The 57324-nt window shown below is 67.5% G+C and carries 54 protein-coding genes and 3 rRNA genes (1 of these 57 only partly in view); 15 read left to right on the top strand and 42 right to left on the bottom strand.

Annotated features, from left to right (window positions below; genetic code table 11):
- Positions 1-61, top strand: the final stretch of a protein-coding gene (locus LTT66_RS05840) for a TetR/AcrR family transcriptional regulator (protein ID WP_233064949.1). It extends 578 nt beyond the left edge of the window; 61 of the gene's 639 nt are visible here — the last part of the coding sequence; its start codon lies beyond the left edge, outside the window; the stop codon is at positions 59-61.
- Here the strand turns inward: LTT66_RS05840 and LTT66_RS05845 are convergent.
- Positions 58-699 (bottom strand): TetR/AcrR family transcriptional regulator, encoded by a 642-nt coding sequence (locus tag LTT66_RS05845; RefSeq protein WP_233064951.1) that lies wholly within the window; start codon positions 697-699, stop codon positions 58-60. The genes LTT66_RS05840 and LTT66_RS05845 overlap by 4 nt on opposite strands.
- 165 nt (positions 700-864) lie before the next feature.
- On the opposite strand from LTT66_RS05845, the gene LTT66_RS05850 reads away from it, so the two are divergent.
- The 4 genes from LTT66_RS05850 to LTT66_RS05865 all read left to right on the top strand — a co-directional run bounded on the left by LTT66_RS05850 (position 865) and on the right by LTT66_RS05865 (position 4532).
- Entirely contained in the window at positions 865-2274 is a 1410-nt protein-coding gene (locus LTT66_RS05850; protein WP_408638823.1) for a lipase family protein, read from the top strand.
- 126 nt (positions 2275-2400) lie between these two features.
- A complete protein-coding gene (locus LTT66_RS05855) occupies positions 2401-3276 on the top strand; it encodes an oxidoreductase (protein ID WP_233064957.1) in 876 nt (291 codons plus the stop codon).
- A gap of 429 nt (positions 3277-3705) precedes the next feature.
- Positions 3706-4170 carry a transcriptional regulator gene (locus tag LTT66_RS05860; RefSeq protein WP_233064959.1) on the top strand — a complete coding sequence of 155 codons (465 nt, stop codon included), beginning with the start codon at positions 3706-3708 and terminating at the stop codon, positions 4168-4170.
- Positions 4167-4532, top strand: coding sequence for a DUF3817 domain-containing protein (locus tag LTT66_RS05865; RefSeq protein ID WP_195065635.1), 366 nt, complete (start codon positions 4167-4169; stop codon positions 4530-4532). Before LTT66_RS05860 ends, LTT66_RS05865 begins: the two co-directional genes overlap by 4 nt.
- Before the next feature lie 21 nt (positions 4533-4553).
- Here the strand turns inward: LTT66_RS05865 and rdgB are convergent, their stop codons facing one another.
- The 10 genes from rdgB to clpS form a co-directional block, all read right to left on the bottom strand.
- Positions 4554-5165, bottom strand: a complete 612-nt coding sequence (rdgB, locus tag LTT66_RS05870; RefSeq protein WP_181719986.1) for an RdgB/HAM1 family non-canonical purine NTP pyrophosphatase — start codon at positions 5163-5165, stop codon at positions 4554-4556.
- The gene (gene rph, locus LTT66_RS05875) at positions 5165-5935 is read right to left on the bottom strand and encodes a ribonuclease PH (protein WP_233064968.1); all 771 of its coding nucleotides are present in this window, start codon (positions 5933-5935) and stop codon (positions 5165-5167) included. Before rph ends, rdgB begins: the two co-directional genes overlap by 1 nt.
- Before the next feature lie 688 nt (positions 5936-6623).
- Positions 6624-7388, bottom strand: a complete 765-nt coding sequence (locus LTT66_RS05880; protein ID WP_233064970.1) for a cyclic nucleotide-degrading phosphodiesterase — start codon at positions 7386-7388, stop codon at positions 6624-6626.
- A gap of 69 nt (positions 7389-7457) precedes the next feature.
- Entirely contained in the window at positions 7458-8183 is a 726-nt protein-coding gene (locus LTT66_RS05885; RefSeq protein ID WP_233064972.1) for a rhomboid family intramembrane serine protease, read from the bottom strand.
- Between the two features lie 66 nt (positions 8184-8249).
- Entirely contained in the window at positions 8250-9212 is a 963-nt protein-coding gene (locus tag LTT66_RS05890; protein ID WP_233064974.1) for a PLP-dependent cysteine synthase family protein, read from the bottom strand.
- An 8-nt stretch (positions 9213-9220) separates the two neighbouring features.
- Positions 9221-9493, bottom strand: coding sequence for a MoaD/ThiS family protein (locus LTT66_RS05895; RefSeq protein WP_159924369.1), 273 nt, complete (start codon positions 9491-9493; stop codon positions 9221-9223).
- Between the two features lie 34 nt (positions 9494-9527).
- On the bottom strand, positions 9528-9947 hold the full coding sequence (locus LTT66_RS05900) for a Mov34/MPN/PAD-1 family protein (RefSeq protein ID WP_408638748.1): 420 nt from the start codon (positions 9945-9947) through the stop codon (positions 9528-9530).
- 169 nt (positions 9948-10116) lie between these two features.
- Complete coding sequence (locus tag LTT66_RS05905) at positions 10117-11181, bottom strand: P1 family peptidase (protein ID WP_195065640.1); 1065 nt, start codon at positions 11179-11181, stop codon at positions 10117-10119.
- A gap of 61 nt (positions 11182-11242) precedes the next feature.
- Positions 11243-11812 carry an oxidative stress transcriptional regulator AosR gene (gene aosR / locus LTT66_RS05910; RefSeq protein ID WP_181719993.1) on the bottom strand — a complete coding sequence of 190 codons (570 nt, stop codon included), beginning with the start codon at positions 11810-11812 and terminating at the stop codon, positions 11243-11245.
- Between the two features lie 22 nt (positions 11813-11834).
- Complete coding sequence (gene clpS / locus LTT66_RS05915) at positions 11835-12185, bottom strand: ATP-dependent Clp protease adapter ClpS (RefSeq protein ID WP_039796380.1); 351 nt, start codon at positions 12183-12185, stop codon at positions 11835-11837.
- A 182-nt stretch (positions 12186-12367) separates the two neighbouring features.
- On the opposite strand from clpS, the gene LTT66_RS05920 reads away from it, so the two are divergent.
- A complete protein-coding gene (locus LTT66_RS05920; protein WP_233069021.1) occupies positions 12368-13618 on the top strand; it encodes a nicotinate phosphoribosyltransferase in 1251 nt (416 codons plus the stop codon).
- Between the two features lie 2 nt (positions 13619-13620).
- On the opposite strand, the gene LTT66_RS05925 is transcribed toward LTT66_RS05920, so the two are convergent.
- Positions 13621-13809 carry a hypothetical protein gene (locus LTT66_RS05925; protein WP_233064976.1) on the bottom strand — a complete coding sequence of 63 codons (189 nt, stop codon included), beginning with the start codon at positions 13807-13809 and terminating at the stop codon, positions 13621-13623.
- 179 nt (positions 13810-13988) lie between these two features.
- Here LTT66_RS05925 and pncA point away from each other — a divergent pair, with 179 nt between their 5' ends.
- Positions 13989-14555 carry a pyrazinamidase PncA gene (pncA, locus tag LTT66_RS05930; protein WP_233064986.1) on the top strand — a complete coding sequence of 189 codons (567 nt, stop codon included), beginning with the start codon at positions 13989-13991 and terminating at the stop codon, positions 14553-14555.
- Between the two features lie 57 nt (positions 14556-14612).
- Positions 14613-16661 (top strand): ATP-dependent DNA helicase, encoded by a 2049-nt coding sequence (locus LTT66_RS05935; protein WP_233064995.1) that lies wholly within the window; start codon positions 14613-14615, stop codon positions 16659-16661.
- 162 nt (positions 16662-16823) lie between these two features.
- Here the strand turns inward: LTT66_RS05935 and LTT66_RS05940 are convergent, their stop codons facing one another.
- The 4 genes from LTT66_RS05940 to glgP all read right to left on the bottom strand — a co-directional run bounded on the left by LTT66_RS05940 (position 16824) and on the right by glgP (position 22099).
- Positions 16824-17222: a RidA family protein gene (locus LTT66_RS05940; RefSeq protein ID WP_233064997.1), complete on the bottom strand. Its 399-nt coding sequence runs from the start codon at positions 17220-17222 to the stop codon at positions 16824-16826.
- A gap of 138 nt (positions 17223-17360) precedes the next feature.
- Positions 17361-17894 (bottom strand): DoxX family protein, encoded by a 534-nt coding sequence (locus LTT66_RS05945; protein WP_233064999.1) that lies wholly within the window; start codon positions 17892-17894, stop codon positions 17361-17363.
- 163 nt (positions 17895-18057) lie between these two features.
- Entirely contained in the window at positions 18058-19419 is a 1362-nt protein-coding gene (locus LTT66_RS05950; protein WP_195103388.1) for an NCS2 family permease, read from the bottom strand.
- A gap of 106 nt (positions 19420-19525) precedes the next feature.
- A complete protein-coding gene (gene glgP / locus LTT66_RS05955) occupies positions 19526-22099 on the bottom strand; it encodes an alpha-glucan family phosphorylase (protein WP_233065001.1) in 2574 nt (857 codons plus the stop codon).
- Positions 22100-22394: 295 nt separating this feature from the next.
- Between glgP and LTT66_RS05960 the strand changes: the two genes are divergently transcribed.
- The 4 genes from LTT66_RS05960 (at position 22395) to glgB (ending at position 27908) form a co-directional block, all read left to right on the top strand.
- Positions 22395-22838: a hypothetical protein gene (locus tag LTT66_RS05960; protein ID WP_233065003.1), complete on the top strand. Its 444-nt coding sequence runs from the start codon at positions 22395-22397 to the stop codon at positions 22836-22838.
- A 175-nt stretch (positions 22839-23013) separates the two neighbouring features.
- A complete protein-coding gene (locus tag LTT66_RS05965) occupies positions 23014-23655 on the top strand; it encodes a LysE family translocator (protein ID WP_233065012.1) in 642 nt (213 codons plus the stop codon).
- 99 nt (positions 23656-23754) lie between these two features.
- The gene (locus LTT66_RS05970; protein WP_233065014.1) at positions 23755-25758 is read left to right on the top strand and encodes an alpha-1,4-glucan--maltose-1-phosphate maltosyltransferase; all 2004 of its coding nucleotides are present in this window, start codon (positions 23755-23757) and stop codon (positions 25756-25758) included.
- Entirely contained in the window at positions 25755-27908 is a 2154-nt protein-coding gene (glgB, locus tag LTT66_RS05975) for a 1,4-alpha-glucan branching protein GlgB (RefSeq protein ID WP_233065016.1), read from the top strand. The genes LTT66_RS05970 and glgB overlap by 4 nt, the downstream gene beginning before the upstream one ends.
- 350 nt (positions 27909-28258) lie before the next feature.
- Here glgB and LTT66_RS05980 read toward each other — a convergent pair whose 3' ends face one another.
- The 3 genes from LTT66_RS05980 to LTT66_RS05990 all read right to left on the bottom strand — a co-directional run bounded on the left by LTT66_RS05980 (position 28259) and on the right by LTT66_RS05990 (position 31597).
- Positions 28259-29110: a tetratricopeptide repeat protein gene (locus tag LTT66_RS05980; protein WP_233069024.1), complete on the bottom strand. Its 852-nt coding sequence runs from the start codon at positions 29108-29110 to the stop codon at positions 28259-28261.
- A gap of 61 nt (positions 29111-29171) precedes the next feature.
- The gene (locus LTT66_RS05985; protein WP_372478629.1) at positions 29172-29540 is read right to left on the bottom strand and encodes a DUF3817 domain-containing protein; all 369 of its coding nucleotides are present in this window, start codon (positions 29538-29540) and stop codon (positions 29172-29174) included.
- 878 nt (positions 29541-30418) lie between these two features.
- A complete protein-coding gene (locus tag LTT66_RS05990) occupies positions 30419-31597 on the bottom strand; it encodes an acetyl-CoA C-acetyltransferase (protein WP_195065651.1) in 1179 nt (392 codons plus the stop codon).
- A 126-nt stretch (positions 31598-31723) separates the two neighbouring features.
- On the opposite strand from LTT66_RS05990, the gene mce reads away from it, so the two are divergent.
- Complete coding sequence (gene mce / locus LTT66_RS05995; RefSeq protein ID WP_181720007.1) at positions 31724-32200, top strand: methylmalonyl-CoA epimerase; 477 nt, start codon at positions 31724-31726, stop codon at positions 32198-32200.
- 86 nt (positions 32201-32286) lie between these two features.
- A complete protein-coding gene (locus tag LTT66_RS06000) occupies positions 32287-33288 on the top strand; it encodes a coiled-coil domain-containing protein (RefSeq protein WP_181720008.1) in 1002 nt (333 codons plus the stop codon).
- A gap of 455 nt (positions 33289-33743) precedes the next feature.
- On the opposite strand, the gene LTT66_RS06005 is transcribed toward LTT66_RS06000, so the two are convergent.
- The 17 genes from LTT66_RS06005 to atpB all read right to left on the bottom strand — a co-directional run bounded on the left by LTT66_RS06005 (position 33744) and on the right by atpB (position 51598).
- Positions 33744-34049 (bottom strand): ATP/GTP-binding protein, encoded by a 306-nt coding sequence (locus LTT66_RS06005; protein ID WP_195103396.1) that lies wholly within the window; start codon positions 34047-34049, stop codon positions 33744-33746.
- 49 nt (positions 34050-34098) lie between these two features.
- Complete coding sequence (gene nucS, locus LTT66_RS06010) at positions 34099-34788, bottom strand: endonuclease NucS (RefSeq protein WP_195103397.1); 690 nt, start codon at positions 34786-34788, stop codon at positions 34099-34101.
- 37 nt (positions 34789-34825) lie between these two features.
- Positions 34826-35554 (bottom strand): rhomboid-like protein, encoded by a 729-nt coding sequence (locus tag LTT66_RS06015; protein ID WP_233065018.1) that lies wholly within the window; start codon positions 35552-35554, stop codon positions 34826-34828.
- A 164-nt stretch (positions 35555-35718) separates the two neighbouring features.
- Positions 35719-35835 (bottom strand): 5S ribosomal RNA (rrf, locus tag LTT66_RS06020).
- Between the two features lie 137 nt (positions 35836-35972).
- Positions 35973-39086: ribosomal RNA gene (locus LTT66_RS06025) — 23S ribosomal RNA — on the bottom strand.
- A 327-nt stretch (positions 39087-39413) separates the two neighbouring features.
- A 16S ribosomal RNA gene (locus LTT66_RS06030) occupies positions 39414-40932 on the bottom strand.
- Together the 16S, 23S and 5S rRNA genes form the textbook arrangement of a ribosomal RNA operon.
- A 504-nt stretch (positions 40933-41436) precedes the next feature.
- A complete protein-coding gene (murA, locus tag LTT66_RS06035) occupies positions 41437-42696 on the bottom strand; it encodes a UDP-N-acetylglucosamine 1-carboxyvinyltransferase (protein ID WP_233065035.1) in 1260 nt (419 codons plus the stop codon).
- Between the two features lie 206 nt (positions 42697-42902).
- Positions 42903-43493 (bottom strand): cob(I)yrinic acid a,c-diamide adenosyltransferase, encoded by a 591-nt coding sequence (locus LTT66_RS06040; protein WP_233065038.1) that lies wholly within the window; start codon positions 43491-43493, stop codon positions 42903-42905.
- 52 nt (positions 43494-43545) lie between these two features.
- The gene (locus tag LTT66_RS06045; RefSeq protein WP_181720938.1) at positions 43546-43968 is read right to left on the bottom strand and encodes a DUF2550 domain-containing protein; all 423 of its coding nucleotides are present in this window, start codon (positions 43966-43968) and stop codon (positions 43546-43548) included.
- A 261-nt stretch (positions 43969-44229) separates the two neighbouring features.
- Entirely contained in the window at positions 44230-44607 is a 378-nt protein-coding gene (locus LTT66_RS06050; protein ID WP_043688226.1) for a F0F1 ATP synthase subunit epsilon, read from the bottom strand.
- A gap of 6 nt (positions 44608-44613) precedes the next feature.
- Positions 44614-46062 (bottom strand): F0F1 ATP synthase subunit beta, encoded by a 1449-nt coding sequence (gene atpD, locus LTT66_RS06055; RefSeq protein WP_233065040.1) that lies wholly within the window; start codon positions 46060-46062, stop codon positions 44614-44616.
- Between the two features lie 172 nt (positions 46063-46234).
- Positions 46235-47206: a F0F1 ATP synthase subunit gamma gene (locus tag LTT66_RS06060; protein WP_233065042.1), complete on the bottom strand. Its 972-nt coding sequence runs from the start codon at positions 47204-47206 to the stop codon at positions 46235-46237.
- A 132-nt stretch (positions 47207-47338) separates the two neighbouring features.
- On the bottom strand, positions 47339-48976 hold the full coding sequence (atpA, locus tag LTT66_RS06065) for a F0F1 ATP synthase subunit alpha (protein ID WP_233065044.1): 1638 nt from the start codon (positions 48974-48976) through the stop codon (positions 47339-47341).
- 53 nt (positions 48977-49029) lie between these two features.
- A complete protein-coding gene (locus tag LTT66_RS06070) occupies positions 49030-49839 on the bottom strand; it encodes a F0F1 ATP synthase subunit delta (protein WP_195067384.1) in 810 nt (269 codons plus the stop codon).
- A 19-nt stretch (positions 49840-49858) separates the two neighbouring features.
- Positions 49859-50419, bottom strand: a complete 561-nt coding sequence (locus tag LTT66_RS06075) for a F0F1 ATP synthase subunit B (protein WP_233065046.1) — start codon at positions 50417-50419, stop codon at positions 49859-49861.
- A gap of 5 nt (positions 50420-50424) precedes the next feature.
- A complete protein-coding gene (locus LTT66_RS06080; protein WP_039796339.1) occupies positions 50425-50673 on the bottom strand; it encodes an ATP synthase F0 subunit C in 249 nt (82 codons plus the stop codon).
- Positions 50674-50749: 76 nt separating this feature from the next.
- Positions 50750-51598, bottom strand: a complete 849-nt coding sequence (gene atpB / locus LTT66_RS06085; RefSeq protein ID WP_083899173.1) for a F0F1 ATP synthase subunit A — start codon at positions 51596-51598, stop codon at positions 50750-50752.
- Between atpB and LTT66_RS06090 the strand changes: the two genes are divergently transcribed.
- Positions 51598-51852, top strand: coding sequence for a hypothetical protein (locus LTT66_RS06090; protein ID WP_233065048.1), 255 nt, complete (start codon positions 51598-51600; stop codon positions 51850-51852). The two genes, atpB and LTT66_RS06090, sit on opposite strands and share 1 nt — an antisense overlap.
- A gap of 16 nt (positions 51853-51868) precedes the next feature.
- Here the strand turns inward: LTT66_RS06090 and LTT66_RS06095 are convergent, their stop codons facing one another.
- From LTT66_RS06095 to rpmE, 6 genes are all read right to left on the bottom strand, one after another.
- Positions 51869-52324, bottom strand: a complete 456-nt coding sequence (locus LTT66_RS06095) for a hypothetical protein (RefSeq protein WP_233065050.1) — start codon at positions 52322-52324, stop codon at positions 51869-51871.
- A gap of 11 nt (positions 52325-52335) precedes the next feature.
- Positions 52336-53493, bottom strand: a complete 1158-nt coding sequence (locus LTT66_RS06100; protein ID WP_043688213.1) for a glycosyltransferase family 4 protein — start codon at positions 53491-53493, stop codon at positions 52336-52338.
- A complete protein-coding gene (locus LTT66_RS06105; protein ID WP_195067382.1) occupies positions 53490-54158 on the bottom strand; it encodes an L-threonylcarbamoyladenylate synthase in 669 nt (222 codons plus the stop codon). Before LTT66_RS06105 ends, LTT66_RS06100 begins: the two co-directional genes overlap by 4 nt.
- Before the next feature lie 341 nt (positions 54159-54499).
- Entirely contained in the window at positions 54500-55372 is an 873-nt protein-coding gene (prmC, locus tag LTT66_RS06110) for a peptide chain release factor N(5)-glutamine methyltransferase (RefSeq protein WP_233069025.1), read from the bottom strand.
- A gap of 31 nt (positions 55373-55403) precedes the next feature.
- Complete coding sequence (gene prfA, locus LTT66_RS06115) at positions 55404-56474, bottom strand: peptide chain release factor 1 (RefSeq protein WP_181720947.1); 1071 nt, start codon at positions 56472-56474, stop codon at positions 55404-55406.
- Between the two features lie 81 nt (positions 56475-56555).
- Positions 56556-56786: a 50S ribosomal protein L31 gene (gene rpmE / locus LTT66_RS06120; protein WP_039796334.1), complete on the bottom strand. Its 231-nt coding sequence runs from the start codon at positions 56784-56786 to the stop codon at positions 56556-56558.
- Between the last annotated feature and the right edge of the window lie 538 nt (positions 56787-57324).

Genomic DNA, 57324 nt, shown 5'->3' on the forward strand with positions numbered 1-57324 from the left:
CATCGGCGCCGCGTTCGACACGCTCGAGCAGGCGGTCGGCGACTACGCCGTGCGCGGCTAGCTCTGCGCAGGCCGCTCGATCAGCGCCATCGCGATCGGGACGAGCAGATCGACGAGTTCGGCCGCCGTCGGGCGCGGGTCGGCGAGCACCCACTCGTGCGCGAGCCCGTTGATCGCGCCGATCAGAGCGCTCGCGCCCCACCCGGGCGCACCCCGCACGCGGGAACCGGACGCCACCACCGGCACCACCCGGGACTCCAGCACCGCCGCCCAGGCGTGACGACGTTCGCGACGGTGCCGCTCCATCCGGTCACTCACCCCGACCACTTCGATGAAGGCGACCTTCGCGCGGTACGGATCGGAGCCGATCGATTCGAGGTAGGCCGTCACCACGGCGGTCATCGCTGCGGGCAGGTCGAATCGGGGGTCGAGTTCCCCGAGCCGGGCCAGCACGGCGGCCGCGGCCTCGTCCTGGATCCGGTCATAGGCCGCGACAAGCACGTCCTCCCTGGCGTGGAACTCCTCGTAGAACTGCCGCTTGGACAAGCCCGCGGCGGCGCACACGTCGGCCAGGGAGCAATTCGCGTAGCCGCGCTCGGCGAAGATCCGGGTGGCCGCGGCGAGGAACCGCTGACGCCGCTCGGCTTTGCGCTCCACGACGGCACGTCCGCCGTATTGCCTGCCCACTGTCGCCGTCACATCTCTCACCGTAGCGAAATCGCGGCGACCACGAACTATCTCGCCGGCCGAGGCTGCGGCGCGATTCATTCTTGTGATGCGGGTCATGACACCGCATACTCGCGCCTAGTCTGAAACCGATGGGGCTCACATATGTGGCTCGAAGAACGAAGAGGTTCTCGCGTGATCATTTCCCGCAAGTCCGCACCGAAGCTGTTCGCGGCCCTCGCCGCGGCGGCCGTGGGGCTGGCCTTCCTTCCGGCCGGGCCGGCGTCCGCCGAACCGGCGCCGAACGATCCGGTGATCCAGCCCGCGCTGCCCTTCCCGGTTCCACCGCTGCCGCCCGGCTTCGACCCGGCGTTCTATCGCCCGGCCCCGGAGACCTACACGGACCTGGCGCCCGGCCGGATCATCGCCGCACGCCAAGTCAACCTGGCCAACCTGTCGCTCATCCCGGTGAACGTGGACGCCTGGCAGCTGTCCTACCGTTCCACCAACTCCCGCGGCGAGCCGATCCCCGCGGTGGCCACGGTGATCAAGCCCCGTGGTCACGTCGCCGACCGGCCGCTGTTCTCGTACCAGATCGCGGAGGACTCGACCGGCAACTACTGCATGCCGTCGTACCAGCTCCAGATGGGTTTGATCCCGGCGACGTTGACCGGTTCCACCCTGGTGGCCGCGCAATTCCTCGAGGTGCAGGCGGCACTCGCCCAGGGCTGGGCCGTAGTGGTCCCCGATCACCAGGGGCCCGACTCGGCCTACGCCGCAGGGCCTTTGGCGGGGCGCATCACCCTCGACGGCATTCGCGCCGCGGAGAACTTCGCGCCGATGCAACTGTCCGGGACCGCGACCAGGGTCGGGATGATGGGCTACTCCGGCGGCGCCATCGCCACCGGCTGGGCCGCCGAACTGAAGCGAAGCTACGCACCCGAACTGCATGTGGTCGGCACCGCCGAGGGCGGCATTCCCGCCGACCTGTCGGCCGCGTTGCGGATGGCCAACGGCAATCTCTCCGCGGGGCTGATCTTCGCGGGCGCGCTCGGCGTCTCCCGGGAGTATCCCGAACTGCGGAGATTCCTCGACGAGAATGCCAACGGCCTGGGCAAGCTCATGATCGCGGGCAAGGAACAGCTCTGCGCGAGCTACCAGGCCGCGCTGTTCCCGTTCGCGGACAACCTCGGGATGCTGGCGAAGGATCCGTTCACCGAACCTGCGGTGGTCGACGTGCTGAACAAGACGAAGCTGGGCCAGGCCGTGCCGGACATGCCGATGCTGATGTACCAGGCCAATGCCGACTGGCTGATCCCGGTCGGACCGGTCGACGAACTCGTCGCGACCTACGCCCAGGACCCGGGCGCGCGGGTCGAGTACATCCGCGACCATTTCAGCGAGCACCTGACACTCGACCCGATCGGAGCGCCGCGCGCCATGCTCTGGTTGAAGGACCGCTTCGCGGGCATACCGGTCGCCGAGGGCGTGACCGTCACCGATGTGGGCTCGATGACCTTGGACCCCGCCACCTGGCAAGTATGGAGCGAGACGGCGGGCGCCGTCCTCGCGGCCGCCTTCCAGCAACCCATCGGCAGTGGCCGCTAGCGATCCCCGCGCGAAAGCTCGTGTCGCGGCGGTGTTCCACGACACGAGCCCTTGCGTCTGAGACGATCAGAACAGGAATTACGTTCACACCTTCCCCCGCAACTTACTCCAAAGTAAGGTTGAGTCATGGCGTGGAAACCTACTGAGATCCCGGACCAGACGGGACGCACCTTTGTCATCACCGGAGCGAACGGCGGCCTGGGCGCCGTGGCCACGAAAGTCCTGGCCGCCAAGGGCGCGACCGTGATCATGGCCTGCCGCAACCCGGTCAAGGCGAAAGAGGTCGCCGGCGGCATCGACGGCGATGTCCGGGTAGCCGAACTCGATCTGGCCGATCTGGCCTCGGTGCGCCGATTCGCCGACGACAGCGGCGAATTCGACGTCCTGATCAACAACGCGGGCCTGATGAACCTCCCCTTCTCGCGGACGAAGGACGGATTCGAAACGCAATGGGGTGTCAACCACCTCGGACACTTCGCGCTCACCGGCCTCCTGCTGGACCGGATCGCCGACCGGGTGGTCACGCTCTCCAGCATCGCGCACAAGCAGACCCCGAAGCTCCGGATCGACGACCTGGACTACGAGAACCGCCGCTACCAGCGCAATCTCGCGTACGCGCAAGCCAAGCTGTGCAATCTGATGTTCGCCCGCGAACTCCAGCGCAGGCTGTCGGAGTCCGGCTCGGCCAAGCGCTCCTACGGCGTGCACCCCGGTGTCTCGGCCACCGACCTCTTCGCGCACACCGAAACCCCGCTCGACTACATCTCGAAGCCGTTCATCCGCCTCATCGGACACTCACCCGCCAAGGCCGCGCACTCGACGCTGTTCGCCGCGACCATGCCCGATGCCGACCCGGAGGTCTACTGGGGGCCGACCTGGCTGTTCGGCACGCAGGGACCGGTCAAGGCCGCGTCGTCGACCCGCCTCTCCCAGAACAGGGAGCTGTGGCAGCGGCTGTGGGCCGAGTCCGAGCGCAAGACCGGGGTCATCTACTCGTTCTGAGCCGACCGAACTCGTCGGCGGTCGACAGGACCGCCGTCGTCCGAGACGGGCCGCTCACTCCTGCGACCGAGGGGCCGCTCGATCGCAGCGGATCGCCCCCAGTGAGCGGCCCGAGCGTTCCCGCGGGCAGGCCGTCAGCGTCTCGTCCGCACGCTGAACTCCTCGACCGGCAAGCCGTCTCCGGGGTCAACGGCAACGGGGCTCCGGGGATTCCGGCGGGCCTGCCCGGCTGTCGAGCACGTGGCACGGCAGCAGGCGCTGCGGCCGTCGCGCACGGACGATCCGCTCGCCTCGCTCCCCTCGGTCCACAGACACGGAACAAGCGCTTACCTCGGGCCGAGCACTGCCGCGATGATCGTGGTCACAGCGTGCTCGGCAGGGTGTACCTGGCACTACGGCCCGCGTAGTAGAACGGGTACCGTAGTAGCCGTGTCCGCCTCACCCCGCCGCTCGGCACACAATCGCCCGGCCCTCATCGCGCTGGTGATCTTCGCCGCGCTGGGCTGCCTGGCGCTGGCCTGGTGGCAGTGGGAACGGTACGACTCCGCCACCGGCACCGGCCAGAACCTCGGGTACGCGCTGCAATGGCCCCTGTTCGCGGGATTCGCCGTCTTCGCCTACTTCCGGTTCGTCCGGCTCGAGCGGGCGGCCGCCGAAGAGGACGACTCCGCCGACGCCACACGGCGCACTTCCGCCCCGGCCGGGCGCGCCGCGAAACCGGCCGCCCTCACGGAGCTCCCGCCGGGCCTGCTGCCCGAGCGCCCTAAGGCCGTCCGGGCCGAAGACCCCGTGCTCGCCGAGTACAACCGGTACCTCGCCGCGCTGCACGCCGACGACATCGATGAGCAGGTCCGCTCGGCAGGCCTGCACACCCGCGAGAGGAGCGCCGGTTGACCACCAGCGAGAATTCCACCGAGACCACCACCGCCCCGGCCCAGGCAGGCAACGCCGCCAAAATCGGTCCGGCACTGCTGCGCTACCGGGCGCTGGCCTGGATCACCGGTCTCTGGCTGCTGCTGCTCACCGGCGAGATGATCGCCAAATACGGCTTCGACATGCACACCCCCAGCTGGATCGCCGTGGTGCACGGGTGGGTGTACTTCGTCTACCTGCTGTTCACCGCCGACCTCGCGGTCAAGGTCCGCTGGCCGGTCCTGCGCACCGTCGGCACCCTGCTCGCGGGCACCATCCCGCTGCTGTCGTTCTTCGTCGAGCACGTCAACGCCAAGCAGGTCAAGCAGAACTTCGGCGTCTGACCCGGCGGATCGCCGCCCGCGTCAGCCTTCGGCGAGTGCGGCCAGCGCGGGCGTCAACTGGGCCAACGCCCGTCCACGATGCGATACCGCGTCCTTCTCGGCGGGCGTCAACTGGGCCGCGGTCACCTCGCCGCCCTCCGGAGTGAACAGCGGGTCGTAGCCGAAACCACCGTCGCCGACCGGCTTGCGCCCGATCGTGCCGGGCCATTCGCCGCGCACCACGGTCTCCACGCCCCCTGGCACCACCAGCGCGCAGGTCGACACGAATCGCCCGCCACGGCGCTCGTCCGGCACATCGGACAGCTGCGCCAGCAGCAGCGCGTTGTTGGCCGCGTCGTCGCCGTGCTTGCCGGACCAGCGCGCCGACAGCACGCCGGGCATCCCGTTCAACGCGTCCACCTCGAGGCCGGAATCGTCGGCGACACAGGCCAATCCCGTGGCCGCGGCGCCGTCGCGGGCCTTGGCCAGCGCGTTCTCCTCGAATGTCGCGCCGGTCTCGGGCGCCTCGTCGTACGGGGGAACGTCGTTCAACCCGACGATCTCGATTCCGGCGATACCCGCCTCGTCGAGAATGCGGCGCAGCTCGTTCAGCTTCTTGGCGTTGCGGCTGGCAACCAGCAGACGGCGGGTCATCACTTCTTCTTCGTTTCGGCCTGCTCCGGAAGCCCGCCGGGATACGGCAGCGCCAGCGCCTCTTTCTGCACGACGAACAGTTGCTCACAACCCGCGAGCGCCGCGTCGAGCAGCTTGTCCAGCGTGGAGCGCGGGAACGTGGCGCCCTCACCGGTGCCCTGGATCTCCACCAGCGTTCCGGTGTCGGTCGCGACCACGTTCATGTCGACCTCGGCGCGCGAGTCCTCCTCGTACGGCAGATCCAAGCGCACCCGGCCGTCGACCACGCCGACGCTCACCGCGGCGATCGCGCACGAGATCGGCTGCGGGTCGGCCAGCGCACCGGCCGCACCGAGGTAGGTCACCGCATCCGCCAGCGCGACGTAGGCGCCGGTGATGGCGGCCGTCCTGGTACCGCCGTCGGCCTGCAACACGTCGCAGTCGATCGCGATGGTGTTCTCGCCGATCGCGGCCAGGTCGATGCAGGCGCGCAGCGAGCGGCCGACCAGGCGGCTGATCTCCTGGGTCCGTCCGCCGACCCGGCCCTTCACCGACTCCCGCCCGCTGCGGGTGTGCGTCGCGGCGGGCAACATCGCGTATTCGGCGGTGAGCCAGCCCAATCCGGAGTCACGCCGCCACGGTGGCACCCCCTCGGTGACGCTCGCGGTGCACATCACCCGCGTCTGACCGAACTCCACCAGCACCGAACCGGCTGGATGCGTGGTGAATCCACGGGTGATCCGGACCTCGCGGAGCTCATCGTCCGCCCTGCCATCGGCTCGTCTCGACACGGCCACAGCCTACTGTGTTGGTTTTTCCAGCGCCTGCGGCGCTGGGTGTTCGCGGCCCCCTTGTGGCTCGCGTCCGAGCGACCGCCGCTGGCGACTGCGTCGCGGACGCGGCGGCCGCTCGGACGCGAGCCGGGCCGCGAACGGCGCATGCTCGGTCTCGCTTCGCTCGGAAGACGTGGTTGGGCCGGTGCTGGTTGCGTCGAGTGATGAGGCTTGCTACTGAGCGCTTGCCGAGGATCGGAGGGCCGTCGGTTCCTGAAAGCGATCGGGGTTCAGGTTCAGGGTTCTGGCGATGGTGCCCTGCTGGTTACGGCCGTGTGCGCGGAAGGTACGGCAGCCTCCGGCGGCCTCGGTGCGACGACAGGGAGAGCCATGCCCCGCCAGCGGACAACGCCCGGTCTCGCCTCGTTCGACTGACGTAGTTGGGCCGGTACCGGACCCGACGAGCCGAACCACGCCACTCGCCACTCGCCACTCGCGGAGGACAAGCAGCTAGCTCCGGGACAGTTCCAGTTCAAGAGTTCTGGCCATGGGGTCCGCGCGAGTATCGGTGACGGCAGTGCGCCCGGGACGTGCGGCGGTCACCGCGGCATCGATGCGGAGACACGGGTGCCAGGCCGGGAATGGTGTGGTTGGCGCGTTCGGAGTGCGCCCTTTTTCTCGCGGCGGTGATCCGAGGCCGAGACGGTCAGAGGTCGAAGGTCTCGCCGGGGGCCACGGCGTGTACGGGGCCGGCGAACTGTGCTTTCGCCTCGGCGATCACATCCTCGCGGGAGGTCCACGGAGGAATGTGGGTGAGCAGCAATTCCTTCACGCCGGCCTCGGCGGCGATCTGGCCCGCCTCGGTGCCCGAAAGATGGATGCCGGGCGGCCGATTCGCTGGGTCGTGGGTCCAGGACGCCTCCGCCATCAGGACGTCGGCGCCCTGCGCGAGTTCGTGGACCTGGGGGCAGAGTGCGGTGTCGCCGGTGTAGACGAAGGTGCGTCCGGCCGCGGTGACGATCCGCAGACCGTAGGACTCCGGCGGGTGGTACATGCGGCGCGCCGTCACCGTGTGGCCCGGCCCGAACGAGATCGGCTCGCCTTCGACCCACGGCCGCATGTCGATCACATCGGACCAGTCGTCGCATTCGCCGCCGATCTCGGCGGAGGCGTTGCCGATGCGCAGCGAGGTGTCCGAGGGGCCGCGCACGATCGCCTTCCCCTCCGGCGGGGTCGGGTGGTAGCGGCGCCACACCAGCAAACCGGGCAGATCGAGGCAGTGGTCGGCGTGCAGATGGGTCAGGAGGATGTCGACCTCACCGGGATCGGCGTGGCGCTGCAACGCGCCGAGCACTCCGGGACCGAAATCGATGACCATCGGCCGCATGTCCGGGCCGGTCAGCAGGTAACCCGACGCAGGAGAGTCCGGGCCGGACACACTGCCCGAGCACCCGAGGACGGTAAGGCGCATTCCCCCATGCTGCCACGCGGAATTCTCACTCAAGAAAGGATCCCCCACATTCTCCGGCGGGCCGCGTGCTCACCGCGGCGACGCGCCGATTCCGGCTCGATCCCCGCGGCGGTTTCGTCGTGCATCTCCAGAGAGTACCCAGCCGGCCAGCAATCCACTCAACGCGCCGAATAGGTGCCCCTGCCAAGAGATTTCGGGGTCTCCCGGCAACACGCCCCACAATAGCGACCCGTAGAGCGCCAGCACGACGAGGCCGAGCACGATCTGCCCGATGTTGCGGGCGAACCAGCCACGCGAGATGAGGAAGGTCAGCCAGCCGAATACCAGCGAGGACGCGCCGACATGCAGGCTGCCCGTCGCTCCGGTGAGCCAGGTGCCGAGCCCGGCCACGAGCCAGATGATCGCGGTCGCGGCCAGCCCGCGCCCGATGCCCGCCAGCAACACGAGAAAGCCCAGCACCAGCACCGGAAGCGTGTTGCCGATCAGATGTGGCCAGCCATGGTGCAGCAACGGGGCGAACAAGATGCCGGTCAGCCCGTCGGCCCGGCGCGGCGCGATGCCCGCGGCGTCGAGCCGTCCGTCGACGACGGTATCGACCCCTTCGATCCCGTAGAGCACCCCGACGAAACCGGCGGTCAGCACCCCCGCGCGCCACCACAACTGCTTGATCGCGCCGAAGCCTCCGGTCGCCTGCGCCGTGGGCGGCCCCGGCACGCCGACGGGCTTGCCCAGCTGCGCACGCATCGCCGCGATCCGATCAGGGTCGAACGACGGCCCGAGTCCCGCGCCGGTCATGGCCACCTCCTCGCCGTGGCGGGGTCGTGGCCCCGCCTCACCGAGGGTACCGGCGCGGCCGGGAAATCAAGCCCAGAGCTGGCCGTCGAGCCGCTCTTCCGCCTCTTCGAGCGTGCCGTCGTACGCCCCGGTGGACAGGTACTTCCACCCGCCGTCGGCGACCACGAACGCGATGTCGGCGCGCGTGCCCGCCTTCACCGCCTTGCGGGCGACGCCGAGCGCGGCGTGCAGGATGGCGCCGGTGGAGACGCCGGCGAAGATGCCTTCTTCGAGCACCAGTTCGCGGGTGCGTTTCACCGCGTCGTACGGGCCGACCGAGAAACGGGTGGTCAGCACGCTCTCGTCGTACAACTCCGGGATGAATCCCTCATCGATGTTGCGCAGGCCGTAGACCAGTTCGCCGTAACGCGGCTCGGCCGCGACGATCTCGATGCCGGGCAGCTTCTCCCGCAGGAAACGGCCGGTCCCCATCAGCGTGCCCGTGGTGCCGAGACCCGCGACGAAATGCGTGATCTCGGGCAGGTCGGCGAGGATCTCCGGGCCGGTGGTCTCGTAGTGCGCCGCCGCGTTCGCCGGATTGCCGTACTGGTAGAGCATCACCCAGTCCGGATTCTCCGCGGCGATCTGCTTGGCCAGCGCGACGGCCTGGTTGGAGCCGCCCGCCGCGGGAGAATCGATGATCCGCGCGCCGAACATGGTAAGCAACTGCCGCCGCTCCACCGAGGTGTTCTCCGGCATCACGCAGATCAGCCGGTACCCCTTGAGCTTCGCGGCCATGGCCAGCGAAATGCCGGTGTTCCCGCTGGTGGGCTCCAGAATGGTGCACCCTGGTCGCAGCAGCCCGTCGGCCTCGGCCTGCTCGATCATCCGCAGGGCGGGCCGATCCTTGATCGAGCCGGTGGGGTTGCGATCCTCCAGCTTGGCCCACAGCCGCACGTGGTTGTCCCCGTCCCACTGGGGAGACAGGGTGCGCAGGCCGACCAGCGGGGTGTTGCCGAGGGTCGCGATCAGCGATTCGTAACGCGCCACGAGACGGGTCAGCCTCCGGCCACGGCGGGCAGGATGGTGACGCTGGCGTCCTGGGGCACCTCGGCCTCGAGCCCGCCCGCGAAGCGCACATCCTCGTCGTCGACGTAGATGTTGACGTAGCGGTTCAGCTTGCCGTCCTTCAGCAGGCGCTCGGCGAGCCCGGGGTGATTGGCCTCGAGATCATCGATCAGCGCGGACAGCGTGGCGCCCTCGGCCTGCACGCGCTTCTCACCTCCGGTGAGGCCCCGCATGATGGTCGGGATGGACACGGTTACCGGCATGGGTACTCCTCGGTTTCGCGAACGGGCATCGGGTCTAGTTCTCGTACGCGTCGACGATCCGCACCGGCTCCTCGGTGACCTCGCCGTCGACGATCCGGTAGCTGCGCAGCTCGTGCTGCTCGGGGTCACGGGTGGAGATCAGCACGTAGTGCGCGAACGGCTCGGAGGCGTACGACACGTCGGTCCGGCTCGGGTAGGCCTCGGTGGCGGTGTGCGAGTGGTAGATCACCACCGGCATCTCGTCGGCGTCGTCCATCGCGCGCCACACCTTCAACTGCTCACCGGAGTCGAAGCGGTAGAAGGTGGGCGAACGCTCGGCGTTGACCATGGCGATGAAGCGCTCCGGACGGTCCGAGCCCTCCGGTCCCGCGATGACACCGCAGGCCTCGTCCGGGTGATCGGCGCGCGCGTGCGCCACCATCGCCTCCACGAGGTCGGCCCTGATCACCAGCACGAGTCGCACACCTTTCCACCACGCCGACCCATCGCAGTCGACAACGAGCCAGAATATTCGGGTATTCCCCCGGCGACGTCGCCCGGTCCCCGGTTCGGCCCCCACCAGCACATCCGACCGCGCACTCGATACCGACACCTACGGCGCCCCGGTTGCGGGCATCGCCCGTTCAGCCACCGAAGAGATCGCGGTAGGCCGGGATGCCCGCCACCGTCTCCGCCGAGCGGATCGCGTCGACGATGGCGCGCTCGACGCAGACGGCGGCTGCCGTGCAGATCTCGTCCAGGATGAGCAGATCGGCCGGAAAGGCGGGCGGCAGCGGAAGGTCCGTGTCCTCCTCGGCCGTGCCGGTGGCCAGCGCGAAGAGCGTGTCCCCGTCCAGTGGCGAGTGCGCGGGGCGGATCGCCCTGGCCAATCCGTCGTGCGCGGTGACCGCGACCCGCTTGCAACCCGCGGGATCGAGCGGCGCGTCGGTGGCGACGATGCCGATCGTGGTGTTGAGCACGGTGCCCTTCACCGGCAGCGCATTGGCCTCCGCCAACTGCTCCGCGGTCGGCGTAGGCAGACCGAAGTAGTCGGGTCCGTCGGTACCGCAACCCCAGGGCAGCCCGGTGCGCGGATCGAACACCGAGCCGACCGGATTCGCCACGATCAGCGCGGCGACGGTAATTCCGGCGGCGGCGCCTTCGCCGAGCACGATGCTGGCCGTGCCGATCCCACCCTTGATCGATCCGGCGCGTGCGCCGACGCCCGCGCCGACCGAGCCGCGAGCGAAATCGACCCCGGCCGCCTCGGCCGCGCGATAGCCGAATTCGGCGGTCGGCCGGATGTCCCACGCGCCGACCGGCAGATCGAAGATCACCGCGCCGGGGACGATGGGCACCACCCGGCTCGCCTCGGCCGGGTCCATCACGATGCCCGCACCGTTCTCCTCCAGCCAGCGCATCACGCCGTCGGCCGCGGCGAGGCCGAAGGCGCTGCCGCCGGTGAGCAGGATCGCGTCGACTTGGCGGACGGTGTTCATCGGGTCGAGCAGATCCGTTTCGCGGGTTCCCGGTCCGCCTCCGCGCACGTCGACCGCCGCCACCGCGCCACCGGGTACCCGCACGACTGTGCATCCGGTCGCCGCCCCGGTGCCGAGTGTGGCGCTCGGGTCGAGGACGTGGTGGTGCCCGACCAGCACTCCGGTCACGTCGGTGATCGAATTACGTTGTCCCGGCGCGGCATTCGCCATCTGTGCTCCTCACGGCCCGAATCTGCTGATCACGTCGCGCCGATCTTCGCACCGCGGCAGGTCAGGGAGCCAATGCCTGCAGCAGCGAGTCCTGCATCCAGGTCAGCCAGTGGTACACGTCCAGGTGCGGGGCGCGCGGATCCTCGGGGTCGAGATGGTCGGGCGTGTCGGCGTCGATGTCCAGTACCGTGCCGAGCGCCAGCCGCACGTCGGTGAGCGCGGTCAACCACGCGTCGGCCTGCTCGGGAGTGAGGACGATCTTGCCGCCCGCGCTCGGCACGGTGTCCAGCACCACCGAACCCGCCGCCAGCTTGGCGTCGATGATGTCGGGCTCGTGCAGGCCGCGCAGCGCGCTGTTGAGGTCGGCGCGTTCGGCGTCGGGCGAGCCGGGCTCGTTGCGGTGGAAGTCCGGCAGGAGTCTGCGCAGCCGCGGGTCCTCCGGCGGGACGGTGTTGCCGGAGCGCAGTCCGGTGAGAGCGGCCAAGTCGTCGTCGGGGGCGGACTCGGCGCGCTCGTTGAGCAGCCCGGAGACCGCACCGACCAGGGACCGAAGCACATTGGCCTCACGTGCGTCCATTTCGGAACGCAGTTTGAGACCGCTCAGCGAGTTCTTCCTGCTCCACTTGCGCACGGCGTCAGGGTAGTCGTCCGGGTCAGTCGTCCCGCTGCATGGTGGCCCAGAGCCCCGCGGCGTGCAGCCGCTGCACATCGTGCTCCATTTTGTCCCGGGAACCGGACGAGACCACTGCCTTGCCTTCGTTGTGGACCTTCAGCATCAGTTCGGTCGCCTTCGCTTTGCTGTAGCCGAACAGCTTCTGGAAGATGTAGGTGACGTAGTGCATCAGATTGACCGGATCGTCCCAGACGACGGTCACCCAGGGGCGGTCCTCCGCCTCCAGGATCTCGGTGTACTCGACCGCTTCGGGTGTCGCCTGTGCCGCCGACAATGTCGCGTTCGCGGCGTCCACAACGACGTCACCCCGGACTGTGTTGCACAAGGCCATACGGTCAAGGGTACGACTCGACTCCGGATAAACAACACCCACGCAGCCCCGATTCGCGTTTCGCCGGTTCACCGGACCGATGCCGGACCCCATGAGCCGACCGTTCTGTCTACAGTGACAGCGTGGACCTGCGCGACGGCGTCACCAGCACGGCACTGCTGACCGACCAGTACGAACTGACCATGCTCGCGGCAGCGCTCGCCGATGGTTCGGCGCATCGCCAGTGCACCTTCGAAGTGTTTGCTAGACGTTTGCCGAATGGCCGGCGCTATGGCGTCGTCGGTGGTACCGGCAGGATGCTCGACACGCTGCGCCAGTTCCGGTTCGATGAGGCGGAACTGTCCGTCGCGGCCTCGTTCTCGGATCGGCGGACGCTCGACTGGCTGCGTGACTACCGGTTCACCGGCGATATCGACGGCTACGCCGAAGGCGAGCTGTATTTTCCCGGCTCCCCGGTCCTGTCGGTGCGCGGCAGTTTCGCGGAGTGTGTCGTGCTGGAGACGCTGATCCTGTCGATTCTCAACCACGACAGCGCGATCGCGGCCGCGGCGGCCCGTATGGTCAGCGCCGCGAGCGGCCGCCGGATGATCGAGATGGGCTCACGGCGCAGCCACGAGATGGCGGCCCCGGACTGCGCACGCGCCGCCTACCTTGCCGGTTTCGACGCCACCTCCAATCTGGAGGCCGTGCGTCGCTACGGGATTCCGGGCGCGGGTACCAGCGCGCACGCGTTCGTCCTGCTGCACAGCGGCGCCGACGGGGCGCACGAGGCCGAAGCGTTCCGCAGCCAGGTCAAGACCCTCGGCGTCGGGACGACACTGCTGGTGGACACCTTCGACATCACCAAGGGCGTCGCGACCGCCATCGAGGTGGCGGGCACGCAGCTGGGCGGGGTACGGATCGATTCCGGCGATCTGGGCGTGCTGGCCCGGCAGGTGCGCGACCAGCTCGACGCGCTCGGCGCCACCAAGACCCGCATCGTGGTCTCCGGTGATCTCGACGAGTACGCCATCGCCGCGCTGCGCGCCGAACCGGTCGACGTCTACGGCGTCGGCACGGCGCTGGTCACCGGCTCGGGCGCACCGACAGCGGGGATGGTCTACAAGCTGGTCGAGGTCGAAGGGGTGCCGGTGGCCAAACGCAGCAGCCACAAGCAGTCCCGCGGTGGCACGAAGAAGGTGATCCGCCTGGCCCGCGACACCGGCACGATCGTCGAGGAGGTCGTCTACCCCGCGGCCGGGCCGGTGCCGCCCGGCAACGGCTTCCAGGCCAGGGACCCGCTCGTGCCGCTGGTCCGCGGGGGTGAGCCGGTCGAGGATCTGCCCACCCTCGCCGAGAGCCGCGACCTGGTGGCCCGGGGACTGATCAGCCTGCCCTGGGAGGGCCTCAAGCTCTCGGCGGGCGAGCCCGCCGTGGTGACCACCTTCGTCTGAGGTCAGCGTCTGCGTTCGTCGACGCGGCACACCAGCCGCAGTCCGACGGCGAAGAGCCCTGCGAACACCACCCCGGTGATCGCGAACCACACCCATGCCGCCGGTTCGGCGGGCCGGGAGCCCCAAAAGAAGACCGCCAGAAACACAGTGGTGCCGATCGTCACACTGCGGAGCAAGTTGGCAGGGCTCATGGGTGGTCTCCATGGGGAAGGCGGCGAACCGAGACTGGAAACAGGGTGCACTCGGTAATCACCGTGGGCGGCGGCCGCGTTTACATCGGGACCGAATTCCCCGCGAGTCGGGTGAACCGAGCGTCCGATCGAGCGGCAGAATCTGGAGCAGACATTCGGCCATACCGCGGGAGGTCGCCATGACCCGGGCACTGATCATCGTCGACGTCCAGAACGATTTCTGCGAGGGCGGGTCGCTCGCGGTCAGCGGAGGCGCCGCGGTGGCGGCCCGGATCAGCGAGCACCTCGCGGCGGCGAAATACAGCGCGGTCGTCGCGACCCGCGACTACCACATCGATCCCGGTGCCCACTTCTCCGACGAGCCCGACTACCTCGACAGCTGGCCGCCGCACTGCCGGGTCGGCACACCCGGCGCGGAGTTCCACCCCGCCCTGACCACCGGGCCGATCCAGCAAGTCTTCTCCAAGGGCGCCTACTCCGCGGCCTATTCCGGGTTCGAGGGCACCACCGAGGACGGCACGGGGCTGGCCGATTGGCTGCACGACCGCGGTGTCGAGGCCGTCGACGTGGTCGGCATCGCGACCGACCACTGCGTGCGCGCGACCGCCCTGGACGCGCGCATCGAGGGTTTCGACACCCGTGTCCTGCTCGATCTCACCGCGGGCGTAAGTCCCGACACCACCCGCGCCGCGCTGGACCGCATGCGCGGTGCCGGCGTCGACCTGGAGGGCAGCATCAGCCGGTAGACCGTCCGGTCTCGGCGACCGGACAGCTCTGTCGGAGGCGCCGAGTAGGCTGCTCGCGTGCCCGAACTGCCGCCCGTTTCCGACCTTTTGGCCACCGCCGTGCAGGCGCTCGGCGGCAAGGAGCGCGCCGGGCAGGTGACGATGGCCGCGGCGGTGGATCACGCGATCGACACCAAGGAGCATCTGGCGGTGCAAGCCGGCACGGGCACCGGCAAGTCGCTGGCATATCTGGTGCCGAGCCTGCGCCACGCCGTGCGCACCGGCCGCACGGTGGTGGTCTCCACCGCGACGATCGCGTTGCAGCGTCAGCTGGTCGATCGCGATCTGCCCCGGCTGGCCGACGCGCTGAGTGCCCCGCTGGGGCGCACGCCGAAGTTCGCGATCCTCAAGGGCCGCAACAACTATCTGTGCTTGAACAAGATCAACAGCGCGCTGCCCGACGAGCCGGCCGAGGCGGAGCTGTTCGACGCGTTCGCGATCTCCCGCCTCGGGCGCGAAGTGCAACGACTCAACGAATGGACCTCCGACACCGAGACCGGCGACCGCGACGAACTCGCCCCCGGCGTGAGCGACCGCGCCTGGCGGCAGGTCAGCGTGTCCTCGCGGGAGTGCCTGGGCAAGTCGCGCTGCTCGTTCGGCCAGGACTGCTTCGCCGAGCGCGCGCGGACCGAATCGGCGCAGGCCGACGTGGTGGTGACCAACCACGCGCTGCTCGCCATCGACGCGATCAGCGGCATCCAGGTGCTGCCCGAACACGACGTGGTGGTCATCGACGAGGCGCACGAACTGGTCGACCGGGTCACCGGGGTGGCCACCGCCGAACTGGCCTCCGCCGCGATCAGCGCGGCCGCCCGCCGCTGCGCCAAGCTCATCGATGAGCAGGAGGTGGATCGCCTGGAGGGCGCCGCCGAGGCATGGCACACCGTGCTGGAGGAGCTGCCCGCGACTCGCTGGGACACCCTCCCCGACGGCGTCGCCCCGGTGCTGGCCCTGATCCGCGACGCCGCGTGGAACGCGCGCACCGCGCTCGCGCCGCAGGGCAGCGGCACCCCGCAGGGTGATCCGGAGACCTCCGCCGCCCGCAACATGGCGCTGGCCGCGATCGATGAGGTGCACGACAGCGCGGTCCGCGCGCTCACGGCGTTCGACGAGCCCGACCCGGCCGCCCGGCGTGACGTCATCTGGCTGGCCGCCGACGAGATCCGCGGCGTCGCGCGCCGCTCGCTGCGGATGGCGCCGCTGTCGGTGGGCGGGCTGTTGCGCAGCAGGCTCTTCGGCACCGCCACCGTCGTGCTGACCTCGGCCACGTTGCAGATCGGCGGCTCGTTCGACGGGCTCGCGCTCACCTGGGGCCTGCCGGCCCAGTCGGGCAATCGCACCGATCCGGCCACCGCGAACGGCGCGCAGGCGCCCTCGGACGCCGACACCGTGCGCTGGAGCTCGCTCGACGTCGGCTCGCCGTTCGACCACGCCAAGTCCGGCATTCTCTACGTCGCCAAGCACCTGCCCGCGCCGGGCCGCGACGGGCTGGCGCCGGCCTACCTGGACGAGATCGAGCGGCTCGTCACGGCGGCGGGCGGGCGCACCCTCGGCTTGTTCTCCTCGATGCGCGCGGCCCGCGCCGCCACCGACGCACTGCGCGACCGGTTGCCGACCCCGGTGCTGTGCCAGGGTGACGACTCGACGGGCGCGCTGGTCCGGAAATTCGCCGACGACCCGGAGACTTCCCTGTTCGGCACGCTGTCGCTGTGGCAGGGCGTCGACGTGCCCGGGCCATCGCTGAGCCTGGTGATCCTCGACCGCATACCGTTCCCCCGCCCGGACGATCCGCTGCTGGCGGCCCGGCAACGCGCCGTGGAGATGCGGGGCGGGAACGGGTTCATGACCGTGGCCGCCAGTCACGCCGCCCTGCTGCTCGCCCAGGGCACCGGCCGGCTGCTGCGCAGCGTCGATGATCGGGGCGTGGTCGCCATCCTCGATTCCCGCCTCGCCACCGCCCGCTACGGCGGATACCTGCGCGCGTCGCTGCCGCCGTACTGGGAGACGGCCGACCCGGAGGTCGTGGTACAGGCGTTGCGCAGGCTCGCGGCTGCCGCCACGGTGTGATACCGAACACACCTCCCGGCATCTACTTCCAGACGGAAGTAGATTATGGATCGGTACTTCGGTGTACCCCCAATTCCCGCACCGAATGTACCGACCGGTCCCCGCGCCAAGCCCTGCACGCGGCGCGGGGCCATCACCTGGCCCCGGCCCCACCGTGGTATCTCAGCCGCGCACGGCCACCGCGTCGACCTCGAACAGCATGCCCGGCAGCGCGAGCGCGGCCACGCCGGTCAGCGTCTGCGCGGGCGGCCGCTCACCCCAGATCGCCGCGATCTTCTTGCCGAGCACGGCCAGCTTGTCCAGATCGTGGTCGACGATATGCGTCCGCAATTGCGCCACGTCCGCGAAGTCCAATCCCGCCGAGCGCAGGGCGATTCCGAGGTTGGCGAACGCGTTGTCCACCTGAACCGCGAATTCCGTGCTGGTGGTGCGCCCCTCGGCGTCCGAGTCGTACTGCCCCGCGATGAACACCAACTCACCGCGCGCCACTGCCACGTGGCTGTAACCGAAGCCGGTCGGATCGTGCAGTTCACCGGGGTTGCTGATTTCGACGCCCATCATTTCTCCTCGCTCGGTCGACAAGTGCTGCAACATCACGACGACGATCCAGCACTCCGAGGTGTGACATGACGAAGGACACAAACGACCGCGGCGCGGCGACCGAGGTCACCGCGCCGCGAATCCGGCTGTGCCGCAGGCTCAGAGCGCCCACTTCAGGATCAGCGTGAGCACGCCCGTCACAACCGCGAGGATCAGCGCACCCGCACCCCACACGAATCCGTGGCGATCCCAGGGGCGCCCGGCATCCAACGAGAACTTGCCGGGCCCGGTGAAGGGCAGCGCCGCACCGACCACCGCGAACAGCAGGCCGATTTCGTAACCGCCGAACAGACCCATGGACCACGTGACGTTGATCGCGTTGATCATCGTGCCCAGCACGATCGCTCCAGCCAATGGCGTGAGCAGGCCGAGCAGCAGGAGCAGCCCGCCGCCGAGTTCGGTCAGGCCCGCCAGCGTCCCGAACACCTTGCCCGGGTTGTAACCCATCTGCTCGAAGCCGTCGGCGTTGGCCTGCAGGCCGGGCCCACCCCACCAGCCGAAGAGTTTCTGCGCCCCGTGCGCCGCGAGCAAGCCGCCGAAGACGACTCGCACGATCAGCAGGCCGATGTCGGTGGAGATTCCGTCCAACCCGGTGTCGGTGCCGCGTCGTTCCAGTACGGATTTGATGGTCATGCTGGTCCTCATCCCTGCAAGTCGTGCTCGGACATGATCGTTACCTCCGCAAAGAAGCGGACTGCGGTCCGATTCTTTCATCAAGAGGCCCAACTGCCCAACCCCTCGGTCTTATTCCACGGTCCGGTGGCAAGGATGGTTCAGCGCGCAAGCGAGCGGAAGGTTACTCCGCGAGGAAGAAGAAGTAGCCGAGGAACACCAGCATCAGGGCCCACATCGCCGGATGCACTTCCCTGAACCGGCCTTTCGCCGCCATGACCACCGGGTACAGCAGCATGCCCATGGCCAGGCCGTTGGCGATGGAGTACGTCAGCGGCATCATCACGACAGTGATGAACGCGGGCACCGAGTACTCCAGAAGATTCCAGTCGATCTGGCCGAGCGCGCGGGCCATCAGGATGCCGACCACGATGAGCGCGGGCGCGGTCACCTCGGCGGAGCCCGCGACCACCGCGAAGATCGGATAGCAGAACATCGCGACGAGGAACCAGCCCGCCGTGCCGACCGCGGTCAACCCGGTCCGGCCGCCCGCCGAGACGCCCGCCGTCGATTCCACGTAGGCGGTGGTGGTCGAGGTACCGATCACGGCGCCCGCCATGGTGCCCACCGAATCCGCCGCCAGCGCGCTCGCGGCACGCGGCAGTTTGCCGTCCTCGTCCAGCAGACCGGCTTGGTTCGCGACGCCGATCAGCGTGCCCGACGCGTCGAAGAAGTCGACGAACAGCATGGTCAGCACCACCACGGCCATCTGGCCGGTGAACGCGTCGGGCAGATGGACGACAGCCTGACCGAAGGTCTGCTCGAGCCCTTTCGGCGCGGCGAACACGCCCTTGGGCAGGTCGACCAAACCGCTGACGATGCCGACGATCGTGGTCAGCACGATGCCGTAGAGCACCGCGCCGTGCCAGCCCCGCACGAGGAACACCACGGTCACCAGCAGCCCGAACAGCGCGAGCAACGTGGTGCCCTTCGTGAAGTCACCCAGCGTGACCAGCGTCGCGTCGCTGTTCACCACGATCCCGGCGTTCTTCAGGCCGAGGAACGCCACGAACAATCCGATGCCGGCGCCGACCGCGAGCTTCAACTGCATCGGGATGGCATCGAGAATGCGCTCGCGGATCCTCGTCACGGCGAGGACGAAGAAGATGACGCCGGACAGCAACGTGCCCGACAACGCGACCTGCCACGGAATCCCCATGCCGAGCACCACCGTGTACGCGAAGAACGCGTTGAGCCCCATACCCGGCGCGAGCGCGATCGGATACCGGGCCCACAATCCCATGACCAGCGTGCCGAACACCGCCGCGACGGCCGTGGCGGTGAACACCGCCTGCATGGGAATGCCCTTGTCGCCCAGCGCTCCCTGATCACCGAGCACCGCGGGGTTGACCGCGAGCACGTACGACATGGCGAGGAACGTGACCGTTCCCGCCATGAGTTCGCGCTTGACGGTAGAGCCTGCCGACCGGACCCCGAAGTACCCGTCGAGGCGTCCTCGGGTCCGGTGCAGAACGTCGGTGACCATGGGTGACTCCAGTCGAGAACGATTCGGGCGTGCCAGGGCACGGTAGCCGACGGTTCACTGCCAGGGGCAACTCGCGACGGCCGCACCGTGACCAGCGCCACCGGCCTCAGGCGCTCGGGGCGGAGACCAGGCCCAGCTCGGCGTCGGAGGCCAGCAAGTCGTTGTGCGGCAGCACGCGCACGGTGTAGCCGACCGCTCCGGAGAGCGGGACCGGGGTGTCCACGGTGAACAGCTCGGCGCCGCCGTCCGACCCGCTGTGCGTCATCGGGACCGTCGTGGTGTCGGAGAGGTCGTCGGTCGCCGACACCCGGCCGAGCACCGCCTGCACCACCACATCCGACACGCTCAATCCGCCGAGTTCCACCCGCGCGGCCAGTGCCAGCCGCGCGCCGATCACCGGCGTATCCGGCAGGCCCGCGCTGTCCACCTGGATCACCTTCACCGCGGGCCACGCCGACTCCACCCGGTGGCGGTACTCGGCGATGGCGCCCGCGACCGCGAAATCGTCGGCCGTCGCCCGCTGATACGCCGCGGCGGCGGGAGCGTAGTACTCCACCGCGTAGTCGCGGACCATCCGGGAAGCCAGGACCTTCGGTCCCAGGGTCTGCAGAGTGTGGCGGACCATCTCGACCCAGCGCACCGGCATCCCGGCGGCGTCGCGCTCATAGAAGCGCGGGGCCACCGCACGCTCGAACACGTCGTAGAGCGCGGCCGCCTCCAAGTCGTCGCGGCGGTGCTCGTCACGGACGCCCGCCGCGGTCGGAATGGCCCATCCGTTCTCGCCGTCGTACATCTCGTCCCACCAGCCGTCCCGGATGGAGAGGTTGAGGCCGCCGTTCAGCGCGGACTTCATGCCGGAGGTGCCGCACGCTTCCAGCGGGCGCAGCGGGTTGTTCAGCCAGACGTCGCAGCCCCAGTACAGGTAGCGAGCCATCGACATGTCGTAGTCGGGCAGGAAGACGATCCGGTGCCGCACCTCGGGATCGTCGGCGAAGCGGACCACCTGCTGGATCAACGCCTTGCCGCCGTCGTCGGCGGGGTGGCTCTTGCCGGCCACCACCAGCTGCATCGGCCGCCGCGGGTCCAGCAGCAGGGCGCGCAGCCGCTGCGGGTCGCGCAGCATCAGGGTGAGGCGCTTGTAGGTCGGCACCCGGCGCGCGAACCCGACGGTCAGCACGTTCGGGTCGAAGACACCGTTCACCCAGCCGAGTTCGGCCTCCGCGGCGCCACGCTCCAGCCAGGACGCGCGCACCCTGCGGCGCACCTCGTCGACGAGGATGCCGCGCAGGGTATTGCGGGTCGACCACAACTCGGTGAGATCGACGTCGCGCAAGCGTTCCCAGCCGCGCCCCTCCTCGAGCAGTTCCGCGCCGATGTGCTCGCGCGCCTTGTCCACCCATTCCCGCGCGGCCCAGGTGGTGGCGTGCACACCGTTGGTGACCGAGCCGATCGGCACCTCCGCCGGGTCGAAGCCCGGCCACAGCGAGGCGAACATGGACCGGCTCACCTCGCCGTGCAGCTTCGAGACGCCGTTGGCGCGCTGTGCGAGCCGCAGACCCATGTGCGCCATATTGAAGACGGAGGGATCGGCTTCCCGGCCGAGCGCCACGATGCGGTCCACGGAAAGGCCGGGCAGCAGCGCGGATTCGGATTCGCCGTGCGCGCCGCCGAAGTAGCGGCGCACCATCGGCATCGGGAACCGATCGATGCCCGCCGGGACCGGCGTGTGCGTGGTGAACACCGTGCCCGCCCGCACGGCGGCCAGCGCGGAATCGAAATCCCGTCCGGCCGCGACGAATTCGCGGATGCGCTCGACGCCGAGGAAACCCGCGTGACCTTCGTTCATGTGGAAGACGTCGGGATCGGGCAGTCCGGCCGACGCGGTGTACGCCCGCACCGCGCGCACCCCGCCGATGCCCGCCAGGATCTCCTGGCGGATGCGATGCTCCTGGTCGCCGCCGTAGAGCCGGTCGGTGACCGCGCGCAGCTCAGGATCGTTCTCGGCGATGTCCGAGTCGAGCAGCAACAGCGGAACCCGGCCGACCTGCGCGATCCACACCCGCGCACGCAACACCCTGCGGTCGGGCATGGCCACGTGGATGAGCACCGGCGACCCGGCGGAGGTGAGTGCCCGCAGCGGAAGGCCCTGCGGGTCCAGCGCCGGATAGTGCTCGGCCTGCCAGCCGTCCGCCGTCAGGGACTGCCGGAAGTACCCCGAGCGGTACAGCAAGCCCACACCGATCAGCGGTATGCCCAGGTCGGAGGCGGCCTTGAGGTGGTCACCGGCCAGGATGCCCAGACCACCCGAGTAGTTCGGCAGAACCTCGGTGACGCCGAACTCCATCGAGAAGTAGGCGATGCCGCGCACGCCCTCCTCCCCGGCCCTGCGCTGGAACCAGCCCGGCGCCTCCAGGTAATCGCGCAGATCCGCCGCCGCCGCGTCGACACGAGCGACATAGCCGGGGTCGGCGGCCAGCTCGTCCAGCCGCGCCGCGGGTACCTCGCCGAGCATCCGGACCGGATCGTGCCCCATCTCCTGCCACCGCCGCGGATCCAGCGCGGCGAACAGGTCCTGCGTCGGCGGGTGCCAGGACCACCGCAGATTCGTGGCGAGCTCACCCAGGGCCGCCAAACGCTCGGGCAGATGGGCACGGACGGTGAATCGACGCAATGCCTTCATTGGGTAGAAACTACACGGCACCCACGGCGCCCGCCCTGCCTGACCACGACCCGGAACAACCTTCCGACCAGCGTGTTTCGTGATCGAGCGCGCCGAAGAAGGCCGCGCGCCCGATCTGGCGTAACGCTTTCTACCGTCACGGAACGGCCACGTGACGCGCCCGGCGCCGCCGGTCCCGCTACCCGATCGAGACCCGCGCTCGCTTGTGAACTCCGGAACGCGGGGCAAACCCACAAGCTGTGCGGACCAACCGGCCGCACCAAACCGAATCAGTACGGGAGTGATCGAGATGTGGATGACTGCACACCCAAATCGCGCCCGCGATGTGCGCTGGTCGCGCGCTGGAGCGGCCATCACGGGCTTCGGAGCCGTCACGGCTGCACTCGTTCTCGCCGCACCCGCCGCCGGGGCCGCCGTCACTACGGCGACGGCGAACTCGGCCCAAGGCATCAGTCTCGGCTTCGGGAACTACGGAACCAACTGCCAATACCGGGTGACGGCCACGGTGGACAACATCCCCTCCGCCGATTCCGTCCAGTTCTCCGACAGCGCCGCGGGCACCTTCTCCCCGAACCCCGCACCGGTGAGCGGCAACCAGGCCACCACCACCTGGATCCCTGACGCTGCCGGGCAGCACACCATTTCCGCTGTGCAAGGCGCCGGGCCGGTGTGGACCTCGCCGGCGATGACGGTGGGCGACGGAATCAACCTCGGCATGGCGTGCGTGGTCATGCCGTAGCGCTCGCTGCGCTTCGGAGTGGCAGGGTGAGCACCCAGGTGGCCACGCGCGCACAGCTCTTCGGCCGTGGCCGCCCGGGCCTCTCACGGTCTCCCCGACCGTGAATTGCCATCGTCACCGAACGGGGTGACGGAAATGTGTGGCCTGAGCAGGGCCGGGGTGACAGCATCGGTTGATGCCGCACTGGGTCGAGGTTCTTCCGCAATTCCTACCGGCCTGCCTGCTCCTCGCCGCACTGCCGGGACCGGCAACCGCCCTGTTCGTGCAGCGCGCTGTGCGTGACGGGCGCACCGCGGGTCTGGCAGCGGTGGCCGGAAACGAAATCGGCGTGCTCGGTTGGACGCTGGCGGGCGGGGCGGGGCTGTCCGTGCTGCTCGTCGCGAACCGAGCCATGAACACGGCCGTGCACGTCATCGGCGCGCTGGTCCTGATCTGGCTCGGCGTGCAGGCATGGCGAGGGGCGCGCGACGGCGACGAGTTCGGCGGCGCGATGACGAAGATGCTCCCCGCGGGTCGCACGCCCGCGGCCGCCTTCCGCGCCTCGCTGCTCTCGATCGCGGCCAACCCGAAGGCGGCGGTCTTCGGGTTGACGATCCTTCCCCAATTCCTGCCGTCCGACGGTCCGGTGCTGTCGACCGTGGTGATTCTGGCGCTCATCCAGTTGGTGGTCGACACCGCCTGGTGCGTGGGTGTGGTCGTGGTCGCCGACCGTGCGGGCGCCTTGCTGCGCCGCACCGGCATCCGGCAGCGCGTCGAACGCGCGCTCGGCGCGATCCTGGTCGCCCTCGGCCTCGGACTCGCCGCCGACGCGCGCTGAGTCGAACACCCAGCTCAGAGGTCAGGGCGGCGAGCCTCGGCGGCGAACGAAAAGCTCGCTGATCCGATCCGCACGCCCGGCTACCGGTAGGTTGGTCCCGTGACCGGCCGCATCGCTATCGATGACACTGCCCCGTCCATCCCCGGCGGCCGGCCCGCCAAAGCGGTGGTCGGCGAGGTTTTCCCCGTGCGCACCGTGGTGTGGCGCGAGGGGCACGACGCGGTCGCCGCCACACTGGTCGTCCGCGCGCCCGGCGCGTCGCGACCGATCCGCGTCCGCATGACGCCGGACTACGAGCCCGACGTCTTCAACGCGACCTTCACCCCGAACGCGCCCGGCGCGTGGACCTACCGCATCGAAGGCTGGAGCGATCCGATCGCGACCTGGCGATCGGCGATCGAGGCGAAGCTGGCCGTGGGGCAGAGCGCCGCCGATCTGGCCAACGACCTGGAATTGGGCGCCCGCCTGTTCGAACGCGCGGCCCAGGCCGTCCCGAAGCGGCAGTTCGAGCGCTTGCGCGCGGTCGCGGCCGCCCTGCGCGGCGACGACCAACTGCCCGCACGGGTGGCCCCGGCGTTCACCGAGGACGTCGCCGAGATCCTGCGCGCCACGCCGCTGCGCGACCTGGTCACCCGCGGGCCGCAGCACACCGTCCTGGTCGAACGGCACCGCGCGCTCTACGGCTCCTGGTACGAGTTCTTCCCCCGCTCCACGGGCGGACGCGACGCCACCGGCAAGCCGGTCCACGGCACCTTCGCCACGGCGGCCGAAGAACTTCCGCGCATCGCCGCCATGGGCTTCGACGTGGTGTACCTGCCACCCATCCACCCGATCGGCGAGGTCAACCGCAAGGGCCGCAACAACGCGCTCACCGCCGAGCCGGGCGACGTCGGCTCGCCGTGGGCGATCGGCTCGAGACACGGGGGCCACGATGCCGTGCACCCGGAATTGGGCACCGAAGCCGAGTTCGCCGAATTCGTCACGGCGGCGCGGCGGCTCGGCCTCGAGGTGGCGCTCGACCTCGCCTTGCAATGCGCGCCGGATCATCCGTGGGTGCAGGCGCACCCCGAATGGTTCACCACCCTGCCCGACGGCACCATCGCCTACGCGGAGAATCCACCGAAGAAGTACCAGGACATCTATCCCGTCAACTTCGACAACGATCCCGACGGCCTCTACGCCGAAGTGCTGCGCGTGGTCCGGCACTGGATCGCGCTGGGCGTCACGATCTTCCGCGTCGACAACCCGCACACCAAGCCCGCCGACTTCTGGGAGTGGCTGATCGCGAACGTGCGGCGCACCGACCCGGACGTCATCTTCCTGTCCGAGGCGTTCACCCGGCCGGCCCGGCTCTACGGGCTGGCCCGGCGCGGATTCAGCCAGTCCTACACCTATTTCACCTGGCGAGTGGCCAAGTGGGAGCTGACCGAGTTCGGCAAGGAACTCGCCGCCAAGGCCGACGAGGCCCGTCCGAACCTCTTCGTGAACACCCCGGACATCCTGCACGAGAGCCTCCAGCACGGCGGGCCGGGCATGTTCGCCATTCGGGCCGTCCTGGCCGCCACCCTCGCACCGACCTGGGGCGTCTACTCCGGTTTCGAACTGTTCGAGCATCAGGCGGTGCGTCCGGACAGCGAGGAGTACCTCGACTCGGAGAAGTACGAGCTGCGGCCGCGCCCGTTCGCCGAGGCGCTCGCGCGCGGCGAATCGCTGGAGCCCTGGCTGACCAGACTCAACGAGATCCGCCGGGCCCACCCGGCCTTGCAACAACTGCGCTGCCTGCATTTCCACCATGTGGACAACGACGCGCTGCTCGCCTACTCCAAGATCGACCCCGCCAGTGGCGACGCGGTGCTGGTCGTGGTGAACCTCAACCCGTACGGGGCCGAGTGGGGCATGCTCTCGCTCGACCTGCCCGCGATCGGCCGCGAGTGGCACGACCATCCGGTGGTGTACGACGAGGTCAGCGGCGAGGAATACCACTGGGCGCAGACCAATTACGTGCGGTTGGACCCCGCGCGTGCGGCCGCGCACATCATCACCCTGCCTCCGGTGTCGCAGCAGGCGCGCACCGAGCTGGCCTACCGCAGGACGCTGCGATGAAACGGCGCGACCTCATGCTGCTCGCGGCAGGCACCCATGCCGACCCGCACACCGTGCTCGGCGCGCATCCCCATCCCGACGGCACCGCCGTCCGGGTGCTGCGCCCGCACGCGGAAACCGTGTCGGTGCGCGTCGGCGGCGTCGACCATGCGCTGAAGTTCGTGGGCCACGGCGTATTCGCGGCGGTGCTGCCGTACCCGGAGATCATGGACTATCGCGTCGTGACGACCTATCCGGGCGGCCAGACTATCGTCGCAGCCGACGGCTACCGCTTCCTGCCCACGCTGGGCCCACTCGACCTGCACCTCATCGGCGAAGGCCGCCATGAGCGCCTGTGGGACGTGCTCGGCGCGCACCCGCGCCGCTACACCACCCTCGACGGGGACGTGTCGGGCACGTCGTTCGCGGTATGGGCGCCCAACGCGCGCGGCGTCACCGTGATCGGCGATTTCGACGGCTGGAGCGGCCACACCGCGCCCATGCGTGCGCTGGGCTCGTCCGGGATCTGGGAGGTCTTCGTTCCGGACGTCGGGCCCGGCGCCAAATACAAGTACCGCGTGCACGGCGCCGACGGACGGAGCGTCGACCACGCCGACCCGCTGGCTTTCGCCACCGAACACCCACCGGCGACGGCCTCGGTGATCACCGAAAGCCATCACGCCTGGGACGACCGCGCGTGGCTCGAGCGCCGCGCGTCCACCGACCCGACCCGGGCCCCGATGAGTGTCTACGAGGTGCACCTCGGTTCGTGGCGGCCCGGCCTGGGCTACCGCGAGCTGGCCGAGCAGCTCGCCGAGTACGTGCAGTCCGCCGGATACACCCACATCGAGTTGCTCCCCATCGCCGAGCATCCGTTCGGCGGATCGTGGGGTTACCAGGTCACCTCCTACTACGCGCCGACGGCGCGATTCGGTTCCCCGGACGACTTCCGCGCGTTCGTCGACCGGATGCACGCGGCGGGTATCGGCGTCCTGCTGGACTGGGTCCCGGCGCACTTCCCGCGCGACGAGTGGGCGCTGGCCCGCTTCGACGGCACCCCGCTCTACGAACACGCCGACCCGCGCCGGGGCGAGCAACTCGACTGGGGCACCTACGTGTTCGACTTCGGCAGGCACGAGGTGCGCAACTTTCTCGTCGCCAACGCCCGGTACTGGATCGAGGAATTCCACATCGACGGCCTGCGCGTCGACGCGGTCGCCTCCATGCTCTATCTCGACTACTCCCGCGCCGACGGCGAGTGGGAGCCCAACGTGCACGGTGGCCGGGAGAATCTGGAGGCCGTCGACTTCCTGCAGGATCTCAACGAGACCCTGCACCGCCACCATCCCGGCGTCGTGACGATCGCCGAGGAGTCCACCACCTGGCCCGGCGTCACTCGTGGCACCGACGTCGGCGGTCTCGGCTTCACCATGAAATGGAACATGGGCTGGATGCACGACACCCTCGGGTTCCTCGGCCGCGACCCGGTGCACCGCTCCTGGCACCACAACGAGGTCACCTTCTCGCTGGTCTACGCCTGGAGCGAGAACTACGTGCTGCCGATCAGCCATGACGAGGTCGTGCACGGCAAAGGCACCCTGTGGACCAGGATGCCGGGTGACGATTTCGCCAGAGCCGCGGGTGTGCGGGCGCTGCTGGCCTACATGTGGGCCCACCCGGGTAAACAGCTGCTGTTCATGGGCCAGGATTTCGGCCAGTTCCGGGAGTGGTCGCACGATCGCGGCCTGGACTGGCAGGAACTGGACAATCCACTGCACCAGGGCATCAGCGCGCTGGTGCGGGACCTGAACGCGGTCTACCGCGCCCACCCCGCCCTGTGGAGCCAGGACACCACCCCGGGCGGCTATGCCTGGATCGAGGCGAACGACCACACGAACAACGTGCTGGCGTTCCTGCGCCACGGCTCCGACGGCTCCGTGGTGGCCTGCGTCTACAACTTCTCCGGGTCGACGCACGACGGATACCGGGTCGGCCTGCCACACGCGGGCCGCTGGCTGGAGATCCTCAACACCGACGCCGCGGACTACGGCGGCTCCGGCCTCGGCAACCTGGGCGAGGTGACGGCGACCGACCAGCCGTGGCACGACCGGCCGGCCTCGGCCGCGGTGACGCTCGCGCCGCACAGCGCGGTCTGGCTCCGCCCCGCGTAGCGGCTCACAGACCGCTTCGTCAACAGCACCGAACGTGCGCCCGCTCCGCCGCACCGGCACGGCGAGCCATTTTCTGCGTACGCGACCCGGAGCACGTGCCGCAGGCGCTCCACGTCAGGCGCGGCGAATGGATCGACAGCGCGGCCCGACCGAGAACCGGGTGGGTATCGAACGGCAGGTTCACTCGCTCGAGTGATCGAGCAAGGGTGCGCGGGCAGGTAGCTCACGGCTGACCAGCTCGCCGCGCGCCCCCGCCAGGAACAACCGTGCGACTGGGGCGAGCCGCGGCGATCCGTTTCGCGACCGCGCCGCGCGCAACTCAGTCGCGCGGTGGTCTCAGTGCGGTGGACTCAGTACAGCGCGGCGGCCAGCTTGCGGCGTGCGGCCACGACGAACGGCTCGGCCTGGTCGAAGAGCTCGAACAACTCGAGCAGCCGAGTACGCGCCTTGGTGCGGTCGTCGCCGGAGGTCCGCTTGACGACGGCGATCAGCCGGTCGAAGGCCGCCTCGGGCCGCTGCTGGAACAGTTCGAGATCGGCGGCCCGGATCGCGGCCTCGACATTCGACGGGTCGGCGTCGGCGTCGGCGATGGCCGACTCCGGCAGCTCCTGCGCCCGAGCCAGGAACCGCAGCTGGCGCAGCGCGCCCTTGGCCTCCTCGTTCGCGGGCTCGGCGTCGAGAATCGCTTGGTAGGCGGCCTCGGCGCCGGCCAGGTCACCCCGCTCCAGCGCCGCCTCGGCCGCCGCGAAACGCGGGTCCTCGGCAGGCTGCTGCTGCGGCTGCCCGCCGCCTTCCAGCTTGCCCGCCACCGCGTCGACCACCGCGTCCAGCCACTGCCGCACCTGCGGCTCCGGCTGCGCGCCCTCGAAATCGGCCAGCGGCTGCCCGGCCGCGATCGCGATCACCGTCGGAATGCCTTGCACCCGCAGCGCCTGCGCGATGCGCATGTTGGCCTCGGCCTCGACGGTAGCCAAGTCCCAGGTGCCCGCATCGGCGGCCACCAGACGCTCCAGCGTCCGGACCAGTTCGACGCTGCCCGGGCTGCGCTGCGAATACAGCACGACCACCACGGGCACCTGCATCGAACGACGCAGAACCCTGGTCTCGAAGTCGGCCTCGGACACCGCGTGGTCGCCGTCGGCGGCTGCGCCCGCGCCTCCCGCGGGCTGCTTCAGGCTGGACAGATCGACCGCCCCGGACATGGCGGCGGCGACAGCGGGCGAAGGACGGCGTGCGGCTGGTCGATTCACGACTTCCAGTTTGTCACGACGTGGCGGATGCGGGCGCCCCGGACTCGGCCGAACCGGCGACACTCAGCTCACCCAGCTGACCCGTGCGCACCGCCCAGACCTCGAACAGCACCGTGCAGAACGGCGGGATGCTGGACAGCAACGCGAGAGCGGTGGTCTTGAGGTTCCAGCCCAGCTCGCGCGCCGCCACGATCGCGCTGATCACGAACAGCACGAACACGATGCCGTGCGTCATGCCGAACACCTTGACCGGCCACAGCACCGGCTCGGGAATCCGCTTGAACACCATGCCGATGATCAGCAGAAACCAGGAGATCGCCTCGAGCACCGCGATGAAACGAAACCGCTTGGCCACCGTGCTCAGGTCGAAGACATTGCCCATGCGCCCCATTCTGCCGGATGCACTACGCACTGTCGTAGTGAGCTGTGTCTAATTTCCAGCGCCTGCGGCGCTGGGTGTTCGCGGCCCCCTGGTGGTTCGCGTCCGAGCAACCGCCGCTGGCGACTTCGTCGCGGCCCCCTGGTCGCTCGGACGCGAGCCGGGCCGCGAACGGACAATGCTCGGTCTCGCTTCGCTCGAAACCTGTGGTCGGACTGTGGTGGTCGCGTAAACGATGCCCCTGCGGACCCGAGGTTCGCCGTCCATAGTGGCCGAACGAACGCTGCTGGCGACCTCGACACAGCACTTCTCTGAGGTGCGGGGAAATGGCGCATGACTCGAAATCTGCAGGCCGAGCCGGACATGGCCATAAGGGCGGGAGCGACATGCGGAGCGCAAGTTCACCGCGGGCGGGAGACAACCACTGCCGACAACTTCGCCATCGACACAGCAGTCCTTCGAGCTGCGGGCCGCGAACGGCACACACTCGATCTCGCTCCACCCAAAAATTTCCGGTCGGGCCGACCCGGCCACGCAGGGCGGCAGTAACACGCGGAGCAGGGTTCACTATGGGCGGGAGGCAACCACTGGTGAGGACTTCGCCACCGACACAGCGATCACTCCAGCGCAAGCCGGTCGCGAAGGACACAGCTAGGGCTCGCTTCCCCCGAAAGCGGCGGCGGGCCGACGTGGGTGGTGACCTAGGGATCGCTGTTCGTAGTTGGTGCGGCGACCGCTGCTCGTGACACTCCGGTCAGCTGGTCGCACCGGGCGCACACTGTGCCGTGTCCCCGCGTGCCGTGCGGTGGGACGACCGATGGCCGCCCATCTCGGGGCGGCCATCCGTTGACGATGCGGCGCGGGGTGTCGCCCCGCAAAGGTCAGACGCGGACGATGAGGGCGTCGCCCTGGCCGCCGCCACCGCAGAGGGCGGCCGCGCCGACGCCGCCGCCGCGGCGCTTCAGCTCGAGCACCAGGTGCAGCAGGATGCGGGCGCCGGACATGCCCAGGGGGTGGCCGATGGCGATGGCGCCACCGTTGACGTTCACCTTCTCCGGGTCGATGCCCAGCTTGCGGGTGGACGCGATGCCGACCGCGGCGAACGCCTCGTTGATCTCCACCAGGTCCAGGTCGGCGGGCGAGATGCCCTCGCGCGCGCAGGCTTTGGCGATCGCGGCGGCGGGCTGGTCCTGCAGCGTCGAGTCCGGGCCCGCGACCACGCCCGCGGCGCCGATCTCGGCGATCCAGCTCAGCCCGAGCGCCTGCGCCTTCTCCTTGCTCATCACGACGACCGCGGCGGCGCCGTCGGAGATCTGCGAGGCGGTGCCCGCGGTGATCGTGCCGTCCTTGCGGAAGGCCGGTCGCAGCTTGCCCAGCGACTCCACCGTGGTGTCGGCGCGGATGCCCTCGTCCGTGGTCACCAGCACCGGATCGCCCTTGCGCTGCGGCACCGCGACCGCAACCACCTCGTCGTCGAAGACGCCGTTCTTCCACGCCGCCGCCGCACGCTGGTGCGAAGCCGCCGCGAACGCGTCCTGGTCCTCCCGGCTGATCCGGTCGGTCTCGTTGCGCGCCTCGGTGAGCGCACCCATCGCCTGGTCGGTGAAGATGTCGTGCAGGCCGTCGTAGGCCATGTGGTCGCGCAGGGTCACATCGCCGTACTTGAAGCCTTCCCTGCTCTTCTCGAGCAGGTGCGGCGCCCGGCTCATCGACTCCTGCCCGCCCGCGACCACGATCTCGTACTCGCCCGCCCGGATCAGCTGGTCGGCGAGGGCGATCGCGTTGATGCCGGACAGGCAGACCTTGTTCAGCGTCAGTGCGGGCACGTCCATCGGAATGCCCGCCGCCACCGCCGCCTGCCGGGCCGGGATCTGCCCCGCGCCCGCGGTGAGCACCTGGCCCATGATCACGTAGTCGACCTGGTCGGGCGCGACACCGCCCTTCTCCAGCGCCGCCTTGATGGCGAACCCGCCGAGATCGGAACCGCTGAAGTCCTTCAGACCCCCGAGCAGCCTGCCGACCGGGGTACGCGCACCGGAGACGATCACGGAAGTGGTCACGACGAGCCTCGCATTCGTAGATCGGACCTGCCCGCGCCCCCCCGCGAGGTAGCGCGAGAGCAGGTGTTCTACTCAACGGTAGCGGGTGTGCCCCGCGCGACCGGTGCCAGGTCGCGCTACTTTCGAATGGTGAGCAACGTTATCGAACAGTCATCGTTCATCCCCGCGGACTACGTGACCGCGGTCGACCACGTCGGCATCGCGGTGCCGGACCTGGACGCCGCGGTGGCCTGGTACGCCGAGAACCTCGGCATGGTGGAGACCCATCGGGAGGTCAACGAGGCCCAGGGCGTGCACGAGGCGATGCTGTCGCTGCCCGGTGCGCCGGATCGCGCCACCGCCCTGCAGTTGCTGGCCCCCCTCAACGCGGAGTCGACCATCGCCAAGTTCATCGACCGCAGCGGGCCCGGCTTGCAGCAACTGGCCTACCGGGTGACCGACATCGAGGCCGTCTCCGCGTACCTGCGCGCCAAAGGTCTGCGTTTGCTGTACGAGGCTGCGCGGCATGGAACGGCGGATTCCCGCATCAATTTCATCCACCCGAAGGATGCTGGAGGTGTGCTGATCGAGTTGGTCGAACCGAGCGCTCATGTTACGCACTAGTATCGACGTCAAGTCGGGAAAACTCGTTGGAATGACATTCGCAGTCGAGTCACCATCGGCTGTCTTCAGGCTGTAGTTTGTGTGCCATGTCGTCACCCGAGTCCGATCGCAATCGCTTCGTTGCACTGCCCTTCACCGTTGTGCGCAAGGGTTATGCGCAAGACGAGGTGCGTAATTACTTCGACCGCTTCGACGCGGAACTGAGAGTCACCGCCACCGACCGCGATGCCGCTGCGGCACAAGCACGTAACCTCGCGAGCCAGCTGGAAGACGCGCGCGACGAGATCGACGAACTCCGCAAGGAGGTCGACCGACTCTCGGTGCCGCCGACCACCGCGGAAGGCATGTCCGACCGCATCTCCCGCATGCTCCGTCTCGCCTCCGACGAGGCGTCCGAGGTCCGTGCCCTGGCCCAGGCCGAGGCAGCGGAGATGGTGTCGATCGCCGAGCAGCAGGCCACCGAGATGCGTGGCAAGTACGAGTCGCTGCTCGCGGAGACCAAGGAGAAGCGCGAGGCGCTCGAGATCGAGTTCGAGCAGACCCTCGCGAACGCACGCACCGAGTCCGCCAAGATCATCGAGGCCGCCCAGGCCGAGGCTGACCGCATCGGCAAGGAAGCCGACGCGAAGCGCAAGGCCACCCAGCAGGACTTCGAGGCCACCATGGCCGAGCGTCGCACCAAGCTCACCCGCGCCATGGAGGAGCTGGAGGCCACCAGCCGCGCCGAGGCCGCCCAGCGGATCAAGGACGCGACCGACGAGGCCAACCGCCTCATCACCTCCGCCACCCAGACCTCCGAGCGCAAGATCGCGCACGCGAAGGAACTGGCCGAGGAGATGCGCGTGCTGCGCGGCCGCGTGCTCGCCCAGCTGCTCGGCATCCGCGGTCAGCTCGACTCGGTGCCCGCGATGCTCGCCGCGGTCAACCGGGAGAGCGAACTGCTGGACGGTGTTCCGGACCAGCGCAAGTCGATCGGCGGCAACACCAAGTCGGTCACCGGTTCGCGCCAGAAGGCGATCCCCGAGGTCGCCACCGAGGACGACGACATCGACTCGGACGAGCGCGAGAGCGCCGACATCAGCAACTGACGTCGGGTCAACGGCGACAGCAGCAATCTCCACCGAATTCACCGAAGGCCGCCCCTCACCAGGGCGGCCTTCCCTAATTCCGCACCCAGCGGATCCGCGGCTGTAACGACGTTCGGGGATGCCATTACGGCACCGCTCGGGCAGGGACCGGGGATTCGTGCCGCTTCCCGCGGGGCCGACGACGCACGTAGCCAGCAAGCTCTCGCGTCGCCGCAATCGTCGTCAGGCGCGAACTGTCCAACCGTCCGGACACCACCGGCTCGTCTACGTCAGCTGCGACGTGCCCAATCCGGACCCCACCGCTCGTCCGGGTCGCGTGCGTACCGTCCAGCCGTCTGAACACCGCTCATGCACACGGGACAGGTCGTTGCGCAGTCGCTCGATTCGTCCAGCCGGTGTAGAGGTGCCCAAGCGTACGGCCGTCATGACGGCGTCTCGGGACGCGGCTCGATGCGTCAGGACCACCGACGAGTGATCCGGCGGGTTCGGCGCCCGTTCCAGCAGCCGTGGTGCCAGTGCCTGCGGTCGTCTTCTCCGCCGTACGCCGGCCACGCGACGATATGAGCGACGCCGGGTGGGATCTCGTGGTCGCAGCCGGGGCACCGATAGGTCTTGATCGCACGTGCGCCGGGGATGGCGCGCACCACATACGTCTCGTCCCCGTCCGGACCTGACTCGGTCCGTCCGAAGACGTCGCCTAGTGCCCCACCGGCCCACGAGCGATCAGCATGGCGATCCGAACGCGGCTTCCGGCGGGGCATGCGACAAGCGTATTACTCGCGCCCGCGAGCCCCGCACGGCCCTCTGAGTTCAGAAGAGGCGGAATTCGTTGCTCTCCGTGCCGCGCAGGGCGTCGTAATCGAGTGTGAGACAGCGGATGCCGCGATCCTCGGCGAGCGTGCGCGCCTGCGGCTTGATCTGCTGGGCGGCGAAGACGCCCACGACCGGAGCCAGCAGCGGATCGCGGTTGAGCAACTCGAGGTACCGGGTCAGCTGTTCGACGCCGTCGATCTCACCGCGCCGTTTGATCTCGACCGCCACCGTGCCGCCGTCGGCGTCCCGGCACAGCAGGTCCACCGGCCCGATCGCGGTCATGTACTCACGGCGGACGAGCGTGTAACCGGCGCCGAGCGTGTGCACGTGCTCGGCGAGCAGTTCTTGGAGGTGGGCCTCCACTCCGTCCTTCACCAAGCCCGGGTCGACGCCGAGCTCGTGGGAGGAATCGTGCTCGATGTCCTCGATGGTGATGCGGAGTTCTTCGCCTGCTTTGTTGGTGACGACCCAGAGCGCCTTCGCTCCGTCCGGCAACTGCGCGTCGCCGTTGCGTTCCTCCAGCCGGCAGGGCGGGCTCATCCAGTTCAGCGGCTTGTACGAGCCGCCGTCGGAGTGCACGAGCACCGAGCCGTCCGCTTTCATCAGCAGAAGTCTGCGGGCCATCGGAAGATGGGCGGTGAGTCGCCCCACGTAGTCGACCTGACAGCGAGCAATCACTAGGCGCACCCAAGCACTGTAGGCGAGCGCCCTTCGGTGGCTGCCGTCAGCCCATGAGCAGGATCGCCGCGAGGATCGCGCTTCCGGAGAGCAAGGCGGTCTCCACCCGGGTGAGCCGCCGGGTGATGGTCTCGGCCCGAGCCATGAAGAATCCGACCGCGGCCCCGATCGTGAACGCCACCAGGTGCCCCACGTGGGTGAAGGTCTGCCCGATCAGCACGCCCTCGACCGCGACGATGAACCACATCGTGGCCCAGGCGATCCGCCACCGGTACGGCACCGCGGCAACGAGCACGCCGATGAGCGCCATGGCGCCGTAGCTCACGCCGACGTCTTCGGCCCAGCGGATGCTCGCCGGTACCCACCCGGCTTCCACCCCGATCCACAGGCCCGCCGCGACGAGCACCGTGGCGCCGATGTGACCGGCCAGGAAGACGCGCACCGCATGCAGCGCGCCGAAGCGCAGTTCCACGAGGGCGAGCAGACAAGCGAGCAGGGGGATGATGACCCAGGCCGCCACTACGTCGCCGATCACGAACGCGCTGGCCAGCAGCGTCCCGACGCGACCGTTCAGCAGGTTGTGCAGGTTCGTGCTCGCGTGCAGGACCATCCTCGTCTGCGCGGAGTCGCTCAGTACCGAGAAGACCACCGAGACAGCGATCAGGCCCGACAGGTACACAGCCGTGGCGGGCAGCTTCGGCGGCCACCATAGCGATCGCGCCGGTGTGCCGGGGTCGAGCGCCGCCGACCGAGCCGGCGTCGTCGCGACGAACATGCAAACCTCCGTTGTTCGCGCGGGCGGCTCCATACCGCCGACCATTCTCGGTCTCCGCGCGCTACGTACTCTCGCATTCCCTGCGAATTTGCTGCGAAACACAATTCTACCGAACAAACGACGAAAGGCCCTCGACTGATGTCGAGGGCCTTTCGGGAAAGATGTTCCGGCGGTGTCCTACTCTCCCACACCCTGTCGAGTGCAGTACCATCGGCGCTGGCAGGCTTAGCTTCCGGGTTCGGAATGGGACCGGGCGTTTCCCTACCGCTATGGCCGCCGTAACTCTATGAAACTATCCACACCCCCCACACCCACCCCACACGAACCGCTCACCGAAAAGGTGAGGGAACCCCGTGGGAGGGTGTAAGCGGTCTGTGTGTTGTTTCAGATACCGCACAGTGGACGCGTAGCAACCTTTGTTGGTAAGTCCTCGGCCGATTAGTACCGGTCACCTCCACACGTTACCGTGCTTCCAGTTCCGGCCTATCAACCCCATGGTCTGTGGGGGGCCTTAACCACTCAAAGGTGGTGAGAAACCTCATCTTGGAACAGGCTTCCCGCTTAGATGCTTTCAGCGGTTATCCCTTCCGAACGTAGCCAACCAGCAGTGCCCTTGGCAGGACAACTGGCACACCAGAGGTTCGTCCGTCCCGGTCCTCTCGTACTAGGGACAGCCTTCCTCAAGTTTCTGACGCGCGCGGCGGATAGAGACCGAACTGTCTCACGACGTTCTAAACCCAGCTCGCGTGCCGCTTTAATGGGCGAACAGCCCAACCCTTGGGACCTACTCCAGCCCCAGGATGCGACGAGCCGACATCGAGGTGCCAAACCATCCCGTCGATATGGACTCTTGGGGAAGATCAGCCTGTTATCCCCGGGGTACCTTTTATCCGTTGAGCGACACCGCTTCCACATGCCGGTGCCGGATCACTAGTCCCGACTTTCGTCCCTGCTCGACCTGTCAGTCTCACAGTCAAGCTCCCTTGTGCACTTGCACTCGACACCTGATTGCCAACCAGGCTGAGGGAACCTTTGGGCGCCTCCGTTACATTTTGGGAGGCAACCGCCCCAGTTAAACTACCCACCAGGCACTGTCCCTGAACCCGATCAGGGTCCGAGGTTAGAAGTCCAATACGACCAGAGTGGTATTTCAACGACGACTCCACGAACACTGGCGTGCCCGCTTCACAGTCTCCCACCTATCCTACACAAACCGTACCGAACACCAATACCAAGCTATAGTGAAGGTCCCGGGGTCTTTTCGTCCTGCCGCGCGTAACGAGCATCTTTACTCGTAATGCAATTTCGCCGAGTCTGTGGTTGAGACAGCAGAGAAGTCGTTACGCCATTCGTGCAGGTCGGAACTTACCCGACAAGGAATTTCGCTACCTTAGGATGGTTATAGTTACCACCGCCGTTTACCGGGGCTTAAATTCTCAGCTTCGCACCCGAAGGCGCTAACCGGTCCTCTTAACCTTCCGGCACCGGGCAGGCGTCAGTCCGTATACATCGTCTTACGACTTCGCACGGACCTGTGTTTTTAGTAAACAGTCGCTTCTCTCTGGTCTCTGCGACCACACCCAGCTCACAGCGTAAAGCCGGTCACCAGACGTGGTCCCCCTTCTCCCGAAGTTACGGGGGCATTTTGCCGAGTTCCTTAACCACAGTTCTCTCGATCGCCTCGGTATTCTCTACCTGACCACCTGTGTCGGTTTGGGGTACGGGCCGTGTACCAACTCACTAGAGGCTTTTCTCGGCAGCATAGGATCACTGAATTCGCCTCAATCGGCTACGCATCACCTCTCAGGCTGTATGAATGGCGGATTTGCCTACCACTCGCCCTACAGGCTTACACCAGGTATTCCATCACCTGGCCCAGCTACCTTCCTGCGTCACCCCATCGCTTGACTACTACAGCAGGGGTCGTGCGCAGCCGCTTCAAGCTTCCCGAAGGAAGTCCATCCACATTTGGGCACTTAGCACCACTGATTCGCCACTGGGCGCGGATACACGGGTACGGGAATATCAACCCGTTGTCCATCGACTACGCCTGTCGGCCTCGCCTTAGGTCCCGACTCACCCTGGGCGGATTAACCTGGCCCAGGAACCCTTGGTCATTCGGCGGACGAGTTTCTCACTCGTCTTTCGCTACTCATGCCTGCATTCTCACTCGCGTAGCCTCCACAACTAGCTCACACTGCTGCTTCCATGGCTACACGACGCTCCCCTACCCACCCCAGCTCCTGGCTCGAAAGCAGAATAATGCTGGAGTGCCGCGGCTTCGGCGGTGTACTTGAGCCCCGCTACATTGTCGGCGCAGAATCACTTGACCAGTGAGCTATTACGCACTCTTTCAAGGGTGGCTGCTTCTAAGCCAACCTCCTGGTTGTCTTCGCGACTCCACATCCTTTTCCACTTAGTACACGCTTAGGGGCCTTAGCCGGCGATCTGGGCTGTTTCCCTCTCGACTACGAAGCTTATCCCCCGCAGTCTCACTGCCGCGCTCTCACACACCGGCATTCGGAGTTTGGCTGATTTCGGTAAGCTTGTAGGCCCCCTAGACCATCCAGTAGCTCTACCTCCGGTGTGAAACACGCGACGCTGCACCTAAATGCATTTCGGGGAGAACCAGCTATCACGGAGTTTGATTGGCCTTTCACCCCTACCCACAGCTCATCCCCTCAGTTTTCAACCTAAGTGGGTTCGGGCCTCCACGACGTCTTACCGTCGCTTCACCCTGGCCATGGGTAGATCACTCCGCTTCGGGTCCATGATATGCGACTCACACGCCCTATTCGGACTCGCTTTCGCTACGGCTACCCCACACGGGTTAACCTCGCCACACACCGATGACTCGCAGGCTCATTCTTCAAAAGGCACGCCATCACCCCACCCCGAAGGGAAGGCTCTGACGGATTGTAAGCGCACGGTTTCAGGTACTATTTCACTCCCCTCCCGGGGTACTTTTCACCTTTCCCTCACGGTACTAGTCCGCTATCGGTCACCAGGGAGTATTCAGGCTTACCGGGTGGTCCCGGCAGATTCACAGCAGATTTCACGGGCCCGCTGCTACTCGGGCACCCACTACAACAGAGCACGTGTTTTCGTCTACGGGATTATCACCCTCTACGACAGGCCGTTCCAGACCACTTCGACTAACACGAACTTTTCTGACTGTCGCTCGACTCGGCAGAATCGAGAAAGTGAGCCCCACTACCCCGCCCAGACAACCCCTGCCGGGTATCACATCTGAACGGTTTAGCCTCATCCGCTTTCGCTCGCCACTACTCACGGAATCACAATTGTTTTCTCTTCCTGTGGGTACTGAGATGTTTCACTTCCCCACGTTCCCTCCCAACCGCCTATATATTCAGCGGCAGGTGACACGACATCACTCGTGCCGGGTTTCCCCATTCGGAAATCCTCGGATCTCAGCTCGGTTGACAGCTCCCCGAGGCTTATCGCAGCCTCCTACGTCCTTCATCGGCTCCTGGTGCCAAGGCATCCACCGTACGCTCTTCAACACTTACTAACAAAGATGCTCGCGTCCACTGTGCAGTTCTCAAACAACACACCCACACCGAATCGAACTCCAAGACCATCGAAATCAAAAACCCCGAGGTATCAAGGAAATCCGGGCGGATCGTATTTTTTGCCTGGAAAGAACGCCTGTTCTTTCAGGACCCAACAGTGTGTCGACTACATCCCCGAACCAGAAGCACTCAGGCTCCCAGCATCTTCGAGGCACATGCCAGCGTTCCACCCATGAGCTCCCGCAGTCCCACAGTCGGGGACATAAGCGGTCTCTGGCACGACCACACTCGACTGTTCGAGGCGATCGCGCAGACATGCTCCTTAGAAAGGAGGTGATCCAGCCGCACCTTCCGGTACGGCTACCTTGTTACGACTTCGTCCCAATCGCCGATCCCACCTTCGACGGCTCCCTCCCACAAGGGGTTAGGCCACCGGCTTCGGGTGTTACCGACTTTCATGACGTGACGGGCGGTGTGTACAAGGCCCGGGAACGTATTCACCGCAGCGTTGCTGATCTGCGATTACTAGCGACTCCAACTTCACGGGGTCGAGTTGCAGACCCCGATCCGAACTGAGACCGGCTTTAAGGGATTCGCTCCACCTCACGGTATCGCAGCCCTCTGTACCGGCCATTGTAGCATGTGTGAAGCCCTGGACATAAGGGGCATGATGACTTGACGTCGTCCCCACCTTCCTCCGAGTTGACCCCGGCAGTCTCTCACGAGTCCCCGCCATTACGCGCTGGCAACATAAGATAAGGGTTGCGCTCGTTGCGGGACTTAACCCAACATCTCACGACACGAGCTGACGACAGCCATGCACCACCTGTACACCGACCACAAGGGGGCCTACATCTCTGCAGGTTTCCGGTGTATGTCAAACCCAGGTAAGGTTCTTCGCGTTGCATCGAATTAATCCACATGCTCCGCCGCTTGTGCGGGCCCCCGTCAATTCCTTTGAGTTTTAGCCTTGCGGCCGTACTCCCCAGGCGGGGTACTTAATGCGTTAGCTACGGCACGGATCCCGTGGAAGGAAACCCACACCTAGTACCCACCGTTTACGGCGTGGACTACCAGGGTATCTAATCCTGTTCGCTACCCACGCTTTCGCTTCTCAGCGTCAGTTACTGCCCAGAGACCCGCCTTCGCCACCGGTGTTCCTCCTGATATCTGCGCATTTCACCGCTACACCAGGAATTCCAGTCTCCCCTGCAGTACTCAAGTCTGCCCGTATCGCCCGCAAGCTTGGGGTTGAGCCCCAAGTTTTCACGGACGACGCGACAAACCGCCTACAAGCTCTTTACGCCCAGTAATTCCGGACAACGCTCGCACCCTACGTATTACCGCGGCTGCTGGCACGTAGTTGGCCGGTGCTTCTTCTACAGGTACCGTCACTTGCGCTTCGTCCCTGTCGAAAGAGGTTTACAACCCGAAGGCCGTCATCCCTCACGCGGCGTCGCTGCATCAGGCTTTCGCCCATTGTGCAATATTCCCCACTGCTGCCTCCCGTAGGAGTCTGGGCCGTGTCTCAGTCCCAGTGTGGCCGGTCGCCCTCTCAGGCCGGCTACCCGTCGTCGCCTTGGTAGGCCATTACCCCACCAACAAGCTGATAGGCCGCGGGCCCATCTCGCACCGATAAATCTTTCCACCCACCGCCATGCGACAGCAGGTCATATCCGGTATTAGACCCAGTTTCCCAGGCTTATCCCGAAGTGCGAGGCAGATCACCCACGTGTTACTCACCCGTTCGCCGCTCGTGTACCCCGAAGGGCCTTACCGCTCGACTTGCATGTGTTAAGCACGCCGCCAGCGTTCGTCCTGAGCCAGGATCAAACTCTCCGTTGAAGACTCAAATCACACCCCGAAAGGCGCAATCAAAAGTAATAACCAGAGTCCGAAAACCCAGCAAAACAATCGCCAGCAAAAAGCTGACTAAAATGTCCGACCCTCCCACACGGGGAGCGGGAAGAGCCGGAACCAAATAAAACATTTGGCACTGACATTCATCGACACACTATTGAGTTCTCAAAGAACACACGCACACACCATCGTTCGGTCTGAGCCGATTGATCGGTGAAGCAACTTTTCCAGCTTAGCTCAGTCGGGAACCCGGTTGCAAACCAGGGTCTCGTTCGAGCCAGTGTGAGCGTCAGGCGCTCCTCGTCCTACCTCGTTTCCCTGGCCGCGTGCTCAGCGTTTCCGCTCAGCTTCTGGGCCCCGGGTCGGTGTCCGTGTCGCTCTGACTTGGAATAAGTTACGTGTCTGCGTGCACGATGTCAAATCCCCTGGTCAGCACGCATTTTCGCGGAAACGTTCGTAACGTGCGGCCGACCCGGACGGAATCGGCGCTCAATCCGCAGCGCCGACACGCACCACATCGCCGCCCAGGGTCTGCAGCTGCTCGACGAAATTCGGATACCCGCGATCGATGTGGAAGACGTCGTGCACTTCGGTGGTGCCGTCGGCGACCAGACCGGCGAGGACCAAACCGGCGCCGGCCCGGATATCCGACGACCACACCGGAGCGCTCGACAACCGCGGGATCCCGCGCACCACGGCGTGGTGCCCGTCGGTGCGCGCGTCGGCGCCGAGCCGGATCATCTCTTCGACGAACCGGAAGCGTGCCTCGAAGATGTTCTCGGTGATCATCGAGGTGCCGTCGGCGATGGACGCGAGCCCGATCGCCATCGGCTGCAGATCGGTCGGGAAACCGGGGAACGGCAGCGTCGAGAAGTTCACGGCACGCGGGCGCTCGGCCTGGATCACCCGGAAGCCGTCCGTTTCGAACGAGATGCGCGCTCCCGCGGAGCGCAGCTTGTCCAGCACCAGCGACAGATGTTTGGGATTCACGCCGGTGACGCGGATGTCCCCGAGAGTCATCGCGGCGGCGATGCCCCACGTCGCGGCCACGATGCGGTCACCGATGACGCGGTGGGTGGTGGGCGAGAGGCGTTCGACGCCCTGGATGGTGAGCACCGAGGTGCCCGCCCCACTGATCCGCGCGCCCATCCGGACGAGCATGTTGCACAGGTCGACGATGTCGGGTTCGCGCGCGGCGTTGTCGATCACCGTCTCGCCCTCGGCGAGCACCGCCGCCATGAGGATGTTCTCGGTCGCGCCGACCGAGGGGAAGTCCAGGCGGATCCGGGCGCCCTGCAGTTCGTCGGCCCTTGCCACCACACAGCCGTGCTCGATCTCGCTCGTCGCGCCGAGCAGGCGCAGACCGGCCTGGTGCATGTCGAGCGGGCGAGAGCCGATCGCGTCACCACCGGGCAGCGCGACGACGGCGCGCTTGCACCGCGCCATCAACGGGCCGAGCACGCACACCGACGCGCGGAACTGAGTCACCGCGGGGAAGTCCGCGTGGTACTTCGGCTCGGCAGGCGTGGTGATGGCGACCACCCCCCCGTCGATGGTCACGTCGCAGCCGAGTCCGCGCAGGACATCACCCATGAGCGGCACATCGAGGATGTCCGGGCAGTTCGTGATGGTGGTGGTGCCCTCGGCCAGCAACGCAGCGGCCATCAGTTTGAGGACGCTGTTCTTGGCGCCCCCCACTGTGACCTCACCGACGAGTCTGTTTCCGCCGGTAACCAAAAACCGTTCCATGCCGCCTCTCCGCGTATTCGGCGCACTGTTGGTGCAAGGATAGTTGGGGCGGCGCACTACGGTGCCGCGTCTCCACGACTCCCCTCGCCTCCGGACATTTTCGCCGTTCGAGCGAGTGCCGCGGGGTGAGCGTTCCGCGGGCCGGCGAGGTGATCCGTCGCCTTGCCGGCCATACCCCGTGATCGCTCGGGTACTCGCCTCCGGTGCTACGCGATCAGGCCGCTCGGCTGTTGTCCGCCGGGCTTCCACAGGATATCGCCGCCGGGATTGGCCACCCGGCTGAGTATGAACAGCAGATCCGACAGCCGATTGAGGTACTTGGCGGGTAGGACGCCGGTGTCCTCGGGATGGGCCTCGATCGCGGCCCAGGCCGAGCGCTCCGCACGGCGGGCGACCGTGCGAGCGGTGTGCAGCAGGGCCGCCAACGGCGTACCGCCGGGCAGGATGAACGAATCCAGCGCCGGGAGTTCGGCATTGAACTCGTCGCACCAGGCTTCGAGCCGGTCGATGTAGGGCTGGGTGACCCGCAACGGCGGATACTTCGGCTCCGCCACCACGGGTGTGGAGAGGTCGGCGCCGGCGTCGAACAGATCGTTCTGTATCTGCCGAAGCACCACGAGCATCGTCTCCTCCGGCCCGCCGAGCGCGATCGCCACACCGATGGCGGCGTTCGTCTCATCGCAGTCGGCGTAGGCGACCAAGCGGGGGTCGGTTTTCGCGACCCGGGAGAAGTCGCTCAATCCCGTGGTCCCGTCGTCGCCGGTCCGGGTATAGATCCGGGTCAGATGCACGCTCACAGCACAACCCTAGCGGGAGCAGCCGGACGAAGCCCGGGCGGGAACGCGCGTACTACAGTCCCGGCATCCGGCGGGTGCGGTCGGACGGGCGGGATTCCACCCAGGAAAGGAAAGCGGTCAGCGAGTCGCGATCCAAGGCCAGTTCGAAGTCGCCCGCGCGATCGGATACCGCGATCACGGCGATGTCGTCGGTCATGATGTCGTACTCGTCGCCGCGGGGACCACGCCGATCACCGATCTCGATGCCTTGCCGCCGGATGGTGGAGTCCGGGCCGAGTTTGAGGCTGGTGAGTTTGAAGAAGACGAGTCGATCCTCGTCGTAGCGCATCAGGCCGTGCCGCCACCCCTGACCGCCACGAGCGGGGAGGACGCGCATGATCGCGGCAGTTCCGCCGCGGCGCAACATGATCAGGCGGTAGGTCGAGGCGAGCGCGAGGAACACGAGCGTGAGCACCAGAATGATCAGCAGAACCATCCCGGTTTGCAATGCCGTACGTCCCTTCGCTACGCCGCCATGTCGTCGACACGGCATCCGATTGGCGGTGTTCACAGGCTCTTCGTGAGCAGGCAGGCTGTGCGCCCGGCGAGCTGTGATGTGCACACCGCGTGCGGCCATTCAATCACGGCCCCGAGTTTACAAATGGCCCGGCCGTGTCCGACTCGCCTGAAAGACGCTGTCGGCGGTGAAGGGACTCTTCACCGCCGACAGCATTTGTTCTGGATGACAGGTTGTCGGTTACGCGTTCGCGACCTGTTCGACCGCGCGCACCCGGGCCTGAGCCGCCTTCTGCTGCTCCTCGCTGGCGTCGGAGTCGGCCAGCACCCGGCGGGCCGCCTCCACGTCCACCTCGTCGGCGAACTCCGCCGACTCGGCGAGCACCCGGACCGAGTTCGCGGTGACCGAGAAGAATCCGCCGTGCACCGCGGCGACGATGCGCTGACCGTCGGTGTCCACGATCGTCACGGTGCCGCCCTCGACCAGCTGGCCGAGCAACGGCTCATGCCCGGCCATGATGCCGATCTGGCCCTCGGTGGTCTGCGCGCTGACGAACGACGCCTGGCCGGACCAGAGCAGTCGCTCGACAGCGACGAGATCGACTGACATTTCCGCCATCGGTGACTACTTTCCGAGGATCTTCTTGGCGGCCGCCTCGACGTCGTCGAGACCACCGCAGCTGTTGAAGGCCTGCTCCGGGTAGCTGTCGAATTCGCCCTTGCAGACACGATCGAAGTCGTCGATGGTCTGCTCCAGCGGCACGACCGAACCCGGCTGACCGGTGAACTTCTCGGCCACGATGAAGTTCTGGCCGAGGAACTTCTCCAGACGACGGGCGCGACCGACGAGGACCTTGTCCTCTTCCGACAGCTCGTCCATACCGAGGATGGCGATGATGTCCTGCAGTTCCTTGTACTTCTGCAGGATCCGCTTCACCTCGTTGGCCACCCGGAAGTGCCGGTCGCCGACGATCGAGGCCTCCAGGATGCGGGAGGTCGAGGTCAGCGGGTCGACGGCCGGGTAGATGCCCTTCTGCGAGATCGGGCGGGAGAGCTCGGTCGTCGCGTCCAGGTGGGCGAAGGTGGTCGCCGGGGCCGGGTCGGTGTAGTCGTCGGCGGGCACGTAGATGGCCTGCAGCGAGGTGATGGACCGGCCACGGGTCGAGGTGATGCGCTCCTGCAGCTCACCCATCTCGTCGGCCAGCGTGGGCTGGTAACCGACGGCGGAGGGCATGCGGCCGAGCAGGGTCGACACCTCGGAACCGGCCTGGGTGAACCGGAAGATGTTGTCGATGAACAGCAGCACGTCCTGGTGCTGCACGTCGCGGAAGTACTCGGCCATGGTCAGGGCCGAGAGGGCGACGCGCATACGGGTGCCCGGCGGCTCGTCCATCTGGCCGAAGACGAGAGCGGTGTCCTGCAGGACGCCCATCTCCTCCATCTCCAGATGCAGGTCGGTGCCCTCACGGGTGCGCTCGCCGACGCCGGCGAACACGGAGGTACCGGAGAACTCCCGGGCGATACGGGTGATCATCTCCTGGATCAGAACGGTCTTGCCGACGCCGGCGCCGCCGAACAGACCGATCTTGCCACCCTTCACGTACGGGGTGAGCAGGTCGATGACCTTGATGCCCGTCTCGAGCAGCTCGGTCTTGCCCTCGAGCTGGTCGAACGACGGCGGCTTGCGGTGGATGCCCCACTGCTCGCCGTCGCGGCCGAGGCCGGGGGTGTCCAGGCAGTCGCCCAGCGCGTTGAAGACGTGGCCCTTGACCACGTCACCGACCGGCACCGAGATCGGCTTGCCGGTGTCGGTCACGGTGGCGCCGCGGACCAGGCCGTCGGTGGGCTGCATCGAGATGGTGCGCACGATGCTGTCGCCGAGGTGCTGAGCGACCTCGAGAGTCAAGGTCTTGGCCACCGAGGTCAGGGTGATCTCGGCGTGCAGAGCGTTGAACAGCTCGGGGATGGCTCCGCGCGGGAACTCGACGTCCACGACGGGCCCGATGACCCGGACGACGCGGCCCGCGGCGGCGCCGGTCCGGCTCGTGTTGTCTTGAGTGACAGCTGCGGTCATTGGTGTTGGTTCTCTCCGTGTCGATGTGCGGCCTTCGGGGGGCCTTGGTGGTTACGCACGCTTCCGCTTCCGGCCCGTGCCTCAGGCTGGGTCTGATCGGCGGCCCTCGCGGGGCCCTTCGTGGTTACGCACGCTTCCTCCTACGTGCCCGTCGCTCAGGCCGCGATGGCGCTTAGTCGCGGTCCGAGCTCGACGCCAGCGCGTTCACGCCGCCGACGATTTCGCTGATTTCCTGCGTGATCTGGGCCTGACGCACCGAGTTCGCCTCGCGCTGGAGCACACTCGCGAGTTCGTTGGCGTTGTCGGTGGCGGCCTTCATTGCGGTGCGCCGAGCCGCGGACTCGGATGCCGCTGCCTCGAGCAACGACGCGTAGATACGCGTATTGACGTACTTCGGCAGCAGCGCCGCCAGCAGCACGTCGGCGTCGGGCTCGAATTCGTACTGCGCGTGGACATCCGCGGTCGGCGAATCCGACACCATGTCCTCGCCCAGGTCGAAGTTCTCGTCGACGTAGCTCACCTGGATCGGCGCCAACCGGCGCACCTCCGGGGTCTGCGTCAACATCGAGACGAAGCGGGTGTACACCACGTGCAGCTCGTCGACTCCGGCGATGTCGCCCGTTCCGTTCGGCGCGGGAACCGCGCCGCCGGAGCCCGCCATGAAGGCGTCCACCAGGTGGTGGCAGGCGGCCGAAGCATCGGTGTACTTCGGCTGCTGCGAGAACCCGGTCCACGCCGACACGTAGGGGCGGTCGCGGAAGGCGTAGTACGTCAGGCCCTTGTTGCCCATGACGTAGAGCACCGGCTCCTTGCCTTCGTCGCGCAGGGTGGTCATCAGCTCTTCGGCGCGCTTGAGCACGTTCGAGTTGTAGCCACCGCACATGCCGCTGTCACTGGTGATCACCAGCACGGCCGCCCGGCGCGGGTTGGGGCGCTCGGTCAGCAGCGGATGCGAAAGGTTCTTCGACGCGCCGGCCAGCTCGCTGAGGACCTTGGTGATCTCCTCGGCGTACGGCTTCGCGGCCGCGACTCTGGCCTGGGCCTTGGAGATGCGCGAGGTCGCGATCAGCTCTTGGGCCTTGGTGATCTTCTTGATCGAATTCACACCACGAATGCGGGAGCGCAATTCACGCAAGCTTGCCATCAGCGGTTCACACTCCCTTCATTCCCTGCGTTGGATTGGCGGCATTCGCGGGGCACGACGAGGTTGCGCACGCTTCCTCCTTCGTGCCCCTGGCTCCTGCCGCGGATCGAATAGCGCATTGGCGGGCTCGCGTTACTTCTCGACGTGCTTGCGGGTCACCGACAGCGACTCGACCTCTTCGTGGTCGAGCTGGCCCGCCTCGGCCTCGTTCACCAGCGGAGTGCCGTCGGAGGTGAGGAAGGTCCCCAAGAACTTCTTGGTGGCCGCCTCGATCTGCTCGGCCGCCTCGCCGTCGAGCACCTTGCCGCCCTCGATCGCCTTGAACGCGTCGGCGGCGCTGCGGTGCAGGTCCTCCAGCAGTTCGGCGTTGAAGCGGCGGATGTCGCCGACCGGGACGGAGTCGAAGTGGCCGCGGTCGACCAAGTAGATCGAGATGATCTGGTCTTCCACCGGCACCGGCGAGTACTGGTCCTGCTTGAGCAGCTCGACCCAGCGGGCGCCGCGCTCGAGCTGGGCCAGCGAGGCCGCGTCCAGGTCGGAGGCGAAGGCGGAGAACGCCTCCAGCTCGCGGTACTGCGCCAGTTCCAGACGCAGCGAGCCGGCCACCTTCTTCATGCCCTTGGTCTGGGCGGCGCCACCGACACGGGAGACCGAGGTACCGACGTTGATCGCCGGGCGGACGCCCTTGTTGAACAGGTCGGACTCGAGGAAGACCTGGCCGTCGGTGATGGAGATGACGTTGGTCGGGATGAACGCCGAGATGTCGTTGGCCTTGGTCTCGATGATCGGCAGGCCGGTCATCGAGCCCGCGCCGCGCTCGTCGGACAGCTTCGCGCAACGCTCCAGCAGCCGGGAGTGCAGGTAGAAGACGTCACCGGGGTAGGCCTCGCGGCCCGGCGGGCGGCGCAGCAGCAGCGAGATGGCGCGGTAGGCCTCGGCCTGCTTGGTCAGGTCGTCGAACACGATGAGCACGTGCTTGCCCTGGTACATCCAGTGCTGGCCGATGGCCGAACCGGTGTAGGGGGCCAGCCACTTGAAGCCGGCGGAGTCGGAGGCCGGGGCGGCGACGATGGTGGTGTACTCCAGCGCGCCGTGCTGCTCCAGCGCGGCCTTCACGCCCGCGATGGTGGAGCCCTTCTGGCCGATGGCGACGTAGATGCAGCGCACCTGCTTCTTCGGGTCGCCGGTCTCCCAGTTGGCCTTCTGGTTCAGGATCGCGTCGATGCAGACCGCGGTCTTACCGGTCTTGCGGTCGCCGATGATCAGCTGACGCTGGCCGCGGCCGATGGCGGTCAACGCGTCGATCGCGGTGATGCCGGTGGCCAGCGGCTCCTCGACCGGCTGGCGTTCCAGCACGGTCGCGGCCTGCAGCTCGAGCACGCGCTGTCCCTCGGACTCGATCTCGCCGAGGCCGTCGATCGGCTGGCCGAGCGGGTTCACCACGCGGCCGAGGAACTTGTCGCCGACCGGAACCGAGAGCACGTCACCGGTCCGGCGGACCTCCTGGCCCTCCTCGATCTCGGCGAACTCGCCGAGGATGACCGCACCGATCTCACGGTCCTCGAGGTTGAGCGCGACGCCGAGCACGCCGCCCGGGAACTCGAGCAGCTCGTTGGCCATCGCCGAAGGCAGGCCGCTGACATGCGCGATGCCGTCACTGGTGTCGGTGACCACACCGACTTCTTCGATGGAGGTCTCGGGGGTGTAGCTCTGGGTGTAGCTCTCGATCGCGCTACGGATCTCATCGGAGGAGATCGTCAGCTCCGCCATGTTCTTCCTGCTCTCGCTGTCTGGGTCTGGAATGTCGGGGTGGTGGAAGCGCGCTAGGCCAGTGCCCGGCGCAGCTTCTCCAGTCGGCCGAGGGCGCTGCCGTCGATCACGTCGTCACCGACGCGCACCACGACTCCGCTCAGCAAACTCGGGTCGACCTGGATGTGCACCGTGGTCGCCTTGCCGTAGATGCGCCGCAGCGAGGCGGCCAGCCGGTCACGCTGCTGCTCGGTGAGCCCGATCGCGGCGCGCACATGCGCGACGATCTGATCGCGGCGAGCCGCCGCGAGGTCGGCCAGTTCGTCGAAGGCGGCGCCGATGCTCGACCGCTGCCTGGTCACCACCTGCTCCGCCAGGGTCAGGGTGATGGCCTCCGTCTTGCCGGTCAGCAGCTGCTGGATCAGCTCACGCTTGGCCGAATCCGGCTGCGATCGATCCGACAGCGCCTGCTCCAGCTCCGGGTTGTCGCTGATGATCCGGCCGAGCCGGAACAGTTCGTCCTCGACCGCTTCGAGCCGGCCACGCTGGGCCGCCGACTCCAGCAACGCCTCCTGGCCGAGCAGGACCAAGGTGGCCACCAGGTCGGAGGTGCGCGACCAGTTCTGGGCCACCGCGGTGGTCAGCACTGCCAGCGTGGCAGCGCTGACCTTGCCGCCGAAGACCCGCTCGCAGAGTTCCGCGCGCACGGAACCCGGCACCGACACGTCCGCGAGCGCCACACGCAGCGAACGCTGGTCGTCCAGCACGGCGACAACGGCGAACAGTTCCGACCCCGTCGTGGCCGCGGCACTGTCGCTTCCGGTCAGAGCGGCCCGAAGCGCCTCCCGAGACCGGGCACTGGCCTCGCGGCTCGCTGCGTACATGCTTCTCACTTTCGCGTCGTTACCTTCCGACCCCGATGCCTGCGTCCGACTGATCGAGTTCGTCGAGGAACCGGTCGATCGACGTGGCCTGCTTGGCCTCGTCGGACACCGACTGCCCGATGATCTTCTCGGCCAGATCGACGGCCGTGCGGCCGACTTCCGAGCGCAGCTCGGTCAGGATCTGCTGGCGCTGGGCTTCCAGCTGGGTGTGGCCCGCCGCGATGATGCGGTCGGCTTCGGCCTGGGCCTCCGAGCGCATCTGCGCAAGGATCTCCTGGCCCTGGGTGCGCGCGTCCTCACGGATGCGAGCGGCCTCGAGCCGGGCGTCGGCCAGTTGCTGCTGGTACTGCTGCAGGGTGAGCTGAGCTTCTTCCTGCGCGGCTTCGGCGCGAGCGATGCCGCCTTCGATCTTCTCGGAACGCTCGTCGAGCGTCTTCATCAGGCGCGGAACCACGTACTTGTAGAACAGGATTCCGATGATGACGACGCAGACGATCGACCAGACGATGTCGTACGTTTCGGGGACGAGAGGATTCACTTCCTCTCCCTCCGCCGCGGCGAGCAAAACTGACTCGTACATCGGAATCAGAAAATGAAGCCGGCGACGAGACCGATGAGGGCCAGGGCTTCGGTGAACGCGATACCGAGGAACATGTTGGTACGGATGGTGCCCTGCAGCTCAGGCTGGCGCGCGATGCCCTCGATCGCCTTGCCGACGACGATGCCGACGCCGATGCCGGGGCCGATCGCGGCGAGACCGTAGCCGACGGCGCCCAGGCCCTTGAAGGTGCTCTCGTTCGTGGCGGCTTCCTGGGCCAGGTAAGCGAGGCTCATGAGTCTTCCATTCCCTTTCTGTTGCTCACCCGCCGGTCGGCGTGGTGCAGCAGGTTTCCGGTAGTTGTCGGTCAGGTCAGTGATCGGCCGCGTGCTGTGCGAGTCCGATGTATACGGCGGTCAGCAGCGCAAACACGTAAGCCTGCAGGAAGATGACCAACAGTTCGAACAGCGTGAACCCGAGTCCCGCGATCAGTGAGAACGGCGAGAACACCTTCATCCACGCGGCGGCGTCGAACAGGAAGAACCAGGTCGCGCTGAAGAACAGCACCAGCATGATGTGGCCGGCCAGCATGTTCGCCATGAGTCGGACGGTCAGCGTGAACGGACGCAGGATGAAGGTCGAGACGAACTCGATCGGAATCAGCAGCACGTGCAGCGCGGGGGGAACATTCGGAACGACGATGCTGCTGCGCATGTAGGTGAGAAAGCCGTACTTCTTGATACCGACGTAGTTGAACGCCAGGTACGCGACGACGGCCAGCACCAGCGGCATGCCGATTCGAGCATTCGACGAGATGTTCAACCCCGGAACGACGCCGGAGAAGTTCAGAAAGAGGACCGTGAAGAAGATCGTCGCGATCAGCGGGAAGTACTTGCGTCCGGTGTCCTTGCCGAGAACTTCTTCGCAGATCTGCTCCTTGACGAAGACCAAGCCGATTTCGGCGACATTCTGCAGGCCGCGCGGCACGATCCTCGGCGAACGGAAGGCCAGCAGCATCACGCCGACCAGAACGAACGACATCAGAATGCGGATCAGCATCAATCGATCGAGTTCGAACGGTGTTCCCTCGAACAGCACAGCTGGAGGGAAGAAGTCGGTAAGCGACGGCGCATGGAACTCGGCCGCCAGAGTGGTGACGCTCAGCGTTCTCTCCCGTGTTCGGGCCGCGGGTACGGTCATTCCCGCGGTTCGATCGGACATTGACGATCAATTTGGTCGACTCAGGTCGGCTCGAAGTTCGTCAGCAGCTGGGCGGTGGTTTTGATTTCCACCAGGCGTCTGTACGTGTGTCGGCGACATTCGTCGACATGCAGAACCGGAACAACCCCTCGGAGCCCGGCACGGCAGTAAGCATAGCGGCCCAGGCGGTGGATCTCGGCGGTGACCCCTCAACGATCCCCGACTTGGTCGCTTGCTTACCAACACTTTACCAAGTCATCTACGACAGCGTGTAGGGGGTGGGGGTTTTCGTTACTCCCGGGTACCCGGAGCGCTCTGGGGGTCGGTCGTCGTCACGTATGGAACCTTCTGCCGGACAACGCCGTACGTCTCCGCGCCGAGCACGATCACCAGCGCCCCGACCACCGTGAGGAACAGGACGACCCGGTCGTAGAAGTCGAATCGCTGCAGGATCGCGACGACGATCAGGGCCACCAGGACCTTGCCCGCCCAGCTGACCAGCATGATCAGTCCGGCAGTACTCGGCGGCAGTTTCGCGCCGAACAGCACGACGGCCGCGGTGGTGAGGATGAAGCCACCGCCGATCGCGGCGCCCAGCAGCGCACCCCACACTCCGGCGGTTCCCGCGACGGCGGCGCCGAGCGCGACCGCCAGGACCACCAGCACGCCCAGGCCGATGAGTCCGTAGCGCAGCGCGGAGCGCAGCGGCGCGTCGGGGCCGGGGACAGGTCGGGGTGTGAAGCTCACAGCCGACGACTTTACCCGGACGCCGATCCGTCACCCGCCGGGTCCCCACGCCGCAGCCCCGGAATCGCGGTGATCACCAACGCGAATACCAGCCCGCCCGCCATCAGCAACACGACCAGCGTGCGATCCATCAGCGACGTGCCGACCGCGCCGAACGCGAGCACGCCGACCCACAAATAGATCAGCAGCACGACGCGGCGATGGGAATGGCCGATCTGCAGCAAGCGATGATGCAAATGCATTTTGTCCGGCGTCGAGAAACTCACGCCCGCCCGGACCCGGCGCACGATCGCGAGCAACAGATCGAGCACCGGAATGAACATCACGGCGCCGACCAGCAACAACGGGGAAAGCAGACCGACGATGTCACGCGGGCCGTACCCCTGCAGCGGGATTCGCCCCGAAGCGCCGGTCGACACCGCGGCCAGCATCAATCCGATCAGCATCGAGCCGGAGTCGCCCATGAATATGCGCGCGGGCTGGAAATTGTGCGGCAGGAAGCCGAGGCATCCGCCCGCGAGCGCGGCGGCCAGCAACGCGGGGGGGTAGGTGTCGACCGAGCCGCCCTGCTCGTTCATCAGTCCCAGGCAGAACACGAAGACGGCCAGCGCCGCGATCAGACCCAGGCCCGCCGCCAGGCCGTCCAGCCCGTCGACGAAGTTCATCGCGTTGACCAGCGTGACGGTGACCGCCACCGTGACCAGGCCGCCCTGCAATCCGTCCAGCACGACCGTGGTGTTGCTGAACGGGTTGTAGACGACGTACCAGCCCAATCCCATGACGGCCATGACGCCGGCGGCCGTCACCTGGCCGGCGAACTTGGTGAGCGCGTCCAGGCCCCAGCGATCGTCGACGATGCCGACCAGCACGATGACCGTGCTCGCCACCAGCACGGCGATCGGGATGTTGGGCTTGTAGTCGAAACCGCTGCGCAGCGCGGGCAATTGGTGGGCGAACAAGACCGCGGCGACCACGCCGATGTACATGCCGACCCCGCCCATTCGCGGAATCGGCTTGACGTGCACGTCCCGGTCGCGCGGCACGGCGACCGCCCCGAAGCCGATCGCCAGCACCCGCACTCCGCCGGTGGCCAGGAACGTCACCACCGCCGAGATGAGCAGCACGACGAGCAGCTCCCGCAGGGGGACGACGGCGCTCGAACCCATCATCCGAGCTGCGCGGCGCCGCTGAGCGCTTCCGGCGACATGCCGAGTACCTCGGCGATATCGGCGACGGGCACCGCGCCGACACGCAGCACGCGCGGCTGGTCGGCGGTCAGGTCGACGATGGTGGAGGCGACCGCGTGCTCGGCCGGGCCGCCGTCGAGGTAGACGCCGACCAACTCGCCGAGCTGGTCACGGGCCTCGGCCGCGGTCTTGGCCGGTGGCTGTCCGGACACGTTGGCGCTGGACACCGCCAGCGGACCGACCTCGCGCAACAGTTCCAGCGCGACCGGATGCAGCGGCATCCGCAGCATCACCGTCCCGCGGGTGTCACCGAGATCCCACGCGAGCGAAGGCGCCTGCTGCACAACGAGACTCAGACCGCCGGGCCAGAACGCCCGGATCAGCTCGCGCGCCTGCGGACGCACCGAGAACACCAGTCCGTCGATGGTGTGCCAGGAACCGACGAGCACCGGCACCGGCATGTCCCGGCCGCGGCGCTTGGCCGCCAGCAGCGAGCTCACCGCCGTGGCATCGAACGCGTCGGCGGCCAGGCCGTACAGAGTGTCGGTGGGCAGCACGACCAGTCGACCGGATTTCAGGGCGCTGGTGGCCGCGGACAGTCCGGCGGCGCGCGAGTCGGGATCCGCGCAGTCGTAGACGGTACTCACGGCAACCATCCTGGCATGCTCCCCCGCCTCTCCGGGTATTCAGGCCGTACTAGTGGGGTGGAACGGAGGTTGCGCGCAGGTCCCACCTCGGGTGCCGAGGGAGTTTTGGGCGTGCCCGGTGAGTTACCCATGTGCTCGCGAAATCAGTTGTCGCGTTGGGTGCGGCAGGGGCCGCACCCAGGTCTGACCAGTATCGATGATGGCTGCGGCTGCGAAGCATGCTGGCCGCGAGTCCGTTGGGATGTAGCCGCTCCCTCGTTTTCCGAGCGGCTGCACGGCTCGGGTGCGGAAGAGCCGGCCGGCCCACGTGCGAATGCGGATGGACCGGCGTGAGGCGCGGGTCAGGTGTGGGTGGCGGCGACGAAGCGGGGTTTTCCGGCCAGGTCGGGGTGCTCTACGACGTCGGTGAAGACGCCGGTGGCGGTGAGGAGGGCGGCGACGCCGGAGCCGTTGGTGTCGTCGTGCTCGATGGCGGTGGCGCCGCCGGGGCGCAGCAACCGGGTGATGTTCGGGATCATCCCGCGGATGACCGTGAGCCCGTCCGGGCCGCCGAAGAGGGCGACGGACGGATCGTGCTCGGCCACCTCCGGGTCGAGGGACGCGCCCTCCGGGATGTAGGGCGGGTTGGACACCACGATGTCCACCCGGCCGTTCAGGTCGGTGAGCAGCTCGGGATCGGTCGCGTCGTCGGCGTAGAGGGTGATCGGGGTGTCGCCCGCGGCGATGCGGTCGTCGGTGTTGCGCCGCGCCCAGACCAGCGCCGCCGGATCGAGTTCGACCGCGCGCACATCCGCGTCGGGGCGCGCGTGCGCGACGGCCAATGCGAGCGCTCCCGACCCGGTGCACAGGTCGACGACGATCGGCGGGTGATCGTGCGGCAGCGCCTCCAGCTGCGCCAGCGCCCACGCGTACAACAGCTCGGTCTCCGGGCGCGGCACGAAGACGCCGGGGCCGACCGCGAGGTCGAGGGCGCCCATCACGGCCGTGCCGGTCAAGTGCTGCAACGGGATTCGCCGCGCCCGGCGGTCGACCAGCGCGCGGAACTCGTCCAGCTTTTCCGGCGGCACCAGCGGGGTCAGCGCCAGCCTCGTCCGTTCCACGCCGAGGACGTGCGCCGCCAAGTGCTCGGCGTCGGCCCGCGGACTGTGCACCCCAGCGGTCCGTAACGTCTCGACGGCGTCGTTGATGACGGGACGCAGCGCGACTCGGGTCATAGACATGACACCGACTCTGCCTGACCGACGATCATTCCGCGGCCATCCGCGCTTCGCGATCCGCCTTCCCCAGAGCATCCAGCAGCGCGTCGAGGTCGCCGTCGAGCACGGAGTCGAGGTTGTGCGCCTTGAACCCGATGCGATGGTCGGTGATCCGGTTCTCCGGGAAGTTGTAGGTGCGAATCCGCTCGGAGCGGTCCACCGTGCGGATCTGGCTGGCCCGGCCCGCCGCCGCCTCTTGGCCGGCCTGTTCTTCGGCCAGCGCCTGCAACCGCGCCGCGAGCACCTGCATGGCGCGCGCTTTGTTCTGCAGCTGCGAACGCTCGTTCTGGCAGGTGACCACGATGCCGGAGGGCAGATGGGTGATGCGCACCGCGGAGTCGGTGGTGTTGACGCCCTGGCCGCCCTTGCCGGAGGAGCGGTAGACGTCGATGCGCAGATCCGACTCGTCGATCTGCACCTCTTCGACCTCGTCGGGTTCCGGGTAGATCAGCACGCCCGCCGCCGAGGTGTGGATGCGGCCCTGCGACTCGGTCACCGGGACGCGCTGCACCCGGTGCACACCACCCTCGAACTTGAATCGCGACCAGACACCGTCACGCGTCGCGTCGCGGCTCTTGATCGACAGCGTCGCCTCTTTGTAGCCACCCAGGTCGGACAGGGCGACGTCGAGGATCTCGACCTTCCAGCCGTGCCGCTCCGCGTACCGCACGTACATGCGGGCCAGGTCGGAAGCGAACAGCGCGGACTCCTCGCCGCCCTCGCCGGATTTGACCTCGAGTACGACGTCGTCGCCGTCGTGCGGGTCGCGGGGGGCCAGCAGGTCGGCGAGGGCCTGTTCCAGCTCCTCGACCTGCCGTTCCAGATCCGGGATCTCCGCGGCGAACGCGGCGTCGTCGGCGGCGAGTTCCTGGGCGGCGGACAAGTCACCGCGCACCGTCTCCAGTTTGCGATAGGTCGCCATGACCGGGGCCAGTTCGGCGAACCGCTTGCCGACCCGGCGCGCGGCGCCCGCATCGTTGTGCAGCGACGGATCGGCCAGCTGCGTCTCCAGGCCCGCGTACTCGGCCAGAATGTCGTCGATGGCGGACGGTTGCGTCACAGTGCTTCCTTCTCCCTGGTAGCTGTCCAGACAAAACACCGACGCCCGGCCTGCGAGCAGGACCGGGCGTCGGCGGGGAAGCTACTTGGCGTCGGCCTTCTTGCCGGCACGCTTGCCGTAGCGGGCCTCGAAGCGGGCCACGCGGCCACCGGTGTCGAGGATCTTCTGCTTGCCGGTGTAGAACGGGTGGCACTGCGAGCAGACCTCGACGGTGATGTGTCCCGACTCCTTGGTGCTGCGAGTCTGGAAGGTGTTGCCGCAACCACAGACGACCGTGGTGTCGACATACGTCGGGTGAATTCCTGCCTTCATGGGTGTCCTCTCGAGTTTGGTCGCCGGGTCGCCCACGCGAATTCGCGCGAAGCGTGAACCGGAACCGACTAGGCGGGAGCTCTGCTCACCTGAGCAGACGCAACGACCGTTCAGTATGCCAGAACTGCCGTTACGCTCCCAAAACGCCCCCGGCGAGTGGTTTGTTCCCGCCCTAGGTATTCCCCCATCGTTCGCGCCCCTGGAAGTCCGGGCACGCGAATCGGCGCCGCCTCCGGGACGCTGAAGTCGGGTAGTCCGCTACTCACGAATGCGAACAGATCCGTTCATAGAGTTGCATACCTGGGTGCACATCGGCGTGCCGAGACAGGAAGGAGACCCCGTGAACATCCGAATCGCGGCCGCGATCTTCGTTCTACTGACTCTCTCGGTCGCCGTCGGTTTGTCCGCACTCCCCGACAACGCGCACTCTCCGACGCCGGAGAACGCCGTGTACATCCAGACCGCGCGATCCGCCTCCGCCGAGCCCGATATCGGGCATTGCGCACTGATCCTCGCTCTGCTGATCAGTGGCGCGGCC

The sequence above is a fragment of the Nocardia gipuzkoensis genome, from assembly GCF_021183645.1.
In the GTDB taxonomy this organism is placed as follows: Bacteria; Actinomycetota; Actinomycetes; order Mycobacteriales; family Mycobacteriaceae; genus Nocardia; species Nocardia abscessus.

Excerpts from the sequence above, each read along its gene's own strand:
- LTT66_RS05855 (WP_233064957.1), top strand. The coding sequence starts at position 2,401 with ATGGCGTGGAAACCTACTGAGATCCCGGACCAGACGGGACGCACCTTT.
- rdgB (WP_181719986.1), bottom strand. The coding sequence starts at position 5,165 with ATGACCCGCCGTCTGCTGGTTGCCAGCCGCAACGCCAAGAAGCTGAAC.
- LTT66_RS05880 (WP_233064970.1), bottom strand. The coding sequence starts at position 7,388 with ATGCGCCTTACCGTCCTCGGGTGCTCGGGCAGTGTGTCCGGCCCGGAC.
- LTT66_RS05885 (WP_233064972.1), bottom strand. The coding sequence starts at position 8,183 with ATGACCGGCGCGGGACTCGGGCCGTCGTTCGACCCTGATCGGATCGCG.
- LTT66_RS05895 (WP_159924369.1), bottom strand. The coding sequence starts at position 9,493 with ATGCCGGTAACCGTGTCCATCCCGACCATCATGCGGGGCCTCACCGGA.
- LTT66_RS05905 (WP_195065640.1), bottom strand. The coding sequence starts at position 11,181 with ATGGCGAATGCCGCGCCGGGACAACGTAATTCGATCACCGACGTGACC.
- clpS (WP_039796380.1), bottom strand. The coding sequence starts at position 12,185 with ATGGCCTTGTGCAACACAGTCCGGGGTGACGTCGTTGTGGACGCCGCG.
- LTT66_RS05920 (WP_233069021.1), top strand. The coding sequence starts at position 12,368 with ATGCTCGCGGCAGCGCTCGCCGATGGTTCGGCGCATCGCCAGTGCACC.
- LTT66_RS05925 (WP_233064976.1), bottom strand. The coding sequence starts at position 13,809 with ATGAGCCCTGCCAACTTGCTCCGCAGTGTGACGATCGGCACCACTGTG.
- pncA (WP_233064986.1), top strand. The coding sequence starts at position 13,989 with ATGACCCGGGCACTGATCATCGTCGACGTCCAGAACGATTTCTGCGAG.
- LTT66_RS05940 (WP_233064997.1), bottom strand. The coding sequence starts at position 17,222 with ATGATGGGCGTCGAAATCAGCAACCCCGGTGAACTGCACGATCCGACC.
- LTT66_RS05945 (WP_233064999.1), bottom strand. The coding sequence starts at position 17,894 with ATGACCATCAAATCCGTACTGGAACGACGCGGCACCGACACCGGGTTG.
- LTT66_RS05950 (WP_195103388.1), bottom strand. The coding sequence starts at position 19,419 with ATGGTCACCGACGTTCTGCACCGGACCCGAGGACGCCTCGACGGGTAC.
- glgP (WP_233065001.1), bottom strand. The coding sequence starts at position 22,099 with ATGAAGGCATTGCGTCGATTCACCGTCCGTGCCCATCTGCCCGAGCGT.
- LTT66_RS05960 (WP_233065003.1), top strand. The coding sequence starts at position 22,395 with ATGACTGCACACCCAAATCGCGCCCGCGATGTGCGCTGGTCGCGCGCT.
- LTT66_RS05965 (WP_233065012.1), top strand. The coding sequence starts at position 23,014 with ATGCCGCACTGGGTCGAGGTTCTTCCGCAATTCCTACCGGCCTGCCTG.
- glgB (WP_233065016.1), top strand. The coding sequence starts at position 25,755 with ATGAAACGGCGCGACCTCATGCTGCTCGCGGCAGGCACCCATGCCGAC.
- LTT66_RS05980 (WP_233069024.1), bottom strand. The coding sequence starts at position 29,110 with ATGTCCGGGGCGGTCGATCTGTCCAGCCTGAAGCAGCCCGCGGGAGGC.
- LTT66_RS05985 (WP_372478629.1), bottom strand. The coding sequence starts at position 29,540 with ATGGGCAATGTCTTCGACCTGAGCACGGTGGCCAAGCGGTTTCGTTTC.
- mce (WP_181720007.1), top strand. The coding sequence starts at position 31,724 with ATGGTGAGCAACGTTATCGAACAGTCATCGTTCATCCCCGCGGACTAC.
- LTT66_RS06000 (WP_181720008.1), top strand. The coding sequence starts at position 32,287 with ATGTCGTCACCCGAGTCCGATCGCAATCGCTTCGTTGCACTGCCCTTC.
- LTT66_RS06005 (WP_195103396.1), bottom strand. The coding sequence starts at position 34,049 with ATGCCCCGCCGGAAGCCGCGTTCGGATCGCCATGCTGATCGCTCGTGG.
- LTT66_RS06015 (WP_233065018.1), bottom strand. The coding sequence starts at position 35,554 with ATGTTCGTCGCGACGACGCCGGCTCGGTCGGCGGCGCTCGACCCCGGC.
- murA (WP_233065035.1), bottom strand. The coding sequence starts at position 42,696 with ATGGAACGGTTTTTGGTTACCGGCGGAAACAGACTCGTCGGTGAGGTC.
- LTT66_RS06045 (WP_181720938.1), bottom strand. The coding sequence starts at position 43,968 with ATGGTTCTGCTGATCATTCTGGTGCTCACGCTCGTGTTCCTCGCGCTC.
- LTT66_RS06050 (WP_043688226.1), bottom strand. The coding sequence starts at position 44,607 with ATGGCGGAAATGTCAGTCGATCTCGTCGCTGTCGAGCGACTGCTCTGG.
- atpD (WP_233065040.1), bottom strand. The coding sequence starts at position 46,062 with ATGACCGCAGCTGTCACTCAAGACAACACGAGCCGGACCGGCGCCGCC.
- LTT66_RS06060 (WP_233065042.1), bottom strand. The coding sequence starts at position 47,206 with ATGGCAAGCTTGCGTGAATTGCGCTCCCGCATTCGTGGTGTGAATTCG.
- atpA (WP_233065044.1), bottom strand. The coding sequence starts at position 48,976 with ATGGCGGAGCTGACGATCTCCTCCGATGAGATCCGTAGCGCGATCGAG.
- LTT66_RS06070 (WP_195067384.1), bottom strand. The coding sequence starts at position 49,839 with ATGTACGCAGCGAGCCGCGAGGCCAGTGCCCGGTCTCGGGAGGCGCTT.
- LTT66_RS06075 (WP_233065046.1), bottom strand. The coding sequence starts at position 50,419 with ATGTACGAGTCAGTTTTGCTCGCCGCGGCGGAGGGAGAGGAAGTGAAT.
- LTT66_RS06080 (WP_039796339.1), bottom strand. The coding sequence starts at position 50,673 with ATGAGCCTCGCTTACCTGGCCCAGGAAGCCGCCACGAACGAGAGCACC.
- atpB (WP_083899173.1), bottom strand. The coding sequence starts at position 51,598 with ATGTCCGATCGAACCGCGGGAATGACCGTACCCGCGGCCCGAACACGG.
- LTT66_RS06100 (WP_043688213.1), bottom strand. The coding sequence starts at position 53,493 with ATGATGGGTTCGAGCGCCGTCGTCCCCCTGCGGGAGCTGCTCGTCGTG.
- prmC (WP_233069025.1), bottom strand. The coding sequence starts at position 55,372 with ATGACCCGAGTCGCGCTGCGTCCCGTCATCAACGACGCCGTCGAGACG.
- rpmE (WP_039796334.1), bottom strand. The coding sequence starts at position 56,786 with ATGAAGGCAGGAATTCACCCGACGTATGTCGACACCACGGTCGTCTGT.